Source organism: Streptomyces durocortorensis (genome assembly GCF_016901035.1).
GTDB lineage: Bacteria > Actinomycetota > Actinomycetes > Streptomycetales > Streptomycetaceae > Streptomyces > Streptomyces durocortorensis.
In genome coordinates, this window is record NZ_JAFEUF010000002.1 from 1 (window position 1) to 55288 (window position 55288).

The window sequence follows — 55288 nt, forward strand, 5'->3', positions numbered from 1 at the left end:
CCCCTCCCCCACCCCTAGCCTGCGAGGAGAAGAGCGTCCGAAACACCCCCAGGAGCCCCGCATGACCGCAATCCCGCAGGAGCGCCGCGTCGTCACTGCCATCCCCGGCCCGAAGTCCGTCGAGCTGCAGGCTCGGCGTACCGCGGCCGTCGCCGCAGGTGTGGGCTCCACCCTGCCGGTGTTCACCGCCCGTGCGGGCGGCGGGATCATCGAGGACGTGGACGGCAACCGGCTGATCGACTTCGGGTCCGGGATCGCCGTGACCTCCGTGGGCGCGTCCGCCGAGGCCGTCGTGCGGCGGGCCTCCGCGCAGCTCGCGGACTTCACCCACACCTGTTTCATGGTCACGCCGTACGAGGGGTACGTCGAGGTCTGCGAGCAGCTCGCCGAGCTGACGCCGGGCGACCACGCCAAGAAGTCCGCGCTGTTCAACTCGGGCGCCGAGGCCGTCGAGAACGCGGTGAAGATCGCCCGCGCGTACACCAAGCGCACCGCCGTCGTCGTCTTCGACCACGGCTACCACGGCCGCACCAACCTCACCATGGGCATGACGGCGAAGAACATGCCGTACAAGCAGGGCTTCGGCCCGTTCGCGCCCGAGGTCTACCGCGTCCCGGTCGCCTACGGCTACCGCTGGCCGACCGGTGCCGAGAACGCCGGTGCCGAGGCGTCCGCGCAGGCCGTCGACGCGATCACCAAGCAGATCGGCGCGGAGAACGTCGCCGCGATCATCATCGAGCCGGTGCTCGGCGAGGGCGGCTTCATCGAGCCGGCCAAGGGCTTCCTCCCGGCGATCGCCCAGTTCGCCAAGGACAACGGCATCGTGTTCGTCGCCGACGAGATCCAGTCCGGCTTCTGCCGCACCGGCCAGTGGTTCGCCTGTGAGGACGAGGGCGTCGTCCCGGACCTGATCACCACCGCCAAGGGCATCGCGGGCGGTCTGCCGCTCTCCGCCGTGACCGGTCGCGCCGAGATCATGGACGCCGCGCACGCGGGCGGCCTGGGCGGTACGTACGGCGGGAACCCGGTCGCCTGCGCCGGTGCGCTGGGCGCGATCGAGACGATGCGCGAGCTGGACCTGAACGGGAAGGCCCGGCGCATCGAGGAGGTCATGAAGGGCCGCCTCGCCGAGATGCAGGCCAAGCTGCCCAACGGCGACATCATCGGCGACATCCGCGGCCGCGGCGCGATGATCGCGATCGAGCTGGTGAAGTCCGGCACGAAGGACCCGAACCCGGAAGCGGCCGGCGCGCTCGCGAAGGCCTGCCACGCGGAGGGGCTGCTCGTCCTGACCTGCGGCACGTACGGCAACGTCCTGCGTTTCCTGCCTCCGCTGGTGATCGGCGAGGACCTGCTGAACGAGGGCCTCGACATCATCGAGCGGGCGTTCGGCACGCTCTGATTCCTCGAACCCGGGCGCGTACGGCGGCGGCCCCGTGCCGCTTCCGTCCGGCATCCGGGTGAGGGCCTGTGAAGAACGTGTGCGGGGGCGATGGCGGGAGGCGGTCGTGGCTGTCGGCCGCGCCTTCGCTGCCGTACGGTTTCTGCAGATGAGAGAAACACCTCGGCCGGGGGAAACCGCGCCCGACTCCGGGCCGGGGCTCCCCCAGCGCAGCCCGGGGCGTGCGTTCGCGCACACCGGAGCCGATGGCTCCGGGACTCCTCACCGATCGGACGGCCGCCCGCCCCATACCCCCCGGGGCGCGCGGCGAACCGATCTCGCCGGCCATCCCGGAACAACCCCCCCTGTTCCCGGGTGGCCGGCCTCCCTCGTTTCCGGATCCGGATACGTCTTCGGCGCTCTCGGTCTGCTCGTGGCCCTCTTCGCGTTGATCACCTGGCAGGTCGCCGTCGAGGGGCCGCTTCTGCGGCTGGACGAGCGGGTGGGGGCGAAGCTCTTCGAGCGCGGTCCGGCCGGACTGACCCAGGTCTTCTCCGACCTCGGCGGGATGGCGGTGGCGCTGCCGGTGCTGACCTGCGCGCTCGCGTACGCCCTGTGGCGCCGTGCCCTGCGGCTCGCCGTGTACGCGGCCCTCACCATGGCGGCGGTGCCCGCGCTGGTGATCCCGCTGAAGGTGGCCACCGCCCGGCAGGGGCCGCTCACCGAGGCGGTCAACTACTACCCGTCCGGTCATACGGCGACGGCGGCCGTGGCGTACGGGGCGACCGTCCTTGTGCTGCTGGCGCTGCCACGTCCTGCGTGGCTGCGGGAGGCCTCCTGGCCCCGGGCGTGGATGATGCCCGTCGCCGCGATCCTGCTGACCACGGCGACGGGCATCGGTCTGGTGCTGCACGGCTACCACTGGCCGCTGGACGTGCTGGCCAGTTGGTGCCTGGGGCCTTTGGTGCTGGCGCCCCTGTGGTGGGTCAGTTGCCGAAGTAGGCGTCGAAGTTCCGGCTGAACTCCCAGTTGTTGAAGCGGTCCCAGTTGATGGACCAGGTCATCAGGCCGCGCAGGTCGGACCAGGTCCCGTGGGTCTGGTAGGAGCCGCAGTCGGTCTTCTTGATCAGGCAGTTGAGCGCCTTGTTGACCTCGGCCGGGGTGGTGTGGCCGTTGCCCGCCTGGGTGGAGGCCGGGAGGCCGATGGCGACCTGGTCGGGGCGCAGGCCCGGGAAGACGCGGCTCGTGTTGCCCGCGACCGGGAAGCCCGCGAGCAGCATGTCGGTCATCGCGATGTGGAAGTCCGCGCCGCCCATGGTGTGGTACTGGTTGTCGAGCCCCATGATCGGGCCCGAGTTGTAGTCCTGGACGTGCAGCAGGGTCAGGTCGTCGCGCAGCGCGTGGATGACCGGGAGGTACGCGCCTGCGCGCGGGTCCTGGCCGCCCCAGGGGCCCGAGCCGTAGAACTGGTAGCCGAGCTGCACGAAGAAGGTCTCCGGCGCCATCGTGAGGACGAAGTCGGAGCCGTACTTCGCCTTGAGGGACTTCACCGCGGAGATCAGGTTGACGATCACCGGTGAGGTCGGGCTGCGGAAGTCGGTGTCTCCCGTGTTGAGGGAGAGCGAGTGGCCCTCGAAGTCGATGTCGAGGCCGTCGAGACCGTAGGTGTCGATGATCTTCGAGACCGAGGTGACGAAGGCGTCCCGGGCGGCGGTGGAGGCGAGCTGCACCTGTCCGTTCTGGCCGCCGATCGAGATCAGCACCTTCTTGCCCGCGGCCTGCTTGGCCTTGATCGCGGCCTTGAACTCCGCCTCGGACTCGACGTTCGGGCACTCGGCGACGGGGCAGAGCGAGAAGCGGATGTCGCCGGAGGTGACGGAGGTGGGCTCGCCGAAGGCGAGGTTGACGACGTCCCAGGAGTCGGGCACGTCCGCCATCCGCGTGTAGCCGGAGCCGTTGGCGAAGCTGGAGTGCAGATAGCCGACCAGCGCGCGGGCGGGGAGCTTGGTGTCGCCGCCTCCTCCGCCTGCCGTGGTGGTCGCCGTGATCGCCGCCGATTTCGCGGACTCCCCGGCCGCGTTGGTGGCGGCGACCTGGAAGCTGTACGCGGTGGAGGGGGTCAGCCCCGTGACCGTGGCGGAGGGGCCGGTGGCCGTCGCCACCTTCGTACCGCCGCGGTAGACGTTGTAGCCGCTCGCGCCGGACACGGCGTTCCAGGAGAGCGCGACGGAGGACGAGGTGATCGCGGTGGTCTTCAGGCCCGCGGGGACGGCCGGGATCACCACGGGGTCGCCGCCGGGGCCGACGAGGGTGAGGTCGTCGACGTAGTGGGCGGGGGTGCCGTACCAGCCGTGGGTGTAGACGCTCACCGAGGTGGTGGAGGGGCCGGTCCTGAAGGTGGTGGTGAGCTGCTTCCACGCGCCGGAGGACTGGGTCCAGGTGGAGGCGTCGGTGGTGCCGGTGCCGGTGGCGCCGAGGTAGACGTAACTGCCCTGGACCCAGGCGCTCAGGGTGTACGAGGAGTTGGGCTTGACCGTGATGGTCTGGGAGCACTTGGCGTTGTCGCTGCCGGCCGGGGTGGCCTTCAGCGCCTTGGTGCCGCCTTGCACCGGGGTGGAGACGGCCGCCCCGCTGGCGGCCGTACAGCTCCAGCCGTCGAGCCCCGACTCGAAGCCGCCGTTGCGGGCCAGGTCCACGTCCGCCGCACCGGCCGCCGGTGCCGTGGCGACCAGGGCACCGGCGGCGAGCACGGCGGCCGTGGCGGCGGCCAGAAGTCCGGAGAATCTGACGGTTGGTCCGGTGCGTTCCACAACAGCCTCCGCGCAGGGGGAAGTCGGCGAGTGACGTGCGCACAACATGGTCCAGACCAATCAGGTTGTCAAGACCTCTGGCAGTCGCTCTCAGCCCTCCGGGCGGCCGCGGTCGTCATGAGCATCACGATCGCCACGGGCATCGCGGGCATCGCCGGCCGCGGAGCCCGCCGCCTCGTGCATCGCGAGTTCGAGGAGTGCGGCGTCGGTGAGGGTTCCCGAGCCGTCCGGCGGGATGAGCCAGCGCACTCCCCCGGTGGCGCGCCCCGGGTACGGGACGACGATCCAGGTGCCCTGGCCGCACCCCCTGATCCCGGTGCCGATCCAGCGGGAGACGGTGCCCGGCGGGACGAAGAAGCCCATGCGGGACTCCCCGAAGTCGGCGAGGACCGGGCCCGGACGGTCGACGAGGCGTGTGAGGACGTCGAGCGTCGGATAGCCGAGCTCACCGGGGAGGATCAGCACGTCCCAGCGCCTGCCGGCGGGAAGAAGAGCGATCCCCTGCGGGTTGCGCTCCCATTCCCACCGGCAGGCGCCGGGGTCCGGTGCCACCGATGTGAGCCACTCGACCGCGGCCTTCGTTTCCGGTCCCGTCATGACCAGCCTCCCGTTGACGTGGACACCGGCAGGGTTCTACCGGTGGGTACACGTGCGAGAGAGAGTTCGACCCCGACTATGACGCGGGTTGGAGCCACGAATGGCCGTGACGTGAGTCACATTATTGGACAGGGTGTCAGCTGTCGAAGCCGAGACCCAGCTTGTCCATGGTCTTCAGCCACAGATTGCGGTGGCCGCCGTTGGTGTCGGCGTGGGCCAGGGACCGCTTGGTGATCTCGATCCCGGCCCAGGCGAAGGGCTCCGGCGGGAAGGGCATCGGCTTGGAGCGGACCATCTCCAGACGGGTCCGCTCGGTCTCCTCGCCGGAGAGCAGATCGAGCATCACGTCGGCCCCGAACCGGGTAGACCCGACGCCGAGTCCGGTGAATCCGGCGGCATAGGCGACCCGCCCCTGATGGGCCGTTCCGAAGAATGCCGTGAAGCGGGCACAGGTGTCGATCGCGCCGCCCCAGGCATGTGTGAAATTCAGCCCGGAAAGCTGCGGGAAGCAGGTGAAGAACTGCTCCGCGAGTTTCAGGAACGTCTCCGGGCGCTGGTCGAGATCGGCGCTGAGCCGGCCCCCGTACGGATAGATCGCGTCGTATCCGCCCCACAGGATCCGGTTGTCCGCGGAAAGGCGGAAGTAATGGAATTGGTTGGCGCTGTCGCCGAGCCCTTGGCGGCCCTTCCAGCCGATGGATTCGAGCTGTTCGGGGGTGAGCGGTTCGGTCATCAGCGCGTAGTCGTAGACCGGCACGGTGTACGGCCGGACCCGCTTGACGAGCGACGGGAAGATGTTGGTGCCGAGCGCGACCCGGCGGGCGAAGACCCTGCCGTACGGGGTGCGGACCGCCATCCCCTCCCCCGAACGGACGAGGTCGAGTCCGCGCGTGTGCTCGTAGATCCGTACGCCCAGCTCCAGGCAGGCCCGCTTCAGGCCCCAGGCGAGCTTCGCCGGGTGCAGCATCGCGACGCCGCGCCGGTCCCAGAGGCCGCCGAGGAAGGTCGGTGAGTCGACCTCGGCGCGCAGCGCGTCACGGTCCAGGAAGTCGACGCCGGTGATGCCGAGCTTCACGATCTCCTCGTGCCATTCCCGCAGCTCTTCGAGCTGGTGGGGCTCGGTGGCGACGTCGATCTCACCGGTCCGCTCGAACTCGCAGTCGATGCCGTAACGGGCGACGGCGGCCTCGATGGCGTCGAGGTTCCGCTCCCCCAGCTCCTCCAGCCGCGCGATCTCGTCGGGCCAGCGCTCCACGCCGTTGGCCAGCCCGTGAGTGAGGGAGGCGGCGCAGAAGCCGCCGTTGCGGCCCGAGGCGGCCCAGCCCACCTCGTGCCCCTCGATGAGGACGACGTCCCGCTCCGGATCGCGCTCCTTGGCGATGAGCGCGGTCCACAGGCCGCTGTAGCCGCCGCCGACGACCAGGAGGTCGGTGTGCTCGTCGCCGGTGAGGGCGGGGAGCGCGTCGGGTTTGGCCGGGTCGTCGAGCCAGTAGGAGACCGGCTTGGCGCCGGAAAGGGATTCTGCAGCAGTACGCATGGCAACTGGGGCCATGGTTTCCAACTCCTTCAGGAATTTCAGTTTCGAGCGTTGCTCTTGCGGCGGCTCGCGATGAGCTGGCCGACAAGAACCATCAGTACCGCAATGACGAACATGGCGGTGCCGATGACGTTGATCTGCACGGGTGTGCCGCGCTGGGCCGATCCCCAGACGAACATGGGGAACGTGACGGTGGAGCCCGCGTTGAAATTCGTGATGATGAAATCGTCGAACGAGAGCGCGAAAGCGAGCAGCGCTCCCGCCGCGATGCCGGGGGCGGCGATGGGAAGGGTCACCCGTACGAAGGTCTGCACGGGGCCCGCGTAGAGGTCGCGGGCGGCTTCCTCCAGTCTCGGGTCCATCGACATGACGCGCGCCTTGACGGCGGTCACCACGAAGCTGAGGCAGAACATGATGTGCGCGATCAGCACGGTCCAGAAGCCGAGCTGGGCGCCCATGTTCAGGAAGAGCGTGAGCAGGGATGCGGCCATGACGACCTCGGGCATCGCCATCGGCAGGAAGATCAGCGAGCTGATCGCGCCGCGCGCCCGGAAGCGGTAGCGGACCAGCGCGAACGCGACCGCCGTGCCGAGCGCGGTCGCCCCCAGCGTCGCCCAGAAGGCGATCTGGAGCGAGAGGGAGAGTGAGCCGCACAGGTCGGCGACGCCGCACGGGTCCTTCCAGGCGTCCAGCGAGAACTGCTGCCAGGCGTAGTTGAAGCGCCCGTTGGGCTTGTTGAACGAGAACACCATCACGACGATGTTCGGCAGGATCATGTACGCGAGGGTCAGCAGACCCGCGATGACGATCAGGTTCCGGCGTATCCAGCGCAGTACGGGCATCAGACCAGGTCCTCCGTCCCGGAGCGGCGGATGTAGAAGGTGACCATCAGCAGGACGATCGCCATGAGGATGAACGAGAGCGCGGCGGCCGTCGGATAGTCCAGGACCCGCAGGAACTGGCTCTGGATGACGCTGCCGACCATCTTGGTGTCGGTGGAGCCCAGCAGCTCGGCGTTGACGTAGTCGCCGCTGGCCGGGATGAAGGTCAGCAGGGTGCCGGAGACCACGCCGGGCATGGAGAGCGGGAACGTCACCTTGCGGAAGGTGGTGGCGGGGGTGGCGTAGAGGTCGCCCGCCGCCTCGTGCAGCCGGCCGTCGATCCGCTCCAGCGAGGTGTAGAGCGGCAGGATCATGAACGGCAGGAAGTTGTACGTCAGACCGCAGACGACGGCCATCGGGGTGGCCAGGACCCGGTTGGACTCGGTCCAGCCGAGCCAGCTGGTGACGTCCAGGACGTGCAGCGTGTTGAGCACGTCCACGACCGCGCCGCCGTCGGCGAGGATCGTCTTCCACGCCAGCGTACGGATGAGGAAGCTGGTGAAGAACGGGGCGATGACCAGCACCAGGACGAGGTTGCGCCAGCGGCCCGCCTTGAAGGCGATGAGGTAGGCGAGCGGGTAGCCCAGCAGCAGGCACAGGATCGTGGCGGTGCCCGCGTACAGCAGGGACCGGATGAACTGCGGGTAGTACTCGCGCAGCGCGTCCACGTACGTCTGGAAGTGCCAGGTGACCTCGAAGCCCTGCTCCAGCGAGCCGGTCTGTACGGAGGTGGAGGCCTGGTAGACGAGCGGCAGGGCGAAGAAGACGACCAGCCAGAGGATGCCGGGGAGCAGCAGCCAGTAGGGGACGAGGCGTTTGCGGGTGGAGGGCTTGCGGAGCGTGAGCTTCCGGGGCTCCTCGGGCTCGGCGGGGGGCGCGGGCGGCGCTTCGGTGAGGCTCACTCCGCGTCCTCCACGCTGGTGGCGCCCGCGTCGATGTCCTGGCCGGCGTCGAGGCCGAAGGTGTGGGCGGGGTTCCAGTGCAGGACGACCTCGGCACCGGGGAGGAGCCGCGTGTCGCGCTCGATGTTCTGCTCGTACACCTGGAGGGCCTTGCCGGCAGGGCTCTCGACGACGTACTGCGTGGAGACGCCGATGAAGCTGGAGTCGACGATGCGGCCGGTGACGCGGTTGCGGCCGGCGGCTATGTCATCGGCGTCGTCCGCATGGGCCAGGGATATCTTCTCGGGCCGGATGCCGAGGAGGAGACGGCCGCCGGCGGCGGTGGAGGAGGCCGAACATCGCTCGCGGGGCAGCGCGAGCTTCCCGCCGCTCGCGGCCACCACCAGGTCCTCGCCGGTGGAGACGATCTCGCCCCCGATGAGGTTGGAGGTACCGAGGAAGTTGGCGACGAAGGTGGTGCGCGGGTTCTCGTAGAGGTCGGCGGGGGCGCCGAGCTGTTCGACGCGGCCGCCGTTCATCACCGCGACGGTGTCGGCCATGGTCATGGCCTCCTCCTGGTCGTGGGTGACGTGCACGAAGGTGATGCCGACCTCGGTCTGGATCCGCTTCAGCTCCAGCTGCATCTGTCGGCGGAGCTTGAGGTCGAGGGCGCCGAGGGGTTCGTCGAGCAGCAGGACCTGCGGGTGGTTGATGAGGGCGCGGGCGACGGCGACGCGCTGCTGCTGGCCGCCGGAGAGCTGGTGCGGCTTGCGGCGGGCGAAGTCGCCGAGCTGGACCAGCTCCAGCATCTCGTCGACCTGCTTCTTCACCGACTTGATGCCGCGCCGGCGCAGCCCGAAGGCGACGTTCTCGGTGATGTCGAGGTGCGGGAAGAGCGCGTAGCTCTGGAAGACGGTGTTGACGGGCCGCTTGTACGGGGGCAGGTCGGTGATGTCCTTGCCGCCGAGGTAGACCGTGCCGGTGGTCGCCTCCTCCAGGCCCGCGATCATCCGCAGGGTGGTGGTCTTGCCGCAGCCGGACGCGCCGAGCAGGGCGAAGAAGGAGCCCTGGGGAACGGTCAGGTCGAGCGGGTGCACGGCGGTGAAGGAGCCGTAGGTCTTGCTGATCCCGGCGAGGCGGACATCGCCGCCCGCGGTCTGCTGCTGCTGTGTCATGGGTCGCAGTCCCAGTGTGTTCGGGGGAGTTCGGAGAGGGCAGAGGCCGGAACGTGCCCGGTCAGGCGCCGATGAGCTTGGCGAACTTCTCTTCGTACGCCGTCTCTTCCTCCGTGCTCAGGGAGCGGAAGGAGCGGGACTTCGCCGCCATCTCCTTGTCCGGGAGGATCAGCGTGTTGGAGGCCATCGACGCGTCGATCTTGGCGAGTTCCTCGCGTACGCCGTCGACCGGGCAGACGTAGTTGATGTACGCGGCGAGCTGGGCGGCGACCGGCGGCTCGTAGTAGTAGTCGATGAGCTTCTCGGCGTTGGTCTTGTGCCGGGCCTGGGCGGGGACCAGGAGGTTGTCGCTGGAGGTGATGTAACCGGCGGCCGGGATGGCGAACTCGATGTCCGGGTTGTCGGCCTGGAGCTGGATGATGTCCCCGGCCCAGGCGACGCAGGCGGCGATGTCGCCCTTGCTCAGGTCGGCGGTGTAGTCGTTGCCGGTGAAGCGGCGGATCTGCTTCTTGTCGACGGCCTTCTGGAGGCGGCCGATCGCGCCGTCGAAGTCGGCGTCGGTGAACTTCCCCGGGTCCTTGCCCTGGTCGAGCAGGGTCATGCCGATGGTGTCGCGCATCTCGGAGAGGAAGGAGACGCGGCCCTTGAGCTTCGGGTCGTCGAGGAGCTGGGTTACGGAGTCGACCTTGCGGCCGCCGGTCGCCTTCACGTTGTACGCGATGACGGTCGGGATACCGGTCCAGGGATAGGAGTAAGCGCGGCCCGGATCCCAGTCGGGGGTGCGGAACTGGGCGGAGACGTTGGCGAAGGCGTGCGGGAGGTTCGAGGGGTCGAGCTTCTGGGCCCAGCCGAGCCGGATGATGCGGGCGGCGAGCCAGTCGGTGACGCAGATGAGGTCGCGCCCGGTGTTCTGGCCGGCCGCGAGCTGCGGTTTGATCTTCCCGAAGAACTCGACGTTGTCGTTGATGTCCTCGGTGTACTTGACCCTGATCCCGGTGCGCTTGGTGAACGCCTCCAGGGTGGGGCGGCTCTTCTCGTCCTCGCTCACGTCCATGTACTCGGTCCAGTTGGAGAAGTTCAGCACCTTCTCCTTGGCCGAGTGGTCGTCGGCGGCGGCTGCTCCCTCGGCGCGACCGGCGGGCGGGATGCCGCAGGCGCCGAGGGTGGCTATGCCGCCGATCGCGAGCGCGCCCATGCCGGAGGCGCGCAGCAGGGAGCGGCGGGTGAGGGCGCCCCTGCCGCTGGTCAGGGACCGCCTCATGGCCGCCAGTTGGACCGGCGTGAGGCGCTCGGGCTCGTAACTCTCCATACGCTGTATGCCCTTTCGGGTGGGAGGCCGCGGGGGCCCGCGGTCGTGGTCGGGCCCCGGGATGCGGCAGCTGCTATCGGTCCCCGAAGATCGTGCGGTGCCAGTCCTTGCGGGCGACCGCGGTGTTGTCGTACATGACGTGCTTGACCTGCGTGTACTCCTCGAAGGAGTACGCCGACATGTCCTTGCCGAAGCCGCTGGCCTTGTATCCGCCGTGCGGCATCTCGGAGAGGATCGGGATGTGGTCGTTCACCCACACGCAGCCCGCCTGGATCTCGCGGGTGGCGCGGTTCGCGCGGTACAGGTCGCGGGTCCAGGCGGAGGCGGCCAGTCCGTACGGGGTGTCGTTGGCGAGCGCGATGCCCTCGTCGTCGGTGTCGAAGGGGAGGACGACCAGGACCGGGCCGAAGATCTCCGACTGGACGACCTCGCTGTCCTGGGCGGCGTCCGCGATGAGGGTCGGCCGGTAGTACGCGCCGTCCGCCAGCTCCCCGCCGGGGGCCTCGCCGCCGGTGACGACCCGGGCGTAGCCGCGGGCGCGTTCGACGAAGGCGGCGACGCGGTCGCGCTGGGCGTGGCTGATGAGGGGGCCGAGGTCGGTGGACGCGTCGAAGGGGTCGCCGAGCCGGACGGTCTCCATGAGCGCGGCGACGTCCCGGACGAAGGCGTCGTAGAGGGGGCGCTGGACGTAGGCACGGGTGGCGGCGGTGCAGTCCTGGCCGGTGTTGATGAGCGATCCGGCGACCGCGCCGTGCACGGCGGCCTCCAGGTCGGCGTCGTCGAAGACCACGAAGGGGGCCTTGCCGCCGAGCTCCAGGTGGAGGCGCTTGACGGTGGCGGTGGCGATCTCCGCGACCCGCTTGCCCACGGCGGTGGAGCCGGTGAAGGAGGTCATCACGACGTCCGGGTGGCCGACGAGGTGTTCGCCGGCGTCCTTGCCCGCGCCGGTGACGATGTTGATGACGCCGTCCGGGATACCCGCCTCGGTGGCCGCCTGGGCGAACATCAGCGAGGTGAGCGGGGTCAGCTCGGCGGGCTTGAGGACGATGGTGTTGCCCGCAGCGACGGCCGGGAGGACCTTCCAGGCGGCCATCTGGAGCGGGTAGTTCCAGGGGGCGATGGAGCCGACGACGCCGATCGCCTCGCGCCGTACGTACGAGGTGTGGTCGCCGTCGTACTCGGCGGCGGCCTTGCCCTCCAGGTGGCGGGCCGCGCCCGCGAAGAAGGCGGCGTTGTCGACGGTGCCGGGCACGTCGAACTCGGTGGAGAGCTTGATCGGCTTGCCGCACTGGAGGGACTCGGCGTAGGCGAAGTCGTCGGCCTGCTCGGCGAGGACGGCGGCGAACCGGTGCATCGCTTCGGAGCGTTCGCCGGGGGTGGCGCCTGACCAGCCGGGGAAGGCCGCGCGGGCGGCGGCGACCGCCGCGTCCACGTCCTCGGTGCCCGCCAGCTCGTAGCGGAGCACGCTCTCGCCGGTCGCGGGGTTCACGATGTCGTGGTGGCGGCCGGACGTGCCGGGGAGCAGCTTGCCGCCGATGTACTGCGCACCTTCCGCGAAGCGGTCCTGAACCTGGAAGCCGTTGCTCATGACGCTCTCCTCCGCCGCTGTACCCGCTGGGCGGGGTCGGCGTAGCTTCTTCGTGAATTGAGTGCCGATCCTGACAGAGGGGTTCAAGCCCAACAAGTGATTCCGTTGTTGCCTTTTGGTTACGCGACGGAATCTGTCGACCATGTGTCGTGTCGGTGCGGAAATCCCCGTACGGAGTGTCAGTGGCGGATGCCACACTCACATGCCATGGGACCGATCGATGAACTTCTGGCGGCCGTGGCGCGGGGCAAGCGGGTGAAGTATCTGCCGTTCTGGGGGCACCGCCCGCGGCCCGACGGACGGACCGGTGCGAGGGCCTCCCTTGTGGACCGGGCCGGATCAGGGAGCGGGGTCCGGTGCGTGCAGCTGCAAGGCGGAGAAGGGAGTCAACGCGGAGCGTTGGTGACCGACGACAACGCCGCAGATGTGCGTGCCGGGGCCCGCGAGCCCGGCCCGGTCCACAAGGGAGGCCCTCACTGTCTGAGCCAGTGGTGGCCGTCGCCGTTCACGGTGGACGGGGTGACATATGCGAGCGCCGAGCACTGGATGATGGCGGGCAAGGCGCGGCTCTTCGGCGATCCGGAGGCCGAGGCGGCGGCGGTGACGGCGAAGAGCCCGGCGGCGGCGAAGAAGGCGGGGCGCCTGGTGCGCGGCTTCGACGAGGACGTGTGGATACGGGAGCGGTTCGCCCTGGTGGTGGCGGGCAGCGTGCACAAGTTCGGGCAGGACCCGGAGCTGGGCGGCTATCTCCTGGGCACCGGGGAGCGGGTGCTGGTGGAGGCGTCCCCGCTGGACCGGATCTGGGGCATCGGGCTCGCGGCGGACGACGAGCGGGTGGAGCGGCCGCAGGAGTGGCGGGGGCTGAATCTGCTGGGCTTCGCGCTGATGGAGGCCCGGGAGAGGTTGCGGGCGGACGCGACGGGCTGAGGCGTCTTCGTACAGACTCTGCTGCGACGACCGGCCGGGCGGGATCGCTCCCTGCCCGGCCGGTCGTCGTGGCGTTCGCTGCGAGGTCCGCTAGCGGTGGTCCTCGATGACCAGCGAGGTGGCGAACGGGTCGTCGTAGGAGTCGTCGTAGTCGCGGTCCGTGCCCGAGGAGGCGAAGAAGATGAGCGCGCCCAGGATCGCGGCGCCGACGACGATGCCGACGGAGCCGAGGATGACCCCGGCGAGCGCCATGCCCCGGTTGGTGGCCTCGCCGCGCTTGGCCCGGCCGAGGCCGATGATGCCGAAGATCAGCGCGAGGATGCCGAGGACGATGTTGACGCCGTACATACAGAAGCCGACCACCGAGATGATGCCGATCACCATCGCGGCGGTGCCCAGGCCGTTGTTGGGCGCCGGGCCCCAGGCGGCCGGACCGGCGCCGTAGGCGCCGTAGCCCGGGTAGCCGCCGTACGGCTGCGCGGGCGGGGCCGGGTAGCCGTAGTGCGCGGCCGGCGGCGGGCCGGCGTGGCCGGGGCCGTTCGGGCCGATCGGCGGCGGCGGTACGTCCGAGGGCGCGGGCCCGAAGCCGCCGTGCTGGGGTATCGGCCCGGTGCCGTCCCCCGGTCCGGCGCTCGGCATCGACGTCACGGTCGGCTGGTCGTGGACCGCGGGCGGCGTGTGCGCGGCGGGCGGCGGCGTATGCCCGCCCTGCTTGCCCAGATCCACCCTGGTGCTGTCCGGCGGTGCCCACGGATCGCGCGGCGCGGCCCCGCCCCCGGGCTGCTCTGTGTTGTCTGACATGGGCCTCCCCCATCGTGGTCCCGTCATGCTACGGCCAGACCTGACGGCCCCGGACGCCGCCTGCGATGATCGGTGCGGCCGGTACGCCCGGCCGACGTCACGCCGAACCGGGAGAATTCCGATGACCGATCCGCATCCCTTCATCGCCGGGCTGCCCAAGGCCGAGCTCCACGTCCACCACGTCGGGTCGGCCTCGCCCCGGATCGTCGCCGAGCTGGCCGCCCGCCACCCGGACTCCAAGGTCCCCACGGACCCGGAGGCACTGGCCGACTACTTCACCTTCACCGACTTCGCGCACTTCATCGAGGTCTACCTCTCGGTGGTGGACCTGGTCCGCACCCCCGAGGACGTCCGGCTGCTCACCTTCGAGGTGGCTCGGGACATGGCCCGGCAGAACATCCGGTACGCGGAGCTGACCGTGACCCCGTACAGCTCGACCCGCCGGGGGATCCCCGAGGTCGGGTTCATGGAGGCCATAGAGGACGCGCGCAAGGCCGCCGAGGCCGAGCTGGGCGTGGTCCTGCGCTGGTGCTTCGACATCCCGGGCGAGGCCGGGCTCGCGTCGGCGGAGGAGACCGTCCGGCTCGCGGTGGAGCACCGGCCCGACGGGCTCGTCTCCTTCGGCCTCGGCGGACCGGAGATCGGGGTGGACCGCCCGCAGTTCAAGCCCTATTTCGACCGGGCCATCGCCGAGGGGCTGCACTCGGTGCCGCACGCCGGGGAGACCACCGGACCGCAGACGATCTGGGACGCGCTGACCGCGCTGCGCGCCGAGCGCATCGGCCACGGCACCAGCTCCGTGCAGGACCCGAAGCTGCTGGAGCACCTGGCCGAGCACCGGATCGCTCTGGAGGTCTGCCCGACCTCGAACATCGCCACCCGCGCGGTCACCGACATCGAGCTCCACCCGATCCGGGAGATGGTGCAGGCCGGGGTGCTGGTGACCGTCAACAGCGACGACCCGCCGATGTTCGGAACCGACCTCAACAACGAGTACGCGGTGGCCGCCCGGCTGCTGGAGCTGGACGAGCGCGGTATCGCGGACCTCGCGAAGAACGCCGTGGAGGCCTCGTTCCTCGACCCGGCGGGCAAGCGCAAGCTGGCCGAGGAGATCGACACGTACACGACGAACTGGCTCCGGACCCCCGGCCGCTGACCCGGTCGTCGACAATGGCCCCATGGCCAACACCGTCACCCGTGTCACCGCCGTAGCGCACCGCGGCGATCCGTACCTCGCCCGCGAGAACACGCTGCCCTCGATCCGCTCCGCCCTCGAACGGGGGGCGGACGCGGTCGAGATCGACGTACGGGTGACCCGCGACGGGGTGCCGGTCCTGCTGCACGACGCGACGCTGGAGCGGCTGTGGGGCCATGACCGGCGCGTGGACCGGATCGACCACGCGGAGCTGAAGGAGCTGACCGGCGGCGGGGTGCCCACGCTCCGCGAGGCCCTGCTCGCCGCCGGGGCGCACCGGGTGATGGTGGACCTGCCGGGCTCCACGGACGCGTCGGTGAAGAAGATCGTCGGCACGGTCCGCGAGTGCGGGGCGGGCGAGCGGGCGTACTACTGCGCGAGCGCGGACGCGATGCTGCGGGTGCGCGCCGCCGACCCGTCCGCCGAGATCGCCCTGACCTGGACCTCGCTGGCCCCGCCGCGCCCGGAGCTGCTGGCGGCGGTGAAGCCGCGCTGGCTGAACTACCGCTTCGGCCTGGTCAGCCGGGAGCTGGCGGACCGGGCGCACCGGGACGGACTGCTCGTCTCCGCGTGGACGGCCGACACGAAGCGCACGATGCGCAAGCTGATCGACCGCGGCGTCGACTCGATCACCACCAACCGGATCGACACCCTGCACCGACTGCTGACCAATTCCCCTGCTCGCGGCGACTCTTGATCGATCCGGCATGATGGAGGGCCCCGCACCGCCCGCCGCCGTACGCCTCACGCGGCACGCGGGCCCCTCCGACATCGAGGAGCAGCCGTCATGGACCCCCGCCCGCAGCCGGACCCCGCCCGGATACGTTCCGATGTCGCGCACAACGCCCGTGTGTGGAACTACTGGCTGGGCGGCAAGGACAACTACCCGGTGGACCGGGCGGTGGGCGACCAGGTCACCGGGATGTACCCGAGCATCGGTGAAGTGGCGCGCGCGGACCGGGCGTTCCTCGGCCGGGTGGTGCGCCATCTGGCGGGCGACGCGGGCGTCGACCAGTTCCTGGACATCGGCACCGGGCTGCCGACCGGGAACAACACCCATGAGATCGCCCAGCACACCGCGCCGCACGCCCGCATCGTGTACGTCGACAACGACCCGATCGTGCTGGCCCACGCCCGTGCCCTGCTGACCAGTTCGCTGGAGGGCGCGACCGAGTACATCGACGCGGACGCGCACCGTCCGGAGCAGATCCTGCGGGCCGCCCAGCCCACCCTGGACCTGGGGCGTCCGGTCGCGGTGATGATGCTCGGCATCCTGAACTTCGTGCTGGACACGGACGAGGCCCGGTCCATCGTCCGTACGCTGATGGCGGCGGTGCCCCCGGGCAGCCACCTGGTGCTGACCCACCCGACGCTGGAGCTGGGCGGCGAGGGCAACGAGGCGGCGATGCGCTTCTGGAACGAGAACGCCACCCCGCCGATCACCGCCCGCAGCCGCGAGGAGTTCGCCTCGTTCCTGGACGGGCTGGAGATCCTGGATCCGGGGATCGTGTCCTGCTCCCGCTGGCGGACGAACCCGCGGGAGCCGGAGGTCGCGCAGTTCGGTGCGGTGGCCCGGAAGGCCTGATGCGCCCGGCGTCGCCCGGCAGGCGGCAGTTCGACGGCAGGCTTTGGGGCCTGCCGGCTCGGCTGCGTGGGCCGCGGGCCGTCGATCTGTGGATCACCCTCGCGGTGCAGGCGGCGGTGACCATGCCGTTCGTCGTGCCGCGCGCACCGGACCTGCCGGAGGCGACCTGGGGCGCGTACGGTCTGACGACCCTGACGGTGCTCCCGCTGGTCGCGCGGCGGCACGCGCCGGTCACCGTGCTGCTGGCGGTGCTCGTGGCCGGCGCCCTGTACACGCTGGCCGTCGACGGTCCGGGCCAGCCGTTGCCGTACGCCGGTCTGGTGACGTTCTACACGGTCGCCGAGCTGTCCCCGCCCCGCAGACGGCTGGCGGTCGCGGTGCTGGTCGGTGCGGCCGTGTTCCCCTCGGTGGCCCTGAACACGGGTGAGGCCCGGGAGCTGCTGTTCTCGCTCTTCGTGTTCGGCGCCGCGTACGCCTTCGGGCGGCTCAGCCACACCCGTAAGGCCTATGTGGCGGCGGTGGAGGGCCGGGCCCGGCAGGCGGAGCTGGGCCGGCGGATCGAGGCGGAGCGGGCCGCGGCACGCGAACGGGCCCGGATCGCCCGGGAGATGCACGACATCCTCTCGCACGCGGTGAGCCTGATGATCGTGCAGGCGGAGGCCGGTCCGGTGGCGGTCCGCGCCGCCCCCGAACGGGCGGAGGCCGCGTTCGACGCGATCTCCGAGACGGGCCGGGACGCGATGGTGCAGCTGCGCCGGATGCTCGGGGTGCTGCGCGAGGACGGCCCCGGACGGGCGCCCGCTCCCCGTTCGCCGCAGCCGGGGCCCGCGGAGCTGCCGGCCCTGCTGGCGCGGGTGCGCACCGGTGGCCCGGAGGTCGCCTTCACGACGACCGGGAGGGTCCGCCCGTTGCCGCAGGACACCGGGGCGACCGTGTACCGGATCGTGCAGGAGGCTCTGACGAACGTCGTCAAGCATGCGCGGGCCGACCGCGTGGACGTGGAAATGGAATACGGGGAGAGGGAGTTGACGGTCACGGTGCGGGACGACGGGCAGGGGCCCGGGACCACCCAGGGGCTCGGGCTGATCGGGGTCCAGGAGCGGGCCGCCGCGCACGGCGGCACTGGCCGGGCCGGGGGCGGCCCCGGCGGCCGCGGCTTCGAGCTGGTCGTCGGGCTGCCGCTCGCGCCCGGGGCGGAAGGGGTGCGGGCATGACGATCCGGGTGGTGGTCGCCGACGACCAGGAGCTGGTGCGCAGCGGCTTCGCGATGATCCTGGACGCCCAGCCCGGCATCGAAGTGGTGGCGGAGGCCGGGGACGGGGCGCAGGCCGTGGCGGCGGTGGCCCGGCTCGGGGCGGACATCGCGCTGCTGGACATCCGGATGCCGGTGCTGGACGGCATCGCGGCATGCCGGGAGATCGCCGTCGCGGGGTCCTGCCGGACGGTCATGCTGACCACGTTCGACGCGGACGAGTACGTGTACGAGGCGCTGCACGCGGGTGCGAGCGGCTTTCTGCTCAAGGACGTGCGGCGGGACGACCTGGTGCACGCGGTGAGGGTGGTGGCCGCCGGGGAGTCGCTGGTCGCCCCCTCGGTGGCCCGGCGGCTGATCGCCGAGTACACCTCGCGCCCGCCGGGCCGGCCGGCGCCCCCGGCCGACCGGCTGGAGGTCCTGACCGCCCGGGAGCGGGAGACCCTGCTGCATCTGGCGCGGGGCCGGTCCAACGCGGAGATCGCTGCGGCCCTCGTGGTGAGCGAGCACACGGTGAAGACCCATGTGGGCAACGTGCTGTCCAAGCTGGGTCTGCGCGACCGCATCCAGGCCGTCATCTGCGCCTACGAGACCGGGTTGGTGGGGGGCTCGGACGGGGGAGACGGCCGTGCGCCCTCCCCCGCACGCGGGAGCCACACCTCCGCCGAGGACCGCCAGGGCGGGTGATCCGCAGGAGCGCCCGGGCCAACAGGATGAAGTCACGCAGCAGTTGACGACTTCTCTCTCTCCCTCGGAGGCATCCGGTGAACAGATCCGTCCGCACGCTCCTGGCATCCGCTCTGGTCCTCGGCATCGCAGGCGGGGCGGCCGGACCCGTCTCCGCCGTCGCCCCCGCCGACCGGGCTCCGGGCTCCCGCCTCACGGTGCCCGGGACGCCCCGGTACCAGGACGCTCCGGACGCCCGGGCCCTCAGCGCCGCGATCGCCGGACTCCCGCGCCAGGACGCCGTCTCGGCACTCGTCCGGGTCGGTGGCACCGGTGGGCCGTGGCACGGCAGTGGCGGTGTGCACGAACTGCCCTCGGGCCGGCCGGCTGATCCGGCGGGCCGCTTCCGCGCGGGATCGGTGACCAAGGTGTTCACGGCGGCCGCGGTGCTGCAACTGGCGGGCGAGCGGAAGCTGTCCCTGGACCGCACCGCCCGGCACTATCTGCCGGACCTGATCCCGGCCGCGTACGGGGAGGTGACCGTACGCCAGTTGCTCGACCACACCAGCGGCATCCCCGCGGCGGATCTGCCGGGCACGAACCTGGAGGAGTGGTACGCGCACCGCTTCGACGTCCACACGCCGCACGCCATGGTGGCCTCGGCGACATCGAAGAAGCGGGAGTTCGCGCCGGGCTCCAGCCAGCACTACCTCAACATCAACTACACGGTGCTGGGGCTGCTGATCGAGCGCGTCACCGGGCGCACGTACGCCCAGGAGGTCGCGGACCGGATCCTGTGCCCGCTCGGCCTGCGGTCCACGTACTTCCCCGGTGCCGACCCCGGGATCCGCGGCCCGCACAACCGCGGCTACCAGGCCTTCGCGACGGCGGGCGGGGGCGTCGAACTGCGGGATGTCACGGTGTGGGGTCCGACCGACGGGTGGGCGGCCGGGGACATCATCTCGACCACCGCCGATCTGGAGCGCTTCATCACCGCCCTGTTCGGCGGGCGGGTGGTGCGCGGGCCGCTGCTGGAGGAGATGTTCACGCTGCCCGACGCCTCGGTGCGCACCTACGGCTCCGGGGAACCGGCGCGGTTCAGCGCCGGCCTCTCCGTGCTCACCCTGGGCGGCCGCCAGGTGTGGGGCAAGAGCGGCGGCCGCTGGGGGTACAACACGGTGGTGGCGGCCACGCGCGACCTCTCCCGGACGCTGGTCCACAGCGTGGGCGCGACGGACGCGAAGGGGAAGGACACGAACGCCACGTCGATGGGCATCGTGGTCGCCGCCTTCGGCCCGCCGTCCACAGGGTGAGCCGGTCGCGCTCCTGAGCCAGCGGCCGCCGGGAGGGGCTCAGGGGGGCGCACCGAGAGGCTCAGGCGCTCGCCGGAACGGCCGGAGGGTTCGCGGCCGCCGCCTGTTCCAGCACCTCCAGGCGCTTGATCATGCGGCGGACGATCAGCAGCGGGATGACGCCGAAGACCCCGAACGACATGTCGATCACGGACCACCAGAACGGGATGCCGCGGATCGGGCCGCAGATCAGGGCGAGCGGGATGATCCCGGCGCAGGCGATCATGCCGAACTCGATGACCCAGATGTTGCGGACCGGGTCACGGTAGGGGCCGTAGAAGGCGACGGCGATGACCAGGTGGGCGAAGGCCAGCCAGTCGGTGCCGTACAGCATGAAGGGCTGCTCGCGCTCGATGGTGTCGAGCCCTTCCCTGACCCGGGTGATCCACTCCATCAGACCGGGGAAGTGCTCGGGGACCGGAGAGGCGGAGGCGCTCAGCAGGTCCTCCGTCCAGCGGAGTTCGGTGACGAGCGGGAAGGCTGTGAGACCGCTCAACACCAGACAGACGATGAAGAAGACCAACCACCTGCGTATACGCCGCGTGAGGGCGTGTCGCTCGCTCATGTCCGCAGCGTACGCCCGTGTTTACCGCCCCTTTACGGCACCCCTGTTAACGCTTCACAAGCCGACGATGCCGTTCCATTTCTTGGCGAAGTCCATCCGTTCCTCGGAGGTGATGTCGCGGGCGATGGCGAGCCGTTCGCGCATCGCGTCGTCGGGGAAGATCAGCGGATCCTCGGCGAGCGCGGCCGTCTCCCCGTCCTTGGCGGAGGCCAGGACGTCGCGGGCGGCGGGCACCGGGCAGACGTAGTTGACCCAGGCGGCGAGTTCGGCGGCGACCTCGGGTTCGTAGTAGTGGTCGACCAGGCGTTCCGCGTTGCGCTTGTGGCGGGCGAGGTTGGGGATCATCAGGGACTCGGCCCACAGCTCGGCACCCTCCTCGGGGACGACGAACTCGATGTCCGGGTTGTCGGCCTGGAGTTGGATCACGTCGCCGGAGTAGGCCTGGCAGGCGAGCACATCGCCGGTGGCGAGGTCCTTGATGTAGTCGTTGCCGGTGAAACGGCGGATGTGCTTCGAGCGGACCCGCTTCTCGACCTGTTCGCACATCGTGTGGAAGTCGTCGGCCGTCCAGCGGGTGATGTCGACGCCGTTGCCCTGCATGAGCAGCGCGAAGGACTCGTCGAGCCCGGAGAGCAGGGTGACCCGGCCGCGCAGGTCGTCCGCCCACAGGTCGCCCGTGGACCGGATCTCGCGGCCGAGCTTCTTGCGGTTGTACGCGATGCCGGTGATCCCGGACTGCCAGGGGACGCTGTGGCGGCGCCCCTCGTCGAAGGCGGGGGAACGCAGCAGCGGGTCCAGGTACTTGGCGACGTTGGGCTGCTTCGCCCGGTCCATCTCCTGGACCCAGCCGAGCCGGACGAAGCGGGCGGCCATCCAGTCGCTGATGACGATCAGGTCCCGGCCGGTCTGCTGGTGGTTCATCAGCGCCGGGCTGATCTTCCCGAAGAACTCGTCGTTGTCGTTGATCTCCTCGGTGTACGTGACCGAGATCCCGGTCCGCTTCGAGAAGGCGTCCAGCGTGGGCCGCTTCGACTCGTTGTCGTCGTCGGTGTCGATGTAGAGCGGCCAGTTGGCGAAGTGCAGGGTGTGGTCGGTGGCGGAACTGTCGTGTCCGGCGCGGTCCCCCGGCTCGACGAACGCCGCGGGCACCCCGCAGCCGGCCAGGGTGGCACCGGCCGCTCCCGCCCCGAAGGCGCGCAGCAGGGAACGGCGGGACATGGGGTTCTTCCTGATCGCTCGCACCCGCGCAGAATGCCGGTCGGCGGCCGCGCGGACAATGGACCAAGCGTCCAGCGGGGCGGCCCCGCCCCGCACACGTTGTCCAGACACGCAAACACACAGACACGGAAACACACAGAGACGCGTACGGCCCCGGGCCGGAGCCCGGGGCCGTACGACCGCGACGACGGTCCGAGGATCAGTCCTCGATGGACGTCATGACGTGCTTGATGCGGGTGTAGTCCTCGAAGCCGTACGCGGAGAGGTCCTTGCCGTAGCCGGACTTCTTGAACCCGCCGTGCGGCATCTCGGCGACCAGCGGGATGTGGGTGTTGATCCACACGCAGCCGAAGTCGAGGTTCTTGGACATGCGCATGGCGCGGGCGTGGTTCTGCGTCCAGACCGAGGAGGCGAGCGCGTACTCGACGCCGTTGGCGTACGAGACGGCCTGGTCCTCGTCGCTGAAGGACTGGACCGTGATGACGGGGCCGAAGACCTCGTTCTGGATGATCTCGTCGTCCTGCTTCAGGCCGGAGACGACGGTCGGGGCGTAGAAGTAGCCCTTGTCGCCGACCCGGTGGCCGCCCGCCTCGACCTTGGCGTGGGCGGGGAGCCTCTCGATGAAGCCGGTGACCTGCTTCAGCTGGTTGGCGTTGTTGAGCGGGCCGTACGCCACGTCCTCGTCGTCCGGCTGCCCGGTCTTCGTGTCGGCGGCGGCCTTGGCGAGCGCGGTGACGAACTCGTCGTGGATCGACTCGTGGACCAGGACGCGGGTCGCTGCCGTACAGTCCTGGCCCGCGTTGAAGAAGCCCGCCTCGGAGACGCCCGAGACCGTCTTGGCGATGTCGGCGTCCCCGAAGACCACGACGGGCGCCTTGCCGCCGAGCTCCAGGTGGACGCGCTTGACGTCCTTGGCGGCGGACTCGGCGACCTGCATGCCGGCCCGTACCGAACCGGTGATGGAGGCCATCGCCGGGGTCGGGTGCTCGACCATGGCGCGGCCGGTGTCCCGGTCCCCGCACAGGACGTTGAAGACGCCCTTGGGCAGGATCTGCCCGATGATCTCGGCCATGAGGACCGTCGAAGCCGGGGTGGTGTCGGACGGCTTGATGACGACCGTGTTGCCCGCGGCGAGCGCCGGGGCGAACTTCCATACGGCCATCATCATCGGGTAGTTCCACGGCGCGACCTGGGCGCAGACGCCGACCGGCTCACGGCGGATGATGGAGGTCAGGCCCTCCATGTACTCGCCGGCCGAGCGGCCTTCCAGCAGCCGGGCGGCGCCCGCGAAGAAGCGGATCTGGTCCACCATGGGCGGGATCTCTTCGCTGCGGGTGAGGCCCAGCGGCTTGCCGGTGTTCTCCGACTCGGCGGCGATCAGGTCCTCGGCCCGCTCCTCGAAGGCGTCCGCGATCTTGAGCAGAGCCTTCTGGCGCTCGGCGGGCGTGGTGTCGCGCCAGGCGGGGAAGGCCGCCGCTGCGGCCTCCATGGCGGCATCGACGTCGGCCTGGCCGGAGAGCGGCGAGGTTGCGTAGACCTCTTCCGTCACCGGGCTGACCACATCGATGGTCCGCCCGTCCGCGGCGTCCCGGAACTCTCCGTTGATGTAGTTGCGCAGACGGCGCACCTCGGTGGTCACAACCACCCCTCCTGTCGGCTGTCCGATGGGTGAGACATCCACCCTAATCGCTTGGGCGACGCTTTCGACATACCCAACCGCCCCCAACTTCGGATTCAGTCGCATCCAGGCACTCACTCAACGAATTTCATCGATCCGGGGTTGCGAGACAGACGAGGAGCGGTGCATGGTGGGTCTGTGGCCAGTCGCAGCGCAGACTCCAGGACAGGGAACGGATCACCGCCAGCGGTCGATGCCGTCTCCCTCGCAATCATCGAGCAGCTCCAGGAGGACGGACGGCGTCCGTACGCCGCGATCGGCAAGGCCGTCGGCCTCTCCGAAGCGGCTGTGCGCCAGCGCGTCCAGAAGCTGCTCGACCAGGGCGTGATGCAGATCGTCGCCGTCACGGACCCGCTCACCGTGGGATTCCGGCGCCAGGCGATGGTCGGCATCAACGTCGAGGGCGACCTCGACCCGGTGGCCGAAGCCCTGTCGGCCATGGCCGAGTGCGAGTACGTGGTCATGACCGCGGGCTCCTTCGACCTGATGGTGGAGATCGTCTGCGAGGACGACGACCACCTGCTGGAGACGATCAACAAACGCATCCGGACCCTTCCCGGCGTGCGCTCCACCGAGAGCTTTGTTTACCTCAAGCTCAAGAAGCAGACCTATATGTGGGGAACCCGATAGCCGTGAGCAAGGACCTCAGCCGAACCGCGTACGACCACCTGTGGATGCACTTCACCCGCATGTCGGACTACGAGAACGCGCCCGTTCCCACCATCGTGCGTGGCGAGGGAACGTACATCTTCGACGACAAGGGCAAGCGCTACCTGGACGGCCTCTCCGGCCTGTTCGTGGTCAACGCCGGTCACGGTCGTCACGAGCTCGCCGAGACGGCGTACAAGCAGGGCCAGGAGCTCGCCTTCTTCCCGGTGTGGTCCTACGCCCACCCGAAGGCCGTCGAGCTGGCCGAGCGGCTCGCCGACTACGCCCCGGGCGACCTCAACAAGGTCTTCTTCACCACCGGTGGCGGCGAGGCCGTCGAGACCGCCTGGAAGCTGGCCAAGCAGTACTTCAAGCTCAAGGGCCAGCCGACCAAGTACAAGGTCATCTCGCGGGCCGTCGCCTACCACGGCACCCCGCAGGGCGCGCTGTCCATCACCGGCCTGCCTGCGCTCAAGGCCCCCTTCGAGCCGCTGGTCCCCGGCGCGCACAAGGTGCCGAACACCAACATCTACCGCGCCCCGCTCTTCGGCGACGACCCGGAGGCCTTCGGCCGCTGGGCCGCCGACCAGATCGAGCAGGAGATCCTCTTCGAGGGCCCCGAGACCGTCGCGGCCGTCTTCCTGGAGCCCGTGCAGAACGCGGGCGGCTGCTTCCCGCCGCCGCCCGGCTACTTCCAGCGGGTCCGCGAGATCTGCGACAAGTACGACGTGCTGCTCGTCTCCGACGAGGTCATCTGCGCCTTCGGCCGGCTCGGCACGATCTTCGCCTGCGACAAGTTCGGCTACGTACCGGACATGATCACCTGCGCGAAGGGCATGACCTCGGGCTACTCCCCGATCGGCGCCTGCATCGTCTCGGACAAGATCGCGGAGCCGTTCTACGAGGGCGGCAACACCTTCCTGCACGGCTACACCTTCGGCGGCCACCCGGTCTCCGCCGCGGTGGGCCTCGCCAACCTCGACATCTTCGAGCGCGAGAACCTCACCCAGCACGTCCTCGACAACGAGAACGCCTTCCTGACCACGCTCCAGAAGCTGCACGACCTGCCGATCGTCGGCGACGTCCGCGGCAACGGGTACTTCTACGGCATCGAGCTGGTGAAGGACAAGGCGACCAAGGAGACGTTCACCGACGAGGAGACCGAGCGCGTCCTGTACGGCTTCCTCTCCAAGGCGCTGTTCGAGAACGGCCTCTACTGCCGGGCCGACGACCGAGGCGACCCGGTCATCCAGCTCGCCCCGCCGCTGATCTCCGACCAGTCCACGTTCGACGAGATCGAGGGCATCCTGCGGGCCGTCCTCACGGAGGCGTGGACGAAGCTCTGACCGCCACCAGGCCCCCCGGCCGATAGCCGCCCAGCGGTCATTTCATCGGTCCACGCGGCCCGGATACGCCCCTTCGAGTGAGAAGGGGCGTATCCCCCCCCCGTTCCGTGCTCCCGGACCGGTCCGACTATCTACGGTGCCCAGTGACCGATCGGCCGCGTCTTCGTTCCCCCGTACGGGGGAACGGGAAATCTGACCTGAACCGAGGTGTACGCCATGGTGGCCCCGCCGGACAACGACGTGATCTGGGCGCGTTCCCTGCACCACTCCCACAACGGATCGCCCGGTCTCGGCGGTGTCTCCCTCGGCGTCCGGGACGCCGAGATCCTCGCCGTGACCGGCCCGCGCGGCAGCGGGAAGACGACGCTGCTGCACTGCCTCTCGGGCCGGCTCGTGCCCCAGGAGGGCGAGGTCTGGTTCAACAGCGTCCCCGTCCACACCATGGCCCCCCGGGTCCGCGAACAGCTGCGCCGGGAGCGCTTCGGCTGGATCGCCGCCGACCCGGAGCTGGTCCCGGAGCTGACCGTCTGGGAGAACGCCGCGCTGCCCCTGCTGCTGCGCGGCGTCTCGCACCGGGCCGCCCGGAAGGCCGCCACCGAGTGGCTGGAGCGCCTGGACATCGCCGCCTTCGCCAAGAAGCGGCCGCACGCCCTGCTCCAGGCGCAGCGCCAGCGGATCTCCGTGGCCCGCGCCCTGTGCGGCGCGCCGACCGTGATCTTCGCGGACGAGCCCACCGCGACCCTGCACCGCGCGGACCGCGCCCAGGTGCTGCGCACCTTCACCACGGCGGCCCGCTCGCACGGCATCACCGTCGTGCTGGCCACCCATGACGCGGAGGTCGCGGCGCTCGCCGACCGGACCGTGCCCATGCTGGACGGCCGCTGCGTCGCCACCGTCACCCTGCCTTCGAAACCGGAAGCGGAGGGCCGCGCGGCGTGCTCGCTCTCCGTCTAGCCCGCGGTTCCCATCCCCTCGTCCTGGTCCGGCGGCTGCTGGTGGCCGCCGCGTCGGCCGGCGTCGGGTTCCTCCTCCTCTGCTCCCTCGGGTACGCCGCCGCGCATCCCGCGTCCGCCGGTTCGGTGCTGCGGCTGCTGTGGTGCTTCGTCCCGCTGGCCGCCACCGTGCAGTTCGCCGTGGCGGTGGCCCGGACCGACCCGAGCACCCGGCCCCGGCCGGGCCTCTCCTCGCTGGGCCTCGGCCCGGTCCGGCTCTCCGCGCTGGCCGCGGTCTCCACGGCCGTCTCCACCACGCTCGGCTCCATGGTGGCGCTGCTCTTCTTCCTGCATCTGCGCGGCGATCTGACCGGGATGCCGTTCGACGGGGGCGCGGCGGAGTTCCTCGGCGCGGGCACTCCGCTGCCGCTGGCCGCCGCCCTGATGCTGCTGGCGCTCGTGCCGGTGGCCGCGTCGACGGCGAGCGCCCTGGCCCTGCGGTCCCGGCCCGACCCGGCGCGGGACACCTTCGGCTCCGAGGAGCTGCCGGAGCCCGCACCGGCCCCGGCCGGGCTCCCCTGGGGCGTGGCGCTGACGGCGGCCGGACTCGCGGTCGAGGCGATCGCCTCACGGGGTGCGGCGGGGAACGCCTTCCCGCTGCCCGGACGGTACGACTCCACCCCGGTGGCGGTGCTGGTCGGGTGGACGCTGACCGCGGTCGGCCTGGCACTGGCCGGGCCGAGCCTGACCTACCTCTGCGGGCGGGTGTTGCAAGCGGTACGCCCCGGGGCCGTACGGCTGCTGGCGGGCCGGGTCCTGATGGACGAGGCGCAGCGGATCGGCCGCCCGCTCGGAATCGTCTGCGCCGTGCTGTCCGCGGGGATCGCCGCTTCGGCGCTGTACGGGGGCGACGAGCGCCCGTACGGTCCGCTCACCGCACTCGGCGCGGTCCTGGTCCTCGGCTGTACGACGGCGACGCTGCTGACCTCGGCGCTGGAGGCCAAGCACGCCCGCGCCCACACTGCGGAAGCGCTGCTGCGGATGGGCGCTCCGGCGGCCACGCTGCGCCGGGCGACGCTGCTGCGGGCAGGCGCGCTGCTGGCCCTGTTCGCCCCGCTGACCTGGGTGATCGCGCAGCTCGCGGCGCTTCCGCTGGCGTAAGGGGTGTCGTGCCGGTCAGGGGTGGCTGGCGAGGCGGTCCGCGAGCGCGTCGAAGAAGGCCTCCCAACCGTCCTCGGCCGCCGCGTACTGCTCGGGGGTGAGGTTCCCGCCGCGCTGCTGGAAGGCCAGTTCGGTCCGGCCGCCCCCGAGGTCGCTGAAGGTGACGGTCACCATCTCGCCCTCGGCGTCCTCGGGCGCGGAGCCGTCCTTCAGCGTGAAGACGAGCCCGTCGGGTTCGCTGACCTCGCGGTAGACCCCGTGGAAAGGCATCTCGACGCCCGGCATCACGATGACCAGGCGCCACGAGCCCCCGGGCCGTACGTCCATCGCCACCCGGTCCAGGGGGACGTCGGCCTCGCCCCCGTACCAGGCGGCGAAGTCCTCCGGTGACGTCCAGGCGGCGAAGACCCGCTGCTGCGGGGCGTCGAGGACGCGGGTGAGGTCGATGCCCTCGCGGGTGCCACCGGTCATGATCACGGTCCTTGTCGGAGTCGGCCTTCCCTGCCGGGCGGGGTCACGTCCGGCAGGTGTCCACCTCCAGCTTGCCCGGCCCGGCGGCCGCTTGTCGCGCTCAGCCGGGCCGGCAGGCCTGATCCGCCCGCCTGTCGCATTCAGCCGGGCCGCGAGGCTTCATCCGCCCGCCAGCACCACCGTCTCCGCCGCGTCGAAGCGGACACCCACGACCGCGCCCTCGTCCGGGGTGTCCCGCAGGGCGCATTCGGCCTCCAGCACCGGCGCGTTCTCGGGCAGCAGCCGTACGGTCACGTGGTTCCCCCGGAAGGTGCGGACGCCGACCGTGCAGCGCAGGCCGTCCTCGGGGGCGCCGATCCGGACCCCGGCGGGCCGGACCAGCAGATCGGCCTCGCCCTGCGGGGAGCCCTCGGGCACCGGGACCTTGCCCCAGGCGGTGGCGGCGGCCTGTCCGGTGACCGTGGCCGCGGTGACGTTGTCGAAGCCGAGGAAGCGGGCGACGAACGCAGAGGCGGGGCGCTGCCAGACGTCCAGCGGGCTGCCCTCCTGCGCGATCCGGCCGTCCCGCATCACGACGACCCGGTCGGCGAGCGCGAACGCCTCGCCCTGGTCGTGCGTCACGGCCAGCACGGTCGTCCCCAACTCCCGGAACAGCGTGCGGAGTTCCACGACGAGCCGTTCGCGCAGGCTCCGGTCGAGCTGGCCCAGCGGCTCGTCCAGCATCAGCAGCTTGGGGCGCGGGGCGAGGGCGCGGGCGAGGGCGACGCGCTGCTGTTCCCCGCCGGACAGGGCGGCGACAGCCCGGCGTTCCGCGCCCGGCAGACCGACCAGCTCCAGCAGTTCACGGACCCGGTCGCTCGTCTCGGCCCGTCCGGTGCCGTGCATCCGCAGCCCGAAGGCGACGTTGGAGCCGACGTCCCGGTGCGGGAAGAGCTGGTGGTCCTGGAACATCAGGCCGAGCCCGCGCCGGTGCACCGGGACGCCCGCCTGGTCCTGCCCGGCCAGCAGGACCCGGCCGCCGTCCATGGGCTGGAGCCCGGCGACGGCCCGCAGCAGGGTGGACTTCCCGCTGCCACTGGGCCCGAGGACGCAGACGATCCGGTGGTCGGCGACCTCCAGGTCGACCGCGTCGAGCACGGCCCGCTCCCCGAACCGTACGGTGGCGGCCTGCAAGCTCAGCATGTCGTTCAGAACTCCCCGGATCGGTCGGTGCGGATGCGCTCCAGGAGCAGCAGCGACACCGCGCACACCAGCATCAGAATCGTGCTCAGGGCCATCGCCTGCCCATAGTTGAGCTCCCCGGACCGGCCGAGCAGCCGGGCCACGGCGACCGGCAGAGTCGGGTTGTCGGGCCGGGCGATGAAGACCGTCGCGCCGAACTCCCCTAGGGAGACGGCGAAGGCGAAGCCCGCCGCGACCAGCACCGCCCGTCGCACCAGCGGCAGATCGACCTCCCGCCAGGCCCGCAGCGGGGATGCCCCGAGCACGGCGGCGGCCTCCCGCAGCCGGTCGTCGACGGCCCGCAGCACGGGCAGCATGGTCCGTACGACGAAGGGGACGCCGACCAGCGCCTGGGCCAGCGGGACCAGGATCCAGGAGGTCCGCAGGTCGAGCGGCGGCTTGTCCAGGGTGATCAGGAAGCCGAAGCCGACGGTCACGGCGGACACGCCGAGCGGCAGCATCAGCAGCGCGTCGAAGCCCCGGACCAGCCGCCCGGCCCGCCGGGTCAGGGCCGCCGCCGCGAGCCCGCCGATGACGAGGGCGATGAGCGTCGCGACGAGCGCGTACCGCAGGGAGTTGCCGACGGCCTCCAGCGGGGGCACCAGGAAGGTGGAGGAGCCGCCCGCCCCGACCGACTGGAGTGCCTCATAGTAGCCGAAGCCGTAGCCGCCGGCTCCGTCGAGGGAACGCTCCACCAGCACACCGAGCGGCAACAGGATCAGCAGCAGCGCGGTGAGCAGAACGCCACCGAGCAACGCCCACTGACCCGCGCCACGCGGCCTCCGCGAGGTCTGCGCCGGGTCGACCAGCTTCAGCGCCCGCTCCCGGCGGCGTACGGTCGCGGCGTGCACGGCGAGGATTCCGCCGACCGCGGCGAACTGCACGAGGGTCAGGACAGCGGCGGTGGGCAGGTCCAGCAGTTGCGCGGTCTGCCGGTAGACCTCCACCTCCAGGGTGGAGTACGCCGGTCCGCCGAGGATCTGTACGACGCCGAAGGAGGTGAACGTGAAGAGGAAGACCATCAGCGCGGCGGCGGCCACGGCCGGGGCGAGCGCGGGCAGCGTCACCCGGCGGAACGCGGCGAACCGCCCGGCCCCCAGCACTCGGGCGGCCTCCTCCTGGCGCAGGTCGAGCTGGGACCAGAGCCCGCCCACCGTCCGGACGACCACGGCGTAGTTGAAGAAGACGTGGGCCAGCAGGATCGCCCACACGGTGGTGTCGAGGCGGACGCCCCACAGCTCGTCGAGGAGCCCGCCGCGCCCGAGCAGCGCCAGGAACGCGGTGCCGACGACGACGGTGGGCAGCACGAACGGCACGGTGACGACCGCCCGGAGCACCTGTTTGCCCGGGAAGTCGAAGCGGGCGAAGACGTACGCCCCGGGCAGGGCGATCAGCAGGGTGAGCGCGGTCGAGGCGAGTGCCTGCCAGGTGGTGAACCAGAGGACGTCGAGGATGTCCGGGCGGGCCAGTACGTCGCCGATCCGCCCGAACTGCCAGTCGCCGCCCGCCTTGAGCCCGCGGCCGACGATCGCGGTCACGGGATAGGCGAAGAACAGCGCGAAGAACGCGACGGGCACGGCCATCAGGCCGAGCCGCACCGCGGCTCCGCGCCGCCCGGACCGCCGCCCGGACCGCCGCCCGGCCCCGCTGCCTGCGGCCCGGGCGGCCTCCTTCTTCGGCTCTACTTCAGGACCAGCGACTGCCACGACTGGATCCACTGCTCACGGTTGGCGGCGATCTTCTCGGGCGTGACGGTGGGAGGCGTGTCGACCTTCTCGCCGTGCTTCGTGAACAGCTCCGGCAGCTCGGCGTCCTTCACGACCGGGTTCACGAACATGTTGAGCGGCATGTCCTCCTGGAACGTCTTACTGATCATGAAGTCCAGCAGCGCCTTGCCGCCCGCCTCGTTCTTCGCCCCGGTCAGCAGCCCGGCGTACTCGGTCTGCCGGAAGCAGGTGCCGGTGGCGACCCCGGTGGGGGCCTCCTTCGGCTGCGGGTCGGCGTAGAGCACCTCGACGGGCGGGCTGGAGGCGTAGGAGACGACGAGCGGCCGGTCGGCCTTGGCCTTCTTGCCGCCGGCGGAGCCGGAGAACTCCTCGTTGTACGCCTGCTCCCAGCCGTCGACGACCTTGACGCCGTTGGCCTTGAGCTTCTTCCAGTACGCCTCGTAGCCGTCCTCGCCCTCGGCGGCGATGGTGCCGAGGAGGAAGCCGAGACCGGGCGAGGAACTGCCCGCGTTCTCCGTGACGAGGAGGTTCTTGTACGCGGGCTTCAGCAGGTCCGCGAAGGTCTTCGGCGGGGCGAGCTTCTTGTCGGCGAAGAACTTCTTGTCGTAGTTGACGCAGATGTCACCGGTGTCGACGGGCGTGACGCGGTGCTTCTCGTCCGTCTGCGTGTCCGGCGCGACGCGGTCCAGGCCCTTGGCCTCGTACGCGGTGAAGAGGCCGTTGTCGAGGGCGCGGGAGAGCAGGGTGTTGTCGACGCCGAAGAAGACGTCGCCGCGCGGGGAGCCCTTGGTGAGGATCTCCTGGTTGAGCGCGGCCCCGGCGTCGCCGCTCTTGAGGGTCTTGACCTTGTAGCCGGTCTCCTTCGTGAACGCTTTCAGCACGTCGTCCGAGACGTTGAAGGAGTCGTGGCTGACCAGGGTCACGGTCTTGGAGCCGCTGCCCTTGGACGCGCCGGAGCCGGCGGAGCCGTCGTCGCTGCCGCAGCCGGCGAGCACGGTGACGCCGAGCGCCGCGGCGAGCGCGGTCGCCGCGTACTTCGTGGTGGTGTTCATGTGATTCCTCCTGGAGGTGACCAGGAAGAGACGCGGCCCCGCCCGCTGTCCGGTGAACCGGAAGCGGGCAGGGCGCAACAGCTTGAGTAAGGTCCGAACTTCCTACCCGGAATGACCCGGGCGAGGTTCAGAGGGTCTGCGGCCAACCTGTCCTTGGTGCCGCACTCTCAGCGCTGTGGCGCTCCCCTGTCGGAATATGAAGTTGATTTCGCGCCCAGGCTACACCGGCGGTTTCCGGCCGCCCGGAGAGGCCTGTGAGTCCCGGGTCCTGTCGCCCTGGCGCTCGGAGGCCGCCCGCCCGGGAACCTCCTAGCGCTCGGAGGCCGCCAGCTGCCCGCAGGCCCCGTCGATCTCCTGACCGCGGGTGTCCCGGACGGTGACGGGCACGCCGTGGGCCGCGATGGCCTCGACGAACGCCTTCTCGTCCTCGGGCCGCGAGGCGGTCCACTTGGAGCCCGGCGTGGGGTTCAGCGGGATCAGGTTGACGTGCACCCGCTTGCCCTTGAGCAGCCGGCCGAGCAGGTCGCCGCGCCAGGCCTGGTCGTTGATGTCCCGGATGAGGGCGTACTCGATGGAGATCCGGCGGCCGGACTTCTCCGCGTACTCCCAGGCGGCGTCCAGCACCTCGCGTACGTTCCACCGGGTGTTGACGGGGACGAGGGTGTCGCGCAGCTCGTCGTCCGGGGCGTGCAGCGAGACGGCGAGGCGGCACTTGAAGCCCTCGTCGGCGAAGCGCAGCATGGCCGGGACGAGGCCCACGGTGGAGACGGTGATCCCGCGCTGCGAGAGGCCGAGACCGTCCGGCTCGGGGTCGGTGAGGCGGCGGATGGCGCCGACCACGCGGTTGTAGTTGGCGAGCGGCTCGCCCATGCCCATGAAGACGATGTTGGACAGCCGTGCGGGCCCACCGGGCACCTCGCCGTCGCGCAGGGCGCGCATGCCGTCGACGATCTGGTGCACGATCTCGGCGGTCGACAGGTTGCGGTCGAGGCCGGCCTGCCCGGTGGCGCAGAACGGGCAGTTCATCCCGCAGCCGGCCTGCGAGGAGATGCACATCGTGACGCGCTCCGGATAGCGCATCAGGACGGACTCGACGAGCGTCCCGTCGTGGAGCTTCCACAGGGTCTTACGGGTGGTGTCGTCGTCGCAGCTGATGTGCCGGATCACGGACATCAGCTCGGGGAACAGCGCCTCGGCGAGCTTCTCCCGGGACGCCGCCGGGATGTTGGTCCACTCGGCCGGGTCGTGCGCGTACCGCGCGAAGTAGTGCTGCGAGAGCTGCTGGGCGCGGAACGGCTTCTCACCGGTCGCGGCGACCGCTTCCTTGCGCTCGGCGGGCGTGAGGTCGGCGAGGTGCCGCGGGGGCTTCTTGGCTCCGCGGGGCGCGACGAAAGTGAGTTCTCCGGGCTTAGGCATGGTTCATCCAGTGTGGCAGACAGACGAGTGAGGGCCCGCCGCCCTGTGGACGACGGACCCTCACTCGTAGAACGTGCAGGTGGGGCAGGGTCCTGGATGCCGTGGCACGCGGGGACCAGGTCCCGGAGGGGACGTGGTGCGCAGGGACGAGGTCCCGGGGGGCCTGGCGCTCAGCTCGAGCCGACGAACAGCACGAGCAGCAGCCACACCACCGGTGCGGTCGGCAGGAGCGAGTCCAGCCGGTCCATGATGCCGCCGTGGCCGGGGAGCAGGGTGCCCATGTCCTTGATCCCGAGGTCCCGCTTGATCATGGACTCGCCCAGGTCGCCCAGGGTGGCGCTGGCCGCGACCGCGAGGCCGAGCAGCAGGCCCTGCCACCAGGCGCCGCCGTCGATCAGGAACTCCATGCAGAGCGCGCCGGCGACCATCGCGAAGGCGACCGCGCCGAGCAGGCCCTCGCGGGTCTTGCCGGGGCTGATGCGCGGGGCGAGCTTGTGCGTGCCGAAGCGCCAGCCGACCGCGTACGCGCCGGTGTCGCTGACCACCGTGAGGACGAGGAAGGTCAGGACCCGCCACGCTCCGTCGTCCGCCGTCAGCAGCAGGGCGACGAAGGTGGCCAGGAAGGGGACGTAGAACGCCGCGAACACCCCGGCGGTGACGTCCTTGAGATACCCCTCGGGCGGCTCGGTCATCCGCCAGACCAACACCGCGAGGGCGGTGAGGGCCATGGCGATCCAGGCGCCCTCGGGGCCCCGGGCGTACCCGGCGATGACCATCGCGGCTCCGCCGACGGCCAGCGGGATCAGGGGCGCCTTGATGCCCTTGCGCTCCTGGAGGCGGGAGGTGAGCTCCCAGAGACCGACGACGACGGCGACCGCTATGACGCCGATGAAGACGGCCTTCACGATGAACAAGGACGCGACGATGACGGCGCCGAGACCCACGCCGACCCCTATGGCGGCGCGCAGATCACGCCCCGCGCGCTTCTTCTGCGGCGGGGGCGGCAGCGGGGTGGACATGGGCTCCTGCGGCATCTCGTCACGGAACAGGGGGCCGCTGACGTGCGCGGCATCCCTGTCCCGGTCGTCGCGGCTCTCTGTTTCTCTACCTACGTCTCTACCTGCGTCGGGAACGTCCGGCACGTTGGGCATGGGCCGAGTCTGCTGGGCGCCATGCACATCGTGGGCAGGACCCGCCGGGGCAGCCCTCATCTCGGGCGTGCCCCAGTAACCGGCTCCTTGCGGGGCGCCCCAGGAAGAGTCGTTCATCAGACTTCGAGCAGCTCGGCTTCCTTGTGCTTGAGCAGCTCGTCCACCTGCGCGACGTACTTCGCGGTGGTGTCGTCGAGCTCCTTCTCGGCGCGGCGCACCTCGTCCTCGCCGGACTCCTTGTCCTTGACGAGCTTGTCGAGGGTCTCCTTGGCCTTGCGGCGGATGGAGCGGATCGAGATCTTGGAGTCCTCGGCCTTGGTCTTGGCGACCTTGATGTACTCCTTGCGGCGGTCCTGGGTGAGCTCGGGGAACGTCACCCGGATGATGTTGCCGTCGTTGCTCGGGTTGACGCCGAGGTCGGAGTCGCGGATCGCCTGCTCGATGTTGCGCAGCGCGGTCTTGTCGAACGGCGTCACGACGGCCATCCGCGCCTCGGGCACCGAGAACGAGGCCAGCTGGTTGATCGGGGTCAGCGCGCCGTAGTAGTCGGCGACGATCTTGTTGAACATCGCCGGGTGCGCACGGCCGGTACGGATCGCGGCGAAGTCCTCTTTCGCGACGACAACGGCCTTCTCCATCTTCTCCTCGGCCTCGAGGAGGATTTCTTCGATCACCACGTGCTCCTGCGTGTCTTGGGTGGGCCCGGCGTCGTCATCGCCGCGCCCTGCGGGTCCTGCGTCGCGTCCTCACCTGCACGGTGTCCGACCGGCAGGCCGTTGTCCATCCTGGGGGGGCCGTCAGGCCCGGGTGCTCTCGTCGCTCACGAGCGTGCCGATCTTCTCACCCTTGACCGCGCGAGCGATATTGCCCTCGGTCGTCAGCTCGAAGACGAGGATCGGGAGCTGGTTGTCACGGCAGAGCGTGATGGCGGTGGCATCCGCGATCTTCAGATTGCGGGCGATGACCTCGCCGTACTCCAGTGCGTCGAACTTCACCGCGTCGGGGTTGGTCTTCGGGTCGGAGTCGTAGACCCCGTCCACCCCGTTCTTCCCCATCAGGAGCGCCTCGGCGTCGATCTCCAGGGCGCGCTGCGCGGCGGTGGTGTCGGTGGAGAAGTACGGCATGCCCATGCCCGCGCCGAAGATGACCACGCGCCCCTTCTCCAGGTGTCGTACGGCTCGGAGCGGAATGTACGGCTCGGCGACCTGGCCCATGGTGATGGCGGTCTGGACGCGCGAGTCGATGCCCTCCTTCTCCAGGAAGTCCTGGAGCGCCAGGCAGTTCATGACGGTGCCGAGCATGCCCATGTAGTCGGACCGGGCCCGGTCCATGCCGCGCTGCTGGAGCTCGGCACCACGGAAGAAGTTGCCCCCTCCGATGACCACCGCGATCTGGGCGCCGTCGCGGACGACGGCGGCGATCTCGCGGGCGATGGTGTGCACGACGTCGGGGTCGACGCCGAGACCGCCGCCGCCGGCGAATGCCTCACCGGAGAGCTTCAGCATGAAGCGCCCGGAACCCTTGTCGTCGTCGCGCTTGTCGTCGGCCTGAATGGCGTCCGCGCCCTTGTCCATGGAAATTCTCCTCGTGCACATACGAAGAAGGCCATTGCCGGTGGGTCTGGTGTCCCTACAGCGGCAATGGCCTCCTCGTCAGATCTGCGGTCGTCCGGCGTGAGTGCGGCCGTCGACTGCACCAGACCCTATCGGGTCCGGCGCTGTTCGCCCGGACGGACTCAGATGCCGACCTTGATGCGCGAGAAGCGCTTCAGGGTGACACCGGCCTCGTCCAGGACCTTCTGGACGGACTTCTTGGCGTCCAGCGCGTACGGCTGGCCCAGGAGGGTGGCCTCCTTGAAGAACCCGTTGACCCGACCCTCGACGATCTTCGGGAGGGCGGCCTCGGGCTTGCCCTCGGCGCGGGTGGTCTCCTCGGCGACGCGGCGCTCGGCCTCGACGACCTCGGCCGGGACGTCCTCGCGGGACAGGTACTTCGGGGCGAAGGCGGCGATGTGCTGCGCGATGCCCTTGGCCAGCTCGGCGTCGGCCTTGTCCAGCTCGACCAGAACACCGATCTGCGGGGGCAGGTCGGGCATGGTGCGGTGCATGTACACGGAGACGTAGTCGCCGGTGAACTGCGCGAAGCGGTCCAGGACGATCTTCTCGCCGAGGTTGGCGTTGGCCTCGTCGACGTACGCCTGAACGGTCTTGCCGGCCTCGATCTCGGAGGCGAGCAGCGCGGCGATGTCGGCCGGGGAGGTCGCGGCGACGTGCGCGGCGAGCGTGTTGGCGACGGTCTGGAACTTGTCACCCTTGGCGACGAAGTCCGTCTCGCACTTCAGCTCCAGCAGAACGCCGGACGTCTTGTCCTCGGAGATGAGGGAGACGACGGCACCGTTCTCGGCGGAACGGCCCTCGCGCTTGGCGACGCCCTTCTGGCCCTTGATACGGAGCGCCTCGACGGCCTTGTCGACGTTGCCGTCGGCCTCGTCGAGCGCCTTCTTGCAGTCCATCATGCCGGCGCCGGTGAGCTCGCGGAGCTTCTTGACGTCAGCGGCGGTGTAGTTCGCCATGAGTCTGTATGTCTCTCTCGAAGTCTGAAAGATCTACGGGTGAACGGCGGGGGCGACGCTTGTGGCGTCGGCCCCCGCCGTCAGCAGCCGTGACGGGTGTCAGGCCTGCTCGGCGTCCGCGTCGGCGGCCGGGGCGTCGGCGGCCGGGGCCTCGACAGCGGCCTCGGGCGCGGCGACGGCCTCGGCCGGCTTCTCGGCGTCGGCGACCTTCTCGGTCTCGGCGGAGGACTGGACCTCGGCGGCAGCCGCGGTCTCGTCCTTCTTGTCGCCCTCGAGCAGGTCGCGCTCCCACTCGGCCAGAGGCTCGCCGGCGGCCTTCTCGCCCGGCTTCGAGTCACCGGTGGCGGCACCGGAGCGGGCGATGAGGCCCTCGGCGACGGCGTCGGCGATCACGCGGGTGAGCAGGGTGACGGAGCGGATCGCGTCGTCGTTGCCCGGAATCTTGTAGTCGACCTCGTCGGGGTCGCAGTTGGTGTCGAGGATCGCGACGACCGGGATGTGGAGCTTGCGCGCCTCACCGACGGCGATGTGCTCCTTCTTGGTGTCGACGATCCAGACGGCGCTGGGCACCTTCTGCATCTCGCGGATACCGCCGAGGGTCTTCTCCAGCTTGGCCTTCTCGCGCGAGAGGACCAGGAGCTCCTTCTTGGTGAGGCCGGAGGCGGCCACATCCTCGAAGTCGATGAGCTCCAGCTCCTTCAGGCGCTGGAGGCGCTTGTAGACGGTGGAGAAGTTGGTGAGCATGCCACCGAGCCAACGCTGGTTGACGTACGGCATGCCGACGCGCGTCGCCTGCTCGGCGATGGCCTCCTGGGCCTGCTTCTTCGTACCCACGAACATGATGGAGCCGCCGTGGGCGACGGTCTCCTTGACGAACTCGTAGGCGCGGTCGATGTACGACAGCGACTGGAGCAGGTCGATGATGTAGATGCCGTTGCGCTCGGTGAAGATGAAGCGCTTCATCTTCGGGTTCCAGCGACGGGTCTGGTGACCGAAGTGGACGCCGCTTTCCAGCAGCTCCCGCATCGTGACGACGGCCATGGCCGTACTCCTTGAGGTACTCGGTTATCGCGACCGCAGGTTTGCGTTCGCGCCTGACGCCCCGACGCGCCGTGCCACGAGGGACCGAGGAGCGCGGCCACCTCCGCGAAGAGGGAGGTGGCGGGGCGTGCGAAGTCGACCCGGTGACCCGGATCGCCGTAAGAAGTGTACGGGACCGGTCGGGTGCCGGGTGACGGCGATGTCCACAACCGGGCGACGGCGACATCTCCGGGCGGGCGACGCCGACGCCCACGGCCGGGTGGCCGCGATTTCCACAACCGGCGAGTAGTCCACAGGAACGGTCCACGATCCCCGGAATCCCGACCTCCGGGACATGGTGGCGGCATGCGCCATCAGCCCGGCCCACGCCGCTCCCCCACCCACCGTCCCCTGCTGCCACTCCTGCTTCTGGGGCTTCTGCTGTACGCGCTGCTCCCGGGCGCACCGCCCACGCCGGGAGGACCCTCGGCGCGGGCCGGGGCCGTCGTGCCGGCCGGCGCCACGGCGTCCGCGCTCCAGGCTCCGGATCCGGTCGGCGATGCCGGCGCCGGCGCCCGGAGCTGGCCGCTGGCGGGGAGACCTTCGGTGTTACGGGGGTGGGAGCCGCCCACCGGTCCGTACGGGCCCGGCCATCGCGGCGTGGACCTGGCGGCGCGGCCGGATGCCCGGGTGCTGGCGGCCGCCGACGGCCGGGTGTCGTTCGCGGGGCGGGTGGCGGGACGCGGGGTGCTCGCCATCGAGGTGGCCGACAGCGGTTCGCCGCCGCTGCGCATCACGTACGAGCCGGTGCGGGCGCTGGTCGAGAAGGGCGCGACCGTGCGCGCGGGGCAGCCGGTCGGGGTGCTGGAGGCGGGGCCGTTCCACTGCGCGGCGGGCTGCCTGCACTGGGGACTGCGGCGCGAGGACGCCTATCTGGACCCGCTCTCGCTGCTGCCGCCCGCACTGCTGCGGAGAGGCCCTTCGCGGCTGCTGCCGGTGTTCGGGGTGCCGGAGCCGGGCCCGCAGGCGGAGATGGAGGCGAGCCTCAGGGGGTGGGGCCGGGTCAGCCGCTCACACCGCGCAGGACCATCGCGACGGCGGTGTCGGCGATGACGCCCGGCTCCTCCGCGACACCCAGTTCGATACGGCGCACGGCGGCGTCGACCGAACCCTGGAGGAGCATGGCCGCCAGCCTCGGCTGGGTGTGGCCCAGGTCGCCGAGCGCTTCGACGATCATGGCGATCAGCCCACCGTGCGCGGCCCGGATCTTCTCCCGGGCGCCCGCGTCCAGCTCGCTCGCGGAGATCGCGACGACCGCGCGGTGGCGGCGGTCCCCGACGAGGTCGAGCTGCCGGCGCACATACGCCTCGATCTTCGCCTCGGGCGTCTCGGCGCGCTGCATGGCGTTCTCGACCTCGGCCGCCCAGACGGGGAAGTCGACGGCGCACAGCTCCTCGACGACGGCGGCACGGGAGCGGAAGTACTCGTACACGGAGGACCTGGCGAGGCCCGTGCGCTCGGCGAGTGCGGGGAAGGTCAGCGCCTCCGTACCACCCTCGGACAGCAGGGAGCGCGCGGCGTCCTGGGGGGCGCCGCGCTGCATGGTCCGGTGCTCGGCCACGGAGGCCGCTCGAATCCTGGGCACGCCTCCACTCTACGGCGGCAGGCGTAAGGAGGAAGGGCGCGGCCGCCGATCGGATGGCCGGAGAGCGTCGACAAGCTCCGGGGAGGGCCGGGAAAGGGGCGTCGCGGGACGTCAGCGGCCGGCGTCGGCCAGCTTCGCCCGGAGCTGGAGCACGGACTTGGTGTGGATCTGGCTGACCCGGCTCTCGGTCACCCCGAGGACGTTGCCGATCTCCGCGAGGGTGAGGCCCTCGTAGTAGTAGAGGGTCACGACCGTCTTCTCGCGGTCTGGGAGGGTGTTGATGGCGCGCGCGAGCAGTCTTCGCAGCTCGCGGTCCTCGGCGACCTCCACCGGATCGTCGGCGGCGGTGTCCTCCAGGGTGTCCATCAGACTCAGCCGGTCACCGCCCTCGCCGCCGACGTGCAGCAGCTCCTCCAGCGCGACCACGTTCGCCAGGGACAACTGGCTGAAGACCGCGTGCAGTTCCTCCAGCGCGATGCCCATCTCCGAGGCGACCTCGGCCTCCGACGGCGTACGTCGGAACTGCGCCTCCAGCGTGGCGTACGCGCGCTCCACGTTGCGCGCCTTCTGCCGGACGGACCGGGGGATCCAGTCCAGGGCCCGGAGTTCGTCGATCATCGCGCCGCGGATCCTGGTGATCGCGTACGTCTCGAACTTGATGGCCCGTTCGATGTCGAACTTCTCGATGGCGTCGATCAGTCCGAAGACCCCCGAGGAGACGAAGTCGGCCTGCTCGACGTTGGAGGGCAGCCCCACGCTCACCCGGCCCGCGACGTACTTCACGAGCGGCGAGTAGTGCAGGATCAGCTGCTCCCGCAGCCGCTCGTCGCCCGTGGTCTTGTACGAACGCCACAACTCGTCGAGGGAGGAGGGAGCGGGAGGGCGCACAGTGCCACGCGCAACCGGTGGTACTGCCGCGCGGTCAGACCCGGAGGTGTGCTGGGGCATGTGGTGCCTTGAGCCGTTCTGCCGTGAAGTGCTGGGGGACTTTTGTCTGGGGCGGAATCCTTGTGAGCGTAGCGTGACTGCGGCGTCGCAGTCCGCGCAGGACGGGAGTTCCCTGCCGCGTGATCGCGTCTGGCCGTCCACGCCGCCCGCGCCTGCCGGGAGCCGGGCCCGTCGCCGTGGGCGCGGGTTCCGGACAGGTCACCGATCGATCGTGCGAGGTCATCGGCCTTACCTTTTCACCCGAATGCTCCAGGTCAAGTATCGCCTCGCCGCGCGTTGTCGTTGCGTACCGAAGGAGGCGTCAACCGCCAGCCGTCGCCTTCGCGTTCGACGAACCCCAGTGAGTGCAGTTCGTACAGTCGACCGAGCGTTTCGTCGGCGGAGGTCCCCGCGGTGCGGGCGAGGTCACGGGGATGGGTGACCCCGTGGTACGGAAGCGCGTCGAGGACCCGCGCGGTGACCGCGTCCAGGTGGTCCCTGGGCAGCACCGGGCCCCGGCGGACCGGCGGTAGGTCGCCCATGTCCCCGACCAGCTCGACCACTTCGTCCGCGTCGGTGACGAGGACGCCTTCTCCGCGCAACAGCTCGTGCACCCCTGCCGAGAGCCCACTGGTGGCCGGCCCCGGGAGACCTGTGTCCGGAGCCACCGCCCCAGCTCCCGCATCGGCGTCAGTCAGGACGCGCGGGTCCACCCGGCCCTCCACACGGAAGGGCGGCACCAGCGGCTGAACCCACAGAGGCTGGCCCTCGTTGGGCAGCGCCGACATGATCTGATCCCAGACGCCTTCGATGCGCCACCGCTTGTAGCGGCTGTGGATGCTCTTCCAGAGCCCGAACCGCTCGGGCAGGTCCTGCCAGCGGCACCCGGTGCGCGCCTTGTGGAACATTGCGTCGATCATCCGGCGACTCGGGATGAGTCGGCGGTTCGGGTGCTCCGGCTCCCACGCCTTCACGATCGGCTCGATCAGGGCCCACGCCTCGTCGGTCAGCTCGTCCGGCACGAGCCGCTCGCGCTCCTCGAACCACTCAGCCAGTGAGCACGACAGACCGATCTTCGGTTTGGGCACGGGCCCGGTGATGGTGACCCGCACATCGAGCAATCCCAACACGTCAGCCTGCTCGGCCGGCGTCATGTCAGCGAGTCGAGTCCGCGCCATGGTGGCCAACGCTTCCAGGTCGCGCGCCCGCTGGGCGGTGGCCTTGGTCTCCTCCAGCCACTGGGCGGCCTCGTCTCGGATGTCGGTGAGTTGGCGTCGCTCCTCTATAAGGGCAGCGCTGGCAGCCGCGACGGCCGACGCCGGAAGCCCTGCCTTGGCGTACTCCTTGACCATGGTCGTGATGGCTCGGTCGAGGTCGGCGATTTGGCGGTCGAAGTCGGCGATGCGGTCGGCGTGCTGCACCTTGTCGCCCTCGGTCATGCCGACCCACTCAGCCGCCATCGCCCGCAAGCGGTGAGGGTCGCCCAGGAGGTTGACGACCTCGCCCCACACGGCCGACTCCATCGCGTCGGCATCGACCATCTTGCAGCCGCACACCGCGTCGCCCGGGTACTTCGCGGCCAGCCCGGTGCATCGGTACCAACGGCCACCCCGGCTCGTGCGAGCCATGCCGACATGGTGCGAGTTGCACCCGGTGTGCTCGTTGAACAGGCGCTTCGACAGCGGGTACGCCTGGGGCTGCGACTTCGGCTTGCCGTTCGCCAGCCGCCCCATGGCCGACTTGAGGGCGGCCACTTCCTCCGGCGTGAAGATGGGATCGAGCTTGATGATGACCGTCTCGCCGTTCAGCGGCTTGCCGTCGCGCCCGAACTTGGCACCGTGCCCAGCGCGCGTCCGGTTGGGGTTCCGGAAGATCACGCGGGCATTGAGCGTGGACTCGCTGAGAAGCTTGGCCCGTGCGTTCGTGGCCGACCACGGCACGCCCGACCTCGTGAGAAGACCCGTGACGTTGAGCCGCTCGGCCAGCTCGTTCGTGTTCATCCCGTCCTCGACCACCAGCCCCCACATCGCCTTGAGGACGAGCACTTCGGCCTCGCACTGGACAAGGTGCGATTTGCCCTTCTGGCCCTTGCAGGCGATCTCATAGCCGTAAGGCGGCTGGCCACCCGTCCACCCCCCGTCCTCGGCCTTCTCCTGCAACCCGCCCTGGGTGCGCTTGCGAATGACCTCGTATTCGGTCTCGGCGTAGTCGGCGTCACGGCGCATCTTCTTGCGGCCCTCGGCCGTGCTGTTGTCGTAGTCGTCCTCTACTACGCCGACGAACACGCCGATGTCTTCGAGCGCCCAGACCCACCGCCAGAACGCCCGGCCGACGCGACCGATGGCGCGACCCTCACTGACAACCACAATGTCGAAGGGGCGGGGCGTGCGGTGGGCGTCGGCCATCAGCCGCTTGAGGTCTTCGCGGTCGGCGGCCTCCAGCGACCCCGAGATGCCCTCGTCGGTGTACGTGCCGACGTGGTCCCAGTCCTTGCGCCCGATGTAGCGGGTGATCTTCTTCAACGCCGACTGGACGCCGTAGCCCTTGGCCTGCTCCTCGGTCGAGACGCGGGCGTACGCGACCGCACGAAGTCTGACCGTGTGGGTGACGCGGTCAACGACGCCCATGGCGATGTCGAGGGCGTCCGTGTTTTTCTGGTTCATGCTGGCGATTCCTTGTCTCAGCATTCAGGCCCGGCCGGGGGTGCCACCCCGGCCGGGCTCGTTCGTCAGCGGGTGAAGTCGGCCGTGCAGTCGGCCCAGATGAAGTCGCCGGATGCCTGGTCCACGGCCACCTCGCGCACCCTCAGTTCGTGCGTCTCGGGCATGTCGCGCCGGGCCTTGTCGGCGAGCTTCTGGATCGTCTCGGCGTCGCGGTTCTGGTCGGTGACCAGGTGGCCCTGCGGGTTGCGGAACTGGATCTTGTACATCGGGGGCTCCTTGGGGAGGAGCCGGGCGGCCTGACCGACCGCCCGGCGGCGGTGGGTCAGACGAGCCGGAAGTTGGTGGTGGTCTTCGTCGCGCCCTTGGCGTCGGTGTAGGTGAAGGTGTCGCCCTCGACCGTCCCGACCCGGACCCAGCGGCCGACCTTGGCCTTCACCTCGTCCACCTGGAGCTTGTAGCCGCGCTCCCCGGCGTCGGTCTTGGCCTCGTCCAAGGCCTGGGTCATCGCCTGCTTGGCCTGCTGGAGCGCCTTCTTGGCGGCCTTCTTCGCGGGGTCGTTCTTGGCGGCCTCGCGCTGCGCCTTGGCGGCGGCCTTGCCCTCGGCGCGGGTGATCCCGGCGGCGACCATGTGGCCGAAGGCGAACTTCGCGGCGTGGGTGCTGGCGTCGGCGCTGCTGGCGATGCCGTCCATGGTGCGGACGATCTCGACGCCCTCAGCCCCCATGCGGATCAGGAACGACTTCAGCTTGGCGTCGTGTCCGGGAGCGAACAGCCGCTTCGTCTCCGCCGCGCATCCGGTGGTCCGGCCGTCCTCGGTGGCGAACTGCGAGCAGGTGCAGGCGGCGGGCTCGGCCTGGACGGTCTTCGTGGCGGTGGTCTTGGCGGCCATTTCGTGCTCCCTGAATTCCCGAATTCCGGCCCATCCGGAATTACGAGAAAATCAAAACACGGGATTTGCGCACCGCACAATTTCCTAAATTTAACGAAAACTAAAAGGGTGGCGAGAATAGGTGTGACCACACCTATTCCCGAACCGCCATTCACGGCAAGTGACCGGGGCTTCTCGTCACTTCTCGTAACGACTGGAAGCTGGAAATTGGAAGCTGGAACCCACCCCCCATACCCCCCGTGCCTGGGCACGTATCCCGCCGGAGGGGGGTGTGGGGGCGTTCCAGTTCCAGCCGCTCCACTTCCAGTCGTTACGGCTCGTCACCGCCGGGCGTCGGGGTGGTTGACCGTGTCGGCCGGGACCCGGGCAGTCGGCAAGCCATCGCTGGCGAACGCGGCCACGTCGTCTCGGCCCCTGAACTGCCGGGCCTTGACGCTCCAGTGGGCCACCTCCCCCACGGTCCAGCGCGCGACCTTGTACGCGACATAGAGCCCTCCGGCGATGACCAGGCCGCCGGGCACGGGCCCCAGCTCGCTCACGGCGTACGCCCCTCCGACCGCTGCGGAATTCACGCCGAGGACAGCCCACGGAATCCAGCGCCGAGGACGCCGGACGACCGTGCCAGCGCCCACCGCCGAAATGCGGGGAAGGCCGTTCTTGGTGCGTCCAGCGCGGCGCTTGGCGGCGGTGTTGTGGGTGTAGTCCGCGCCGAAGCTGACGCGCTTCCCGGTGCGGGTTCGGAATTCTGGCTTGAAGGTCTTGGCGGTGGCCATTGGTGGTCCCTTCCGGCCACCTGAACCCGCGTGCTTTCCTGGGTTCGGGCGGCCTTCCTTGTCGGGTCGTTCGCGGTTGAGGGGCCTGGAAGCGAACCTTGCTGGGACTGCTTCCGGGCCCCTTCTGCGGGCGGGTCGTCAACCCTTCGCCGGCCGAGGGCCGGGACGGCCCTACCGGGCGGCGCGCTCCACTGCCGTCGTCCGGTGCAGCGGGCCGGAGTGGGCCAGCAGGCTGCTGGCGAGACGGCCCAGGCCGTTGGCCGGAGTGGCGACCTCATTCGCGGCCACCGCTGTCGCCCTCGCCAGCAGCTCCGGCGCGGGGGTCCGCTCCGCGTCACGGAGTCCGGCCGCCTGGATGCCCGCCGCGTGACGTCCGATCACCTCGTTGCGGGTGCAGGCGGCGTTGGCGAGGTCGGCCAGAGCGGCCACCGCCGTGTCGAACTTCCGGGCGAGGTCGGAGAGTGTGACGCCCTCGGCGTTCATCGCCTCCTCGGCGGCGGCCTTCAACTCCTCGGTGCGCGCCTCCTTGGCGGCGGCAAGCCGGGCGGCCTCGTCGGCGGTGGCCAGCTCGGCGGCCTTGGCGTTGAGCCGGGCGGTGTCCTCGTCTTCGATGGCCTGGCGGGCAAGCTGCATCAGGTCGGTTTCGTTCATCGTTGCTGCTCCTTGATGGGGTGTCGGATCTCGCGCCGGATCGATGCGAGGTCGGCAAGTGCGGGTCCGGACCTGGGGTCCGAGGGTCCGGACCTTGGGGTCGGGTCCGGCTGTTGGGTCCGGACCTGGTCCGAGGTCCGGTGGGCCGGGTCCGGACCTGTGGGCGGGTCCGGCGGTGACGTGCGGATCTGGTCCGGACCCCTGCCAGATCCGGAGTGCGAGGTCCGGCGGACCCCGCCCGATCCGGCAGACGACTGCCAGCCGAAAGAGGCGGGCTCGCGCCTCTGTCAGGTGTCGTTCTGGCTGGGGCTCCGGGCGGCTCTCCCCCGGCCTCCCGGCGGCTGGCGGGCCCCGTGGCCCCGGGCGGGACGAGAGGCCGTCCGGAGCCCCGTCCCGCCCCGCCGCTACACCTCTTCGGTGCGGCCGTCGCCGTAGGTCCGGGTGGCCGCCCCCGTCGTGGGGTCGCGGTACTCGACGAACGAACTCGCGTCCGGCAGATCCCGGCGGTCCTCGGCCCGGACCCCGGCGGACCTCCGGATCTCCGCCATCTCCTCCTCGGTCACGGTGCCGTCGCCCTGGCGGGTCTCCTGGCCGTCCGTGACGCTGGCGGTGGCCGGGCCCTGGGGCTCCCGGGCCGCGAACGCCCCCGCCTGGCTTCCGTGCAGATCCGCCCGGATCTCGTCCACGCTCGGTCCGTCCGGCGTCATCGGGCCCTGCACGATCTGGCTGAATTCACGATTCGTCATTTTGGATTTCCTCCTGCTGTTTGATGATGCGGCCTGCCTCGTCGCTCTCGTACGGGACGCCGTAGTGCTTCTCGAATTCGTCACGCACTGCGGCGAGCCCGTCTCTGAGGTCGACCAAGAAGTCCTTGGCGTCTTCAACATCAGCGCTCTGGTCGTGAACGGGCTCTGAATCCTTGAGTGCGCGCGTAAGGTCGGCCACACCTTTGGCGCTGTAGGCGAAATCGCGAGTGCTCTCGGCGTTGTCCATGTCGTCGAGTGCTTCAAGGACCCTTTGACTGATTCGCTCGGAGATCTCCATCTTGGTAGCTTGCAAGTCGGCAAGCCGAGCCTTGAGCGGAGTTTTCATCTGCGCCGCACGGTCGAAGCTGTGACCGTGCTCTTGGGCGAGTCGGCTGACCGTGCTTTTCGACAGGCCGGTGATGCGAGCGATTTGGCGACAGCCCTGGCCCTGGTGCATCAAAGTAATGGCCTGGTCTCGCGCGCGACCTTGGGACGTCCCCGCGTTCGCCGTCTCTTCGGCCACCTGTCCCACGATCCGGCCTTGGACCACCTCAGCCACCGGGGCCACGCATGATCAGCGCCTGCGCCTCGGCGATGCCGTCCATCTGCTTCTGGGTCCGGGCCCGTCCGGCCAGCCGGATCAGCTCCCGCAGTGCGGCGATCCGAATCGCGTCCAGGCCACTCGCCCTGATCACGTCGGTGGTGCGGTGGCCCGGCTCGACCATCACGCCGTCCCGGTCCTTGACCAGTGGCCGGACGCCCTCGTCGTCCACCTCGAAGAACCGCACCCGCTGCACTTTGGCCCCGAATTCCGGGTCGCTCTCGATGGCCACCCACCCGGCGTCCGCTTTCACGTACTCGCTCATTCCGTCACCGCCACGAGGTCTTCGACGCCGCACCCGAGAATTTCGGCGATGACGACCACCGTGTGCGAATTCGGCTGCATCCGGCCGGTTTCCCATCGCCGAATTGTGAGCGGATGGCGGTCGAGTTTCTGGGCCAGCTCCGCCCGGCTCATCTTGCGCTCGTTGCGGAGTTCTCGCATCGCGTCTTTGTTGAGCACCGAATAACCCCCTTCCTGGGATCTCCGTGATCTCTAGAACAATTCGATCATGATCGGGGAGATCCCTGGAATACCCATCCGGGATTGCGTTTCACGCAAGATGGACGCGGTCCTCCCAGGGTGGTTTTCTGGGGGTACCCAGGAAGGTGCGGAGGCCCCACCGGTTCATTTCGTCGGTGGGGCCTCTGGCTGTTTCAGACGCGCGGCGCTTCAGGCAGCCGCAAGTTTCAATATTGAAGTCCGGCCGGCACGACCGGTGACTGTTGAAAACTCGTCGTTACTGGGGCTCTGCGCCCCCGCTCCCCCGGGCCACCCACCGCTCCGGCCTGGTGTCGTCCTGGGGTCTTCGTGGCTCTCCCCGGGCCTCTGGGTGGGCCCCGGGTACTCGGTGCCGCCCGCTGGCTCTCGTGGTCTCCCGTGGGCCGTCCCGGGCCTCGGCCCCGATCAACCCACCCAAACCCCGCGCCGACCGGGCCACTGTCGCGTGCCGGTCAGCAGCGGCAACCCGCCGTGCCAGGTGTGCCATACGTGCCATATGGCGTGCGCACCGTGGTTCCGTCGCCCCGGAGCGCGCGCCCTCCTATGAGAACCAAGTACGCCGCACGAGATATGGCACGTATGGCACGCAGGGGCCTGCACCCCCTCTGGCCGGGGATGCCGTCCTCTCGCGCAGGCTCTCTCCATATGGCACGAGATATGGCACGAGATATGGCACGCCGGGGTTACACATATGGCACGCGGCTGCAACGTCGGCGCGGGGGTGGCCGCGTGCCATATGTGGTGTGCCAGATGACGGCTACTCGATCAGCGAGATTCCGGTGTAGTAGTGAACCGTCGGTTTGTTCCGGGGGCGCTCCCGGCGGTTGCTGATGGAGTTCTCGGCGGCGACCAGTTGCTTGCCGAAGGTGGAGATGCTGCCTGGCATGAACCCGCGCGCCTCGCACCACGACTTCCAGATCTCGAAGAGGTGATTCTTGGGCACCTCCAGGTCACTGCCGAGACGGCACCAGTCGTCCATGAACGCCTTGATCGGCGAGGTGGATTCCTGGAGCAGCGCACGAGCGTCGCCGGACGCCTCGGGCTCAAGGAAGTAGCCGCGCTGCGTCAGCCGATCGAGGAAGCGTGATGTTCTTGATCGCGTTGACGACGTTGTTGACGCTGGCGCTGTTGGGGTCCCAGTCCTTGATCAAGGGCTTGTCGTCCTTCTCGCTCTTGTCGAGGAACTTGGCATCCTCCAAGCGATCCTGAATCTTGCTGCTGACCCACTGGCTTTCGACGTCACGCCAGTGCGCACCGGTCCAGGACATCCAGGAGCCGCGCCAGCGGTGCAGGGTGCAAGCACCCTGGGCGGTCCAGATCTGATCGAGGCAGAGCCGGGCAACCTTCACCGGCTTGAACGGGGAAGGCACGAGGTCGAGTCCTCCTGTGGTCTCGTTGGTCATCTTGCGGCCCTCCCGGCTGTCGTGGTGCCTGCGCCAGACGCTGTTGGCGGTCTTCCGAAACGCGGTCGGGTGGTGCGGTCGGTCCGACACCTGGTCGGCCTCTTCGAGCCGAGCCCAATACGTGTCCCGGTCGCCCTCGTGAAGCCGGGCGAGGTGCCCAGCGACTTTGGTCAACCAGGCGTTGTTGCGCCCGGAGTCATCGGCAGGGAGCGCCAGCAGCTCAGCCAGGCTCGACGTGGACTTGCCGCCGGTCGGCGTCGGCCTGTGGCCCGTCCAGTGCTCGGCCTCCCGGAGCGCCTCGACCCAGTCGGCCGGAAGCCAAGGCATCTCGTCGGGTCCGGGGACGTAAGCGGCCTCCGCGCCCTCCGGGTCGTACCAGGCGTACTGCGTCCACTCGCCGGGCTCGTCGCCGGGTGCGACCGAGGGCCACACCATCGCGTATCGGTGGCCGTGCTGAATGATTTCAACGTCCTGCACCGGCTGGCCGTCGAACTTGATGCCCTTGGGCACCCGGAACCAGCAAATCCGGGCCGGTCCATCCGGGGCACGGCGGGTGCTCGACCAGGCGGCCGGAAGGGGACTCAGCCCCTCGCGCTCCGCCATCGCCCGAAGGTTCTCGGCTCCACACTTCTGTTTGCCGTCCTTGACGTACTGGTCGATGTCGATACCGATCAGGCCGTCAGGAACGCGCAGCGCGATGTTCGCCGCCTTGTACTCGCCGAGCCAGGCCGCGCACTGCGCGTCAGTCGGGAACTTGCCCGTCTCGCCCGTGAAGCCCTGCGGCGGAAAGGTCTTCTTCTTGTACGGGATCGGCAACGTGCCGAGCCATCCGGTCGAGCGGTAGAGCCCGTACGCCTCAAAGGGGTTGAGGGCCAGGTCTGACACCACTTGCTGCACGGGGAAACTGGGTGCTGTAATCGTCATGACGACAGTTCCTTTCGAGGCCCCGCCGGTTGGCAGACCGAGCGGGGCCGAACTGTGTTTGGGGTGGGGTTACTTCGGCGGCTGGGTCGGCCTGGGGCCGAACAGGAGCCGGACGAGTCGCCGACGCTCGGCGTCGGTCATGGGGCGTGCGTCCTTGGTCGTGTCCATCAGGCGGCCACCAGCTCGTGGGCAGGCCGGGTCATGAAGTCGTCCATGGACGCGTCGAGGGCGTCAGCGATGGCCGCCAGCGTCACGAGCGACGGGGCGAAGTGGCCGTTCTCGTAGCCGCTGACGTTGGTGTTGGTGCGGCCGAGCTTGGCGGCGAGCTTGACCTGTGTGACGCCACGCTCACGCCGAATCCGGCGCAGCGCGTCAGGGCTGAATGTGCGTGCAGGCATTGCGAGTCCCCGTCAGGACTGTTCGCGCCTCGGTGGGCGGCAGGCGTGGCCCCGACTCGGTCCATGCCCTCGCGACCCGTCACATGCGGCGTCGCTCCTAGGCTGTCTCCCCGCTCCCCGGTGTCAATCACCCGCCTACAGAGGCGGGGGCCGGACGGCTATGAGCCCGTTCTGCACCCAGTGGAGCACGGGATTTCAGCCGGGCACAAGGTGCGCCTTGCGGGGGTTCCCAACCTTCCCGCGGCTGTCACTTCTCGTGTCGAGATCAATCACGGGAAGTCAGGCCGGCGGAGCGACGATGTTGGCAACATGACCTCATGTCGCTGCAACCCGTAGAAGCCACTCTCATAGCCGCGTCCGTCAGCGCGGTGGTCTCGACCTTCGCCGTCATCGTGACCCACCTGCTGACGCGCAAGCGTGATCGCGTACACCGAATCTGGGACCGGCGCGCCGACGCGTACGTGGAGGTGGTCAGGTCGGCCCGCACCATGGCCTCTGGTCGGCGCGACGTCCTTCGCTCGAAGGAGCTGCCATCAGGGTCGCTTGACTCCGGCAGCGACCAGCGCACCATGCTGTTGACAGAAGCACGGCTCGACCTGTTCGGCAGCGAAGAAGTTAAGGCGCTGCATCGCGTGCGTCTGGAGTGCTTCAAGAGCTACGTCATGGCGTTGATCGAGTGGCGCGACATGTCGACCATTCCCAACGCGCAAAAGGAACCGGCTGGCCAGCGGGACATTGCCAGGAAGTGGGCCATGGTTGAGCGCCGGATCGAGGAGTTCAACGCTGCCGACGACGCGTTGGTGGAGACCATCAAGCGCGAGGCGATTTTCCGCAAGCCCAAGCGCCGAGGGTGGGCGCGGCTCGCGTTCTGGCGAGACTAGCCACGGCTCTCCGGCGCACCGCGCCGTGGCCTCCTGTGGGGTCTCCGGCGGCCTGGAGCCCCCGCCCTGGGCATCCGGCCGTGGTTGTCCGGACAAGGCCCCCGGAGGGCCGTCCCCCGCCTACGCTGCGGCAATGACCATCTCACCGGTTGCGCTCGCCCTGATCGGTATCGGGGCCACTGTGCTGGGCGCTGTCCTCGCCATGTTCAGCACCCTAATCTCAACCAGGATGACGCAGCGGGCGACCCGCGACCGCGAGAGCGACTTCAAGGTCTGGGAGCGTCGAGCCGACGCGATCGAGGAGGCGCACCGGAAGATGCTCGCCCTGGGCAATGCTCGCGACCTCGCGTGGCAGCGACGCGAGGTGCCGACCAACCTCAGCCCTCAGGGCTTCGACTCGGGGCACCAGGACGAACATTTTCGTTTGGTCGTCACGAAGTTGATGCTTTACACCACGGAGGAGCTGGTCGAGGCGTACCAGGCGTCGAACGCGGCTTTCCTCAAGTCGATAATTGCCATCCAGATGTTGCAGCTGGCGCTGGCCGAGACCGGCGGATCGCAAGCATCCGGGCGGCAGCACATCAACCTAAGAGCCCCTGTCGCGGCTCAGGCCGTCAAAGATTCGCAGGCTGCTGACGAACGCTTGGCAGCGGCATTGCGCGAATCCGCATTGCTCGGTCTGGCTCCGGAGCGTCAGCGCCGCTAGTTGCGGTCGGCGACGAAGGTGCCCAAGCCCAGCTCGGTGCGGACGACCCCAGTCGTGCGCAGGTGCGCCAACGCCTTCTGCGCGGTGGACGTGGCGACGTTGAACTCGGCGCTCAGCTCAACGATGCCCGGCACGCGGCTGCCCGGCGGATAGGTCCCGTCGGCCACGCGCGCCTCCACGATCGCGGCCACCTGCCGCCAGATCGGACGGCTTCGATCAAGATCCCGAGTCACTCCTTGACCGTAAGAGCACGCCGTTAGCCGCGCTACCGCAGTAAACTGCGATAGCGCGACATCGCGATATCGCGATACCTACTGGTCAGGACGACGAGGAGGCCACCGTGGCCGGGTTAACCATTCGGGTGTACACGTACGACCCCGCCACCAGGGAGACGCGCGAGGTGAGCGAGCGCGAGTGGTCGTTCGACTCCATGCCGGACGGGTCGCCGATCGACACCCGGTGGCCGCTGTGCATGTGCCGCCGCTGCAAGGGCGAGGGCACGCCGGGCGAGCTGCGACGCCAGCAGGCTTAGCTGCTCCCCCGGGCGATGGCGTCCCGCACGAGGTCCTCCCAGCCGAGGTCGGCGGCCACCCGCAACGCGTCCTTGGCCACCACCGTGTCACGTTCGGTTCGACGCACTTGGTGGCCGCCGGCCCCGGCTTGAATGATCAGCGATTTGAGCTTGGCGTCGTGCCCCGGCGCGAACCTGCTCTGGGTCGTCGCGACGCACCCGGTGGCCTTGCGTTGCCACACCTTGTCGCCGCTGACGTCCTCGTGCACCGGGACCTCGAATGAATAACTACCGCACACGCAGGCGGAGTTGGGGTTCCGTGTAGTCATACCGAGGATCATAAGCGCGGAATGAGTGGTTCTGTGCACTGATAGACCGGAATGGCCAGATCGCGCCCAACCCGGCCGGGCAGTAACGCAGTTACTCCTATGCCAGCCCTGCGCGTCTGCGCTAAAATGAGAACGTCCTAGAGGTCGCATGGCATCTGGACGTGGAGAGGGTCAGCGCAATGCTGACTTCAGACGCAGCGCACTCGTAGGCTTGCGGGGCCCTTCCCGGCCCGATACACGCCAAGTCGAAACCGAGAAGACGCAGCGCTGCTTCACTGCTCCAAACAGACTGTGCCAGTTCAGTCTGTCCCGAGAACATTTGCGCGTTCGTGTGTCAGCGCGGGTGTCTCGGTCCGAACCGTAGGGTTCGGATCGAGGCTGCCTGCGCACCCGATCCGACCCATGACAGGGAAGGTCAGGATCGGTGGACGACACCGTCATCATCATTCTCGCCATCGCTGGCGTGGCCTCAGTGCTGCTCTATGTGATCAAGGGATTTCTAGATCAGGTCCCTGAGGTAATCGAGTCGGCCGGACGCATCCGCGTCTCGTGGCAGCGCTTCAAGCAGCCCGAGCTACCACCCCCGGCGGACGACGAGGAGCCGCCCCTCGCCGCATAGACCGTCCCGGCCGCCGCAGCCCCGCACCTACCCCATAAGGTGCGGGGCTGCGGCGTTTCAGCAGCTCAGACGGCAAAACCCTTGTATAGGACGACAGTTCGGGCTAATGCGCTACACTTCTTCGAGTACCTGTGCCTGCGGTGGAGCTGCGAACTCCGGCAGGCGCTTGGCAACGCATCCGTTTGTCACCTCTGTGATCCGCATCCGATATGCGGGGAGTTCCAGGGGATTAGGGCCTGTCAGGCTGAGCTTTTGATGTGTGAACGTGCACTGATGGGCCGTAGCCATCCGACGCCAGGTCGCATGGCTACGGAGGCTTGCCTACCGTCTAGAAACTTCACTTAGCGTATCGATCCACCGGTCGGGCGAGAGCCTGACCGTCTGAGATACCCGGCGATGCGTCGGAAGCAGGGCTTCTCAGTTCAGCCACTTCACCGTGGCCGAGCTGACGAATGCCCTGAGCATGAGCCCTGCCTCGGTCACCGAACTGAAAGGTACCGAGACGTTGGACGGGGCCATGATTCTCGCCATCCTCGCCGTCTTCGGCGTGTTGTCGATCATGCTGTACGCCCTCAAGGGCTTCCTCGATCAGCTGCCCGAATTCTTCGCGTCGCTCCGACGCGCGTGGGAAGCGTGGCAGGAGTTGAAGCGGGCCCGGCGGAAGGCCCGCGAGCTGGAGGCAGCCCAAAGGGAGGCAGCTCGGCGCAGAGCTGCCAGGCGAGAGACAGCAGAGCAGCAGGGATCGCAGTCCCAGCCCGCTGCATAGGTCGTCCCGGCCTCCGGTGGCACCACGGAGCGCACGAGACCCCGCCACGGCCTCCCAGGCCCGGCGGGCACGCGAGAGGCCCCCGGAGATATCTCCGGGGGCCTCGTGCTGTGTGAGGGGGTGACGCTACGCCGCGATGGCCACCCGGAAGCGGATCGGAGCCAGAGCGGCACCCCCGGGAAGAGGTGTGGGCACCCCCATCGAGTAGCGGCCCAACCGTTGCGCCTGACGGGCGGTGACCAGCGAACCGCTGCGGTATTGGGCCTCGACCACCACCGTCCCCCTGGTCAGCGCGGCGATGACGCGGTTGCGCAGGATGAACCGGCTGCGGGTGGGGTGGGCGGACGGTGGCAACTCGGCCACGATGAGACCCTGTTGGGCCATCCGCCCGAGCAGCTCGGCGTGCCCGCGCGGGTAGGCGACGTCGACGCCGCAGGCCAGTACCGCCGTGGTGGCCCCGCCCGCGGCCAACGCGCCGCGGTGGGCGGCCCCGTCGACCCCGAACGCCGCCCCCGACACCACCACCCAGCCGCGCTCCGCGAGCCCGGAGCCGAGAGTTGCCGCCATGTGCGCCCCGTACGGAGTGCAGGCCCTCGCGCCGACGACCGCGACCGAGCGCAGGGACCACAGCCGCAGGTCCGGCCGCCCCCGCACCCAGAGACCGACGGGCCGCGCGTCGCCCAGGTCGTCCAGCTGGCTCGGCCACTCCCGGTCCCCCGGGCAGACGAAGCGCCCGCCCACCGCGGCGACCGCGACCAGATCACGCCCCGGCTCCGCGACGGCCGCACGCAGCCGGTAGCCCCCGAGTCGTGCGGCGGTCATCCCCGGCAGCGTCTCGGCGGAACCGTCCTCGACGGTGAGCCGCCGCAACAGCTCGACCGGGCCGGTGAGCCGGAGCCAGCGCCCGGCACGCTCGTCCCCCGGCTCCAGCACCCGCGTCAACGCGGCCCTGGCCACCCGCTCCGCCTCCTGGACCGGATCCGGAGCCCGTCCCAGGTCCGGGGGCCGTTCCAGGTCCGGAACCCGTCCCAGGTCCGGGGCCGGTTCCAGGTCTTGGGCCCGTTCCAGGTCCAGGTCAAGGTCCCGCCTGTCGCAGTCGCCACCCCGGCCCCGCCCGCGCTCCCGGTCCAAGCCGTGCTCCCGGTGTGGGCCGTGCTCCCGGTCCCGCTCGTGCTCCCGGTCCGGGCCGTACTCCGGGCCTTGGCCGTGCTTTCGGTCCGAGCCGTGCGCTCGCTCCGGG

General features: G+C 69.9%; 56 protein-coding genes and 4 pseudogenes. 20 read left to right on the forward strand and 40 right to left on the reverse strand.

Annotated features, from left to right (window positions below):
- Nucleotides 1-61: 61 nt before the first annotated feature.
- Nucleotides 62-1402 carry a 4-aminobutyrate--2-oxoglutarate transaminase gene (gene gabT, locus JS521_RS00555; protein WP_205080738.1) on the forward strand — a complete coding sequence of 447 codons (1341 nt, stop codon included), beginning with the start codon at nucleotides 62-64 and terminating at the stop codon, nucleotides 1400-1402.
- Between the two features lie 148 nt (nucleotides 1403-1550).
- Nucleotides 1551-2402 carry a phosphatase PAP2 family protein gene (locus JS521_RS00560; protein ID WP_205080739.1) on the forward strand — a complete coding sequence of 284 codons (852 nt, stop codon included), beginning with the start codon at nucleotides 1551-1553 and terminating at the stop codon, nucleotides 2400-2402.
- On the opposite strand, the gene JS521_RS00565 is transcribed toward JS521_RS00560, so the two are convergent.
- The 8 genes from JS521_RS00565 to JS521_RS00600 all read right to left on the reverse strand — a co-directional run bounded on the left by JS521_RS00565 (nucleotide 2368) and on the right by JS521_RS00600 (nucleotide 12159).
- Complete coding sequence (locus tag JS521_RS00565) at nucleotides 2368-4191, reverse strand: chitinase (RefSeq protein ID WP_205080740.1); 1824 nt, start codon at nucleotides 4189-4191, stop codon at nucleotides 2368-2370. The genes JS521_RS00560 and JS521_RS00565 overlap by 35 nt on opposite strands.
- A 90-nt stretch (nucleotides 4192-4281) precedes the next feature.
- Nucleotides 4282-4788, reverse strand: coding sequence for a hypothetical protein (locus JS521_RS00570; RefSeq protein ID WP_205080741.1), 507 nt, complete (start codon nucleotides 4786-4788; stop codon nucleotides 4282-4284).
- A 136-nt stretch (nucleotides 4789-4924) separates the two neighbouring features.
- The gene (locus JS521_RS00575) at nucleotides 4925-6340 is read right to left on the reverse strand and encodes an NAD(P)/FAD-dependent oxidoreductase (protein ID WP_205080742.1); all 1416 of its coding nucleotides are present in this window, start codon (nucleotides 6338-6340) and stop codon (nucleotides 4925-4927) included.
- Between the two features lie 23 nt (nucleotides 6341-6363).
- Complete coding sequence (locus tag JS521_RS00580; RefSeq protein ID WP_205080743.1) at nucleotides 6364-7167, reverse strand: ABC transporter permease; 804 nt, start codon at nucleotides 7165-7167, stop codon at nucleotides 6364-6366.
- A complete protein-coding gene (locus JS521_RS00585) occupies nucleotides 7167-8108 on the reverse strand; it encodes an ABC transporter permease (RefSeq protein ID WP_205080744.1) in 942 nt (313 codons plus the stop codon). The genes JS521_RS00580 and JS521_RS00585 overlap by 1 nt, the downstream gene beginning before the upstream one ends.
- The gene (locus tag JS521_RS00590; RefSeq protein ID WP_205080745.1) at nucleotides 8105-9262 is read right to left on the reverse strand and encodes an ABC transporter ATP-binding protein; all 1158 of its coding nucleotides are present in this window, start codon (nucleotides 9260-9262) and stop codon (nucleotides 8105-8107) included. Before JS521_RS00590 ends, JS521_RS00585 begins: the two co-directional genes overlap by 4 nt.
- Before the next feature lie 61 nt (nucleotides 9263-9323).
- On the reverse strand, nucleotides 9324-10571 hold the full coding sequence (locus tag JS521_RS00595) for an ABC transporter substrate-binding protein (RefSeq protein WP_205080746.1): 1248 nt from the start codon (nucleotides 10569-10571) through the stop codon (nucleotides 9324-9326).
- Between the two features lie 73 nt (nucleotides 10572-10644).
- Entirely contained in the window at nucleotides 10645-12159 is a 1515-nt protein-coding gene (locus tag JS521_RS00600) for a gamma-aminobutyraldehyde dehydrogenase (protein ID WP_205080747.1), read from the reverse strand.
- 207 nt (nucleotides 12160-12366) lie between these two features.
- On the opposite strand from JS521_RS00600, the pseudogene JS521_RS36320 reads away from it, so the two are divergent.
- A pseudogene (locus JS521_RS36320) lies at nucleotides 12367-12471 on the forward strand (DUF1768 domain-containing protein); the annotation flags it as partial.
- A gap of 114 nt (nucleotides 12472-12585) precedes the next feature.
- Nucleotides 12586-13086, forward strand: coding sequence for a riboflavin biosynthesis intermediates N-glycosidase (gene ybiA / locus JS521_RS00605; protein ID WP_307847727.1), 501 nt, complete (start codon nucleotides 12586-12588; stop codon nucleotides 13084-13086).
- A 90-nt stretch (nucleotides 13087-13176) separates the two neighbouring features.
- Here the strand turns inward: ybiA and JS521_RS00610 are convergent, their stop codons facing one another.
- On the reverse strand, nucleotides 13177-13887 hold the full coding sequence (locus tag JS521_RS00610; protein WP_205080748.1) for a DUF4190 domain-containing protein: 711 nt from the start codon (nucleotides 13885-13887) through the stop codon (nucleotides 13177-13179).
- 121 nt (nucleotides 13888-14008) lie between these two features.
- Between JS521_RS00610 and JS521_RS00615 the strand changes: the two genes are divergently transcribed.
- The 6 genes from JS521_RS00615 (at nucleotide 14009) to JS521_RS00640 (ending at nucleotide 19898) form a co-directional block, all read left to right on the forward strand.
- On the forward strand, nucleotides 14009-15043 hold the full coding sequence (locus JS521_RS00615) for an adenosine deaminase (RefSeq protein ID WP_205080749.1): 1035 nt from the start codon (nucleotides 14009-14011) through the stop codon (nucleotides 15041-15043).
- Nucleotides 15044-15065: 22 nt separating this feature from the next.
- Nucleotides 15066-15779: a glycerophosphodiester phosphodiesterase gene (locus JS521_RS00620; protein ID WP_205080750.1), complete on the forward strand. Its 714-nt coding sequence runs from the start codon at nucleotides 15066-15068 to the stop codon at nucleotides 15777-15779.
- Nucleotides 15780-15869: 90 nt separating this feature from the next.
- The gene (locus JS521_RS00625) at nucleotides 15870-16667 is read left to right on the forward strand and encodes an SAM-dependent methyltransferase (RefSeq protein ID WP_205080751.1); all 798 of its coding nucleotides are present in this window, start codon (nucleotides 15870-15872) and stop codon (nucleotides 16665-16667) included.
- A complete protein-coding gene (locus JS521_RS00630) occupies nucleotides 16667-17881 on the forward strand; it encodes a sensor histidine kinase (RefSeq protein WP_443732172.1) in 1215 nt (404 codons plus the stop codon). The genes JS521_RS00625 and JS521_RS00630 overlap by 1 nt, the downstream gene beginning before the upstream one ends.
- Complete coding sequence (locus tag JS521_RS00635; protein WP_205080752.1) at nucleotides 17878-18606, forward strand: response regulator transcription factor; 729 nt, start codon at nucleotides 17878-17880, stop codon at nucleotides 18604-18606. The genes JS521_RS00630 and JS521_RS00635 overlap by 4 nt, the downstream gene beginning before the upstream one ends.
- Nucleotides 18607-18683: 77 nt before the next feature.
- Nucleotides 18684-19898 carry a serine hydrolase domain-containing protein gene (locus JS521_RS00640; RefSeq protein WP_205080753.1) on the forward strand — a complete coding sequence of 405 codons (1215 nt, stop codon included), beginning with the start codon at nucleotides 18684-18686 and terminating at the stop codon, nucleotides 19896-19898.
- Nucleotides 19899-19959: 61 nt separating this feature from the next.
- Here JS521_RS00640 and JS521_RS00645 read toward each other — a convergent pair whose 3' ends face one another.
- The 3 genes from JS521_RS00645 to JS521_RS00655 form a co-directional block, all read right to left on the reverse strand.
- Nucleotides 19960-20502 (reverse strand): hypothetical protein, encoded by a 543-nt coding sequence (locus JS521_RS00645; RefSeq protein ID WP_205080754.1) that lies wholly within the window; start codon nucleotides 20500-20502, stop codon nucleotides 19960-19962.
- Between the two features lie 54 nt (nucleotides 20503-20556).
- The gene (locus tag JS521_RS00650; protein ID WP_205080755.1) at nucleotides 20557-21720 is read right to left on the reverse strand and encodes a polyamine ABC transporter substrate-binding protein; all 1164 of its coding nucleotides are present in this window, start codon (nucleotides 21718-21720) and stop codon (nucleotides 20557-20559) included.
- A 199-nt stretch (nucleotides 21721-21919) separates the two neighbouring features.
- A complete protein-coding gene (locus tag JS521_RS00655; RefSeq protein WP_205080756.1) occupies nucleotides 21920-23359 on the reverse strand; it encodes a gamma-aminobutyraldehyde dehydrogenase in 1440 nt (479 codons plus the stop codon).
- A gap of 177 nt (nucleotides 23360-23536) precedes the next feature.
- Here JS521_RS00655 and JS521_RS00660 point away from each other — a divergent pair, with 177 nt between their 5' ends.
- From JS521_RS00660 to JS521_RS00675, 4 genes are all read left to right on the forward strand, one after another.
- Nucleotides 23537-24028, forward strand: a complete 492-nt coding sequence (locus JS521_RS00660; RefSeq protein WP_012378816.1) for an Lrp/AsnC family transcriptional regulator — start codon at nucleotides 23537-23539, stop codon at nucleotides 24026-24028.
- The gene (locus JS521_RS00665) at nucleotides 24013-25392 is read left to right on the forward strand and encodes an aspartate aminotransferase family protein (RefSeq protein WP_029182417.1); all 1380 of its coding nucleotides are present in this window, start codon (nucleotides 24013-24015) and stop codon (nucleotides 25390-25392) included. The genes JS521_RS00660 and JS521_RS00665 overlap by 16 nt, the downstream gene beginning before the upstream one ends.
- A 216-nt stretch (nucleotides 25393-25608) precedes the next feature.
- Nucleotides 25609-26346, forward strand: a complete 738-nt coding sequence (locus tag JS521_RS00670) for an ABC transporter ATP-binding protein (RefSeq protein ID WP_205080757.1) — start codon at nucleotides 25609-25611, stop codon at nucleotides 26344-26346.
- Nucleotides 26328-27485 carry a hypothetical protein gene (locus tag JS521_RS00675; RefSeq protein ID WP_205080758.1) on the forward strand — a complete coding sequence of 386 codons (1158 nt, stop codon included), beginning with the start codon at nucleotides 26328-26330 and terminating at the stop codon, nucleotides 27483-27485. Before JS521_RS00670 ends, JS521_RS00675 begins: the two co-directional genes overlap by 19 nt.
- 15 nt (nucleotides 27486-27500) lie before the next feature.
- Here JS521_RS00675 and JS521_RS00680 read toward each other — a convergent pair whose 3' ends face one another.
- The 10 genes from JS521_RS00680 to rpsB all read right to left on the reverse strand — a co-directional run bounded on the left by JS521_RS00680 (nucleotide 27501) and on the right by rpsB (nucleotide 38136).
- Nucleotides 27501-27956 carry an SRPBCC family protein gene (locus JS521_RS00680; protein ID WP_205080759.1) on the reverse strand — a complete coding sequence of 152 codons (456 nt, stop codon included), beginning with the start codon at nucleotides 27954-27956 and terminating at the stop codon, nucleotides 27501-27503.
- Nucleotides 27957-28115: 159 nt separating this feature from the next.
- Nucleotides 28116-29138, reverse strand: a complete 1023-nt coding sequence (locus JS521_RS00685) for an ABC transporter ATP-binding protein (RefSeq protein WP_205080760.1) — start codon at nucleotides 29136-29138, stop codon at nucleotides 28116-28118.
- 5 nt (nucleotides 29139-29143) lie between these two features.
- A complete protein-coding gene (locus JS521_RS00690) occupies nucleotides 29144-30760 on the reverse strand; it encodes an ABC transporter permease (protein WP_205080828.1) in 1617 nt (538 codons plus the stop codon).
- Between the two features lie 98 nt (nucleotides 30761-30858).
- A complete protein-coding gene (locus JS521_RS00695) occupies nucleotides 30859-31956 on the reverse strand; it encodes a thiamine ABC transporter substrate-binding protein (protein ID WP_205080761.1) in 1098 nt (365 codons plus the stop codon).
- 309 nt (nucleotides 31957-32265) lie between these two features.
- Nucleotides 32266-33372: a dual-specificity RNA methyltransferase RlmN gene (gene rlmN / locus JS521_RS00700; protein WP_205080762.1), complete on the reverse strand. Its 1107-nt coding sequence runs from the start codon at nucleotides 33370-33372 to the stop codon at nucleotides 32266-32268.
- Nucleotides 33373-33542: 170 nt separating this feature from the next.
- Complete coding sequence (locus JS521_RS00705) at nucleotides 33543-34640, reverse strand: phosphatidate cytidylyltransferase (RefSeq protein WP_205080763.1); 1098 nt, start codon at nucleotides 34638-34640, stop codon at nucleotides 33543-33545.
- Nucleotides 34640-35197: a ribosome recycling factor gene (gene frr, locus JS521_RS00710; RefSeq protein WP_018960718.1), complete on the reverse strand. Its 558-nt coding sequence runs from the start codon at nucleotides 35195-35197 to the stop codon at nucleotides 34640-34642. The genes JS521_RS00705 and frr overlap by 1 nt, the downstream gene beginning before the upstream one ends.
- 123 nt (nucleotides 35198-35320) lie before the next feature.
- Nucleotides 35321-36097 (reverse strand): UMP kinase, encoded by a 777-nt coding sequence (gene pyrH, locus JS521_RS00715; RefSeq protein WP_205080764.1) that lies wholly within the window; start codon nucleotides 36095-36097, stop codon nucleotides 35321-35323.
- Nucleotides 36098-36258: 161 nt separating this feature from the next.
- A complete protein-coding gene (gene tsf / locus JS521_RS00720) occupies nucleotides 36259-37095 on the reverse strand; it encodes a translation elongation factor Ts (RefSeq protein WP_205080765.1) in 837 nt (278 codons plus the stop codon).
- 99 nt (nucleotides 37096-37194) lie between these two features.
- A complete protein-coding gene (rpsB, locus tag JS521_RS00725; protein ID WP_205080766.1) occupies nucleotides 37195-38136 on the reverse strand; it encodes a 30S ribosomal protein S2 in 942 nt (313 codons plus the stop codon).
- Nucleotides 38137-38481: 345 nt separating this feature from the next.
- Between rpsB and JS521_RS00730 the strand changes: the two genes are divergently transcribed.
- Nucleotides 38482-39228, forward strand: a complete 747-nt coding sequence (locus tag JS521_RS00730) for a M23 family metallopeptidase (protein ID WP_205080767.1) — start codon at nucleotides 38482-38484, stop codon at nucleotides 39226-39228.
- On the opposite strand, the gene JS521_RS00735 is transcribed toward JS521_RS00730, so the two are convergent.
- From JS521_RS00735 to JS521_RS00800, 15 genes and pseudogenes are all read right to left on the reverse strand, one after another.
- Nucleotides 39179-39736, reverse strand: coding sequence for a TetR/AcrR family transcriptional regulator (locus JS521_RS00735; protein ID WP_205080829.1), 558 nt, complete (start codon nucleotides 39734-39736; stop codon nucleotides 39179-39181). The two genes, JS521_RS00730 and JS521_RS00735, sit on opposite strands and share 50 nt — an antisense overlap.
- A gap of 135 nt (nucleotides 39737-39871) precedes the next feature.
- Entirely contained in the window at nucleotides 39872-40708 is an 837-nt protein-coding gene (gene whiG, locus JS521_RS00740) for an RNA polymerase sigma factor WhiG (protein ID WP_205080768.1), read from the reverse strand.
- A 254-nt stretch (nucleotides 40709-40962) separates the two neighbouring features.
- A pseudogene (locus JS521_RS36325) lies at nucleotides 40963-41340 on the reverse strand (DNA-processing protein DprA); the annotation flags it as partial.
- Nucleotides 41341-41484: 144 nt separating this feature from the next.
- Nucleotides 41485-43374 (reverse strand): annotated as a pseudogene (locus JS521_RS00745) (recombinase family protein); the annotation flags it as partial.
- Between the two features lie 41 nt (nucleotides 43375-43415).
- On the reverse strand, nucleotides 43416-43616 hold the full coding sequence (locus JS521_RS00750; protein WP_205080770.1) for a hypothetical protein: 201 nt from the start codon (nucleotides 43614-43616) through the stop codon (nucleotides 43416-43418).
- A gap of 56 nt (nucleotides 43617-43672) precedes the next feature.
- Entirely contained in the window at nucleotides 43673-44239 is a 567-nt protein-coding gene (locus JS521_RS00755) for a hypothetical protein (RefSeq protein WP_205080771.1), read from the reverse strand.
- A 320-nt stretch (nucleotides 44240-44559) separates the two neighbouring features.
- Nucleotides 44560-45012, reverse strand: coding sequence for a hypothetical protein (locus tag JS521_RS00760; protein ID WP_205080772.1), 453 nt, complete (start codon nucleotides 45010-45012; stop codon nucleotides 44560-44562).
- 171 nt (nucleotides 45013-45183) lie between these two features.
- A complete protein-coding gene (locus tag JS521_RS00765; protein ID WP_032757422.1) occupies nucleotides 45184-45663 on the reverse strand; it encodes a hypothetical protein in 480 nt (159 codons plus the stop codon).
- A 404-nt stretch (nucleotides 45664-46067) separates the two neighbouring features.
- Nucleotides 46068-46409, reverse strand: coding sequence for a hypothetical protein (locus JS521_RS00770; RefSeq protein ID WP_032757423.1), 342 nt, complete (start codon nucleotides 46407-46409; stop codon nucleotides 46068-46070).
- A complete protein-coding gene (locus JS521_RS00775) occupies nucleotides 46396-46932 on the reverse strand; it encodes a helix-turn-helix domain-containing protein (RefSeq protein ID WP_205080773.1) in 537 nt (178 codons plus the stop codon). Before JS521_RS00775 ends, JS521_RS00770 begins: the two co-directional genes overlap by 14 nt.
- Nucleotides 46933-46960: 28 nt before the next feature.
- Nucleotides 46961-47275 carry a hypothetical protein gene (locus JS521_RS00780; protein ID WP_205080774.1) on the reverse strand — a complete coding sequence of 105 codons (315 nt, stop codon included), beginning with the start codon at nucleotides 47273-47275 and terminating at the stop codon, nucleotides 46961-46963.
- Nucleotides 47272-47472 (reverse strand): helix-turn-helix transcriptional regulator, encoded by a 201-nt coding sequence (locus JS521_RS00785; RefSeq protein WP_032757426.1) that lies wholly within the window; start codon nucleotides 47470-47472, stop codon nucleotides 47272-47274. The genes JS521_RS00780 and JS521_RS00785 overlap by 4 nt, the downstream gene beginning before the upstream one ends.
- Nucleotides 47473-48268: 796 nt before the next feature.
- The gene (locus JS521_RS00790) at nucleotides 48269-48580 is read right to left on the reverse strand and encodes a primase-like DNA-binding domain-containing protein (RefSeq protein WP_307847728.1); all 312 of its coding nucleotides are present in this window, start codon (nucleotides 48578-48580) and stop codon (nucleotides 48269-48271) included.
- Nucleotides 48555-49838: a bifunctional DNA primase/polymerase gene (locus JS521_RS00795; protein ID WP_205080776.1), complete on the reverse strand. Its 1284-nt coding sequence runs from the start codon at nucleotides 49836-49838 to the stop codon at nucleotides 48555-48557. The genes JS521_RS00790 and JS521_RS00795 overlap by 26 nt, the downstream gene beginning before the upstream one ends.
- 167 nt (nucleotides 49839-50005) lie before the next feature.
- Nucleotides 50006-50236: a helix-turn-helix domain-containing protein gene (locus JS521_RS00800; protein ID WP_205080777.1), complete on the reverse strand. Its 231-nt coding sequence runs from the start codon at nucleotides 50234-50236 to the stop codon at nucleotides 50006-50008.
- Between the two features lie 317 nt (nucleotides 50237-50553).
- On the opposite strand from JS521_RS00800, the gene JS521_RS00805 reads away from it, so the two are divergent.
- Nucleotides 50554-51117, forward strand: coding sequence for a hypothetical protein (locus tag JS521_RS00805; RefSeq protein WP_205080778.1), 564 nt, complete (start codon nucleotides 50554-50556; stop codon nucleotides 51115-51117).
- Nucleotides 51118-51250: 133 nt separating this feature from the next.
- Nucleotides 51251-51823, forward strand: a complete 573-nt coding sequence (locus tag JS521_RS00810; protein WP_205080779.1) for a hypothetical protein — start codon at nucleotides 51251-51253, stop codon at nucleotides 51821-51823.
- Here JS521_RS00810 and JS521_RS00815 read toward each other — a convergent pair.
- On the reverse strand, nucleotides 51820-52056 hold the full coding sequence (locus tag JS521_RS00815) for a GntR family transcriptional regulator (RefSeq protein WP_307847726.1): 237 nt from the start codon (nucleotides 52054-52056) through the stop codon (nucleotides 51820-51822). The genes JS521_RS00810 and JS521_RS00815 overlap by 4 nt on opposite strands.
- Nucleotides 52057-52163: 107 nt before the next feature.
- Here JS521_RS00815 and JS521_RS00820 point away from each other — a divergent pair, with 107 nt between their 5' ends.
- The gene (locus JS521_RS00820; protein WP_205080780.1) at nucleotides 52164-52355 is read left to right on the forward strand and encodes a hypothetical protein; all 192 of its coding nucleotides are present in this window, start codon (nucleotides 52164-52166) and stop codon (nucleotides 52353-52355) included.
- Here JS521_RS00820 and JS521_RS00825 read toward each other — a convergent pair.
- Nucleotides 52352-52663, reverse strand: a complete 312-nt coding sequence (locus tag JS521_RS00825; protein ID WP_205080781.1) for a hypothetical protein — start codon at nucleotides 52661-52663, stop codon at nucleotides 52352-52354. The genes JS521_RS00820 and JS521_RS00825 overlap by 4 nt on opposite strands.
- 424 nt (nucleotides 52664-53087) lie before the next feature.
- Between JS521_RS00825 and JS521_RS00830 the strand changes: the two genes are divergently transcribed.
- Together JS521_RS00830 and JS521_RS00835 are read left to right on the forward strand one after the other, a co-directional pair.
- Nucleotides 53088-53282 (forward strand): hypothetical protein, encoded by a 195-nt coding sequence (locus tag JS521_RS00830; protein ID WP_205080782.1) that lies wholly within the window; start codon nucleotides 53088-53090, stop codon nucleotides 53280-53282.
- 436 nt (nucleotides 53283-53718) lie between these two features.
- Complete coding sequence (locus JS521_RS00835) at nucleotides 53719-54048, forward strand: hypothetical protein (protein WP_032757431.1); 330 nt, start codon at nucleotides 53719-53721, stop codon at nucleotides 54046-54048.
- A gap of 171 nt (nucleotides 54049-54219) precedes the next feature.
- Here JS521_RS00835 and JS521_RS00840 read toward each other — a convergent pair.
- Nucleotides 54220-54981: pseudogene (locus JS521_RS00840) on the reverse strand (DNA-processing protein DprA); the annotation flags it as partial.
- Between the last annotated feature and the right edge of the window lie 307 nt (nucleotides 54982-55288).

What these genes read in the sequence shown, in the direction of transcription:
- gabT (WP_205080738.1), top strand. Translation starts at nt 62, where the DNA reads ATGACCGCAATCCCGCAGGAGCGCCGCGTCGTCACTGCCATCCCCGGC.
- JS521_RS00560 (WP_205080739.1), top strand. Translation starts at nt 1,551, where the DNA reads ATGAGAGAAACACCTCGGCCGGGGGAAACCGCGCCCGACTCCGGGCCG.
- JS521_RS00570 (WP_205080741.1), bottom strand. Translation starts at nt 4,788, where the DNA reads ATGACGGGACCGGAAACGAAGGCCGCGGTCGAGTGGCTCACATCGGTG.
- JS521_RS00575 (WP_205080742.1), bottom strand. Translation starts at nt 6,340, where the DNA reads ATGGCCCCAGTTGCCATGCGTACTGCTGCAGAATCCCTTTCCGGCGCC.
- JS521_RS00580 (WP_205080743.1), bottom strand. Translation starts at nt 7,167, where the DNA reads ATGCCCGTACTGCGCTGGATACGCCGGAACCTGATCGTCATCGCGGGT.
- JS521_RS00590 (WP_205080745.1), bottom strand. Translation starts at nt 9,262, where the DNA reads ATGACACAGCAGCAGCAGACCGCGGGCGGCGATGTCCGCCTCGCCGGG.
- JS521_RS00595 (WP_205080746.1), bottom strand. Translation starts at nt 10,571, where the DNA reads ATGGAGAGTTACGAGCCCGAGCGCCTCACGCCGGTCCAACTGGCGGCC.
- JS521_RS00600 (WP_205080747.1), bottom strand. Translation starts at nt 12,159, where the DNA reads ATGAGCAACGGCTTCCAGGTTCAGGACCGCTTCGCGGAAGGTGCGCAG.
- JS521_RS00610 (WP_205080748.1), bottom strand. Translation starts at nt 13,887, where the DNA reads ATGTCAGACAACACAGAGCAGCCCGGGGGCGGGGCCGCGCCGCGCGAT.
- JS521_RS00615 (WP_205080749.1), top strand. Translation starts at nt 14,009, where the DNA reads ATGACCGATCCGCATCCCTTCATCGCCGGGCTGCCCAAGGCCGAGCTC.
- JS521_RS00620 (WP_205080750.1), top strand. Translation starts at nt 15,066, where the DNA reads ATGGCCAACACCGTCACCCGTGTCACCGCCGTAGCGCACCGCGGCGAT.
- JS521_RS00625 (WP_205080751.1), top strand. Translation starts at nt 15,870, where the DNA reads ATGGACCCCCGCCCGCAGCCGGACCCCGCCCGGATACGTTCCGATGTC.
- JS521_RS00630 (WP_443732172.1), top strand. Translation starts at nt 16,667, where the DNA reads ATGCGCCCGGCGTCGCCCGGCAGGCGGCAGTTCGACGGCAGGCTTTGG.
- JS521_RS00635 (WP_205080752.1), top strand. Translation starts at nt 17,878, where the DNA reads ATGACGATCCGGGTGGTGGTCGCCGACGACCAGGAGCTGGTGCGCAGC.
- JS521_RS00645 (WP_205080754.1), bottom strand. Translation starts at nt 20,502, where the DNA reads ATGAGCGAGCGACACGCCCTCACGCGGCGTATACGCAGGTGGTTGGTC.
- JS521_RS00650 (WP_205080755.1), bottom strand. Translation starts at nt 21,720, where the DNA reads ATGTCCCGCCGTTCCCTGCTGCGCGCCTTCGGGGCGGGAGCGGCCGGT.
- JS521_RS00670 (WP_205080757.1), top strand. Translation starts at nt 25,609, where the DNA reads ATGGTGGCCCCGCCGGACAACGACGTGATCTGGGCGCGTTCCCTGCAC.
- JS521_RS00680 (WP_205080759.1), bottom strand. Translation starts at nt 27,956, where the DNA reads ATGACCGGTGGCACCCGCGAGGGCATCGACCTCACCCGCGTCCTCGAC.
- JS521_RS00685 (WP_205080760.1), bottom strand. Translation starts at nt 29,138, where the DNA reads ATGCTGAGCTTGCAGGCCGCCACCGTACGGTTCGGGGAGCGGGCCGTG.
- JS521_RS00690 (WP_205080828.1), bottom strand. Translation starts at nt 30,760, where the DNA reads ATGGCCGTGCCCGTCGCGTTCTTCGCGCTGTTCTTCGCCTATCCCGTG.
- JS521_RS00695 (WP_205080761.1), bottom strand. Translation starts at nt 31,956, where the DNA reads ATGAACACCACCACGAAGTACGCGGCGACCGCGCTCGCCGCGGCGCTC.
- rlmN (WP_205080762.1), bottom strand. Translation starts at nt 33,372, where the DNA reads ATGCCTAAGCCCGGAGAACTCACTTTCGTCGCGCCCCGCGGAGCCAAG.
- JS521_RS00705 (WP_205080763.1), bottom strand. Translation starts at nt 34,640, where the DNA reads ATGAACGACTCTTCCTGGGGCGCCCCGCAAGGAGCCGGTTACTGGGGC.
- pyrH (WP_205080764.1), bottom strand. Translation starts at nt 36,097, where the DNA reads ATGGACAAGGGCGCGGACGCCATTCAGGCCGACGACAAGCGCGACGAC.
- tsf (WP_205080765.1), bottom strand. Translation starts at nt 37,095, where the DNA reads ATGGCGAACTACACCGCCGCTGACGTCAAGAAGCTCCGCGAGCTCACC.
- rpsB (WP_205080766.1), bottom strand. Translation starts at nt 38,136, where the DNA reads ATGGCCGTCGTCACGATGCGGGAGCTGCTGGAAAGCGGCGTCCACTTC.
- JS521_RS00730 (WP_205080767.1), top strand. Translation starts at nt 38,482, where the DNA reads ATGCGCCATCAGCCCGGCCCACGCCGCTCCCCCACCCACCGTCCCCTG.
- whiG (WP_205080768.1), bottom strand. Translation starts at nt 40,708, where the DNA reads ATGCCCCAGCACACCTCCGGGTCTGACCGCGCGGCAGTACCACCGGTT.
- JS521_RS00750 (WP_205080770.1), bottom strand. Translation starts at nt 43,616, where the DNA reads ATGTACAAGATCCAGTTCCGCAACCCGCAGGGCCACCTGGTCACCGAC.
- JS521_RS00755 (WP_205080771.1), bottom strand. Translation starts at nt 44,239, where the DNA reads ATGGCCGCCAAGACCACCGCCACGAAGACCGTCCAGGCCGAGCCCGCC.
- JS521_RS00760 (WP_205080772.1), bottom strand. Translation starts at nt 45,012, where the DNA reads ATGGCCACCGCCAAGACCTTCAAGCCAGAATTCCGAACCCGCACCGGG.
- JS521_RS00765 (WP_032757422.1), bottom strand. Translation starts at nt 45,663, where the DNA reads ATGAACGAAACCGACCTGATGCAGCTTGCCCGCCAGGCCATCGAAGAC.
- JS521_RS00770 (WP_032757423.1), bottom strand. Translation starts at nt 46,409, where the DNA reads ATGACGAATCGTGAATTCAGCCAGATCGTGCAGGGCCCGATGACGCCG.
- JS521_RS00780 (WP_205080774.1), bottom strand. Translation starts at nt 47,275, where the DNA reads ATGAGCGAGTACGTGAAAGCGGACGCCGGGTGGGTGGCCATCGAGAGC.
- JS521_RS00795 (WP_205080776.1), bottom strand. Translation starts at nt 49,838, where the DNA reads ATGACGATTACAGCACCCAGTTTCCCCGTGCAGCAAGTGGTGTCAGAC.
- JS521_RS00800 (WP_205080777.1), bottom strand. Translation starts at nt 50,236, where the DNA reads ATGCCTGCACGCACATTCAGCCCTGACGCGCTGCGCCGGATTCGGCGT.
- JS521_RS00805 (WP_205080778.1), top strand. Translation starts at nt 50,554, where the DNA reads ATGTCGCTGCAACCCGTAGAAGCCACTCTCATAGCCGCGTCCGTCAGC.
- JS521_RS00810 (WP_205080779.1), top strand. Translation starts at nt 51,251, where the DNA reads ATGACCATCTCACCGGTTGCGCTCGCCCTGATCGGTATCGGGGCCACT.
- JS521_RS00825 (WP_205080781.1), bottom strand. Translation starts at nt 52,663, where the DNA reads ATGACTACACGGAACCCCAACTCCGCCTGCGTGTGCGGTAGTTATTCA.